We start from the raw sequence: 55,081 nt of genomic DNA on the forward strand, positions 1-55,081 counted from the left end.
TCTCCCAGTGCGAGTCCGTCCCGCTGTGCGTCAAAGGGGCGGGGGATGCCGCTGGGTGCGAGCGCGTGCAGAGTATCAAACCCGGCAAACACGAGCCGTGCGAGGGCATCGTACCCTCCTGCGAGCACCCGTTTGGCCCGGCCGGAGCGGATCATCTCCGCGCCCCAACCTATGGCGTTGGCTCCGGAGGCGCAGGCATTGGAAACGATGATGACCGGCCCGCGCCAGCCGAACTCGGCGGCGAGACTGCTCATCTGGCGCTGCGGCTGGTAATGCTCTGCACGCGAAAGCTGTGCCGGGTCGCGGCCTGCATCATGATGCGCGTGTTCAAAATAGTCCTCGCCCAAAGACATCGCCCCGGCGGAGGTGCCGATGACCATCGCGTCGATGCCCTCCATGTCTTGCCGTCCGGCCTGCGCGAGCGCCTCCCGGATTGCCATGAGGAGCATGCGCGTGCCACGGTCAAAGAAGGTCTGCTTGTGGGCAGGGATGCGGTGGAAAAGGTTTTCTGTGGGCAGATCGACCACCCCGGCGGTTTTGGAGATGAATTCGCGGGTGTCGAAGAGTTCGACCGCCTTGAACGCGGTTCGGTCCGCCGCCAGCGACTGTTCATTGGCCTGCCAGCCTCTGCCTAAAGGCGAAACGATCCCGGCTCCGGTGATGGCGATGCTCTGGGGTAAAGGAAAAGACACTAGTGAAGACAGGATAAGATTCGTTGTGTGGAGGGTTGAACTGCTAACGCAAGTGTTCATTCTACCGCACGGCGCGGCCTATGGTTTACGCTTCGCCGCAAGGACTGCAAATGTTTGGTGAACGCTGGGATCGTATTGTGGCTGAGCGCGGAGCGCAGGCGGCTTTGTATCTTGCTGACGGACGTGCCACCACGTTCCGTGAGCTGGATGCGGAGGCGCGTGCCCTTAAGCCTGCCGGTGATCATGTGCTGGTACAGGGGGATGTGCCGCAGATTTTGCGCCAGTTGCTGGCCGGTTTTCTGCGCGAGGTGCCGGTACAACTGGTGGAAAAAGACCGCGCCCGCCGCGTTCCTGCCTCCCCGGTGCCGCCGGGCACGGCCCTGATCAAGCAGGCCGTCGGCGGTTCGGGAGTGCGCCGCTGCCAGTTTTTCACGTTTGATCAAATCGCTGCGGATGTGGACCGGCTGCATGAGGCGCTGGATCTCGGGGCACGCGGGGCAGGGGTGGCGGCGATTTCCTGCGCGCATTCCTTTGGCCTGACGATGACGGTGCTGCAAACCTTGTTCAACGGGGTGCCGACCTGCTTTGCGCCGCAGCCCTTTGCCCAGCCCTTGATGGAGGCGATGAAGCACCACCAACGGCTGTTTCTGCCAGGGGTTCCGGCCCTGTGGAAGGCCTGGCTGATGGGCGATGTCCGTTTTGATAATATCAGTCTTGCGATCTCCGCCGGATCTCCGCTCACGTCTGGCCTGGAGCGCATGGCGCTGGAACAGCACGGGCTGAAAATTAACAATCTGTACGGTACGAGTGAGTGCGGAGCGGTGTGCTGGGATGAGACGCCCGATCTGCGTGAGGATGGGCGTGCTCTCGGCACCCTGCTGCCCGGGGTGCAGGCGCAAACTGACGCTGAAGGGCGGCTGATCGTGACCAGCAGCTCTGTGGGTCTGGGGTATGATGAACAACTGCCGCAGGAGCAGTATGGAGATGGCGTGTTCACCACCAGCGATCAAATCGAGCAGCAGGGGAACCGCTTGTGGTTTCAGCAATGTGCGGGTGCTGGCATCAACGTGGCGGGCCGCAAGCTCAGCCCCGCCGAGATTGCGGAAAAAATCATGAGGGCATCCCAATTGGAGCATGTGAAAATCTATGGCACGCGGAGCCGTGACCCTGAACGCTGTCAGGACATCGTGGCGGAGTTTGACCTGCCGCAGGCTGAGATCAATGCTGCGTTCAAAATTACGGCCTGTTCATTGCTCGCACCTTGGGAAGTCCCGCGTAAATGGATCGGCAGATCATGAGTACTTCTTTGCCTTCCAGCGCCCTCAAACGAATCACCCGGCTTTGCCTCAAGCGCCGGGAGCGCTTCTACGCGGTGGCGAAACTGCGTTCCGATCCGGTTTATGCCGCTGTGACCAAGGAGCTGCTGGGCTCATCGCTGCCGGTGCTGGACATCGGCTGCGGCATCGGCCTGCTGGCGTTTTACCTGCGTGAGTCAGGCTTTGCACCTGCCATCGCTGGATTTGACTACGACGCGCAAAAAATCTCCTGTGCGCATGAGATGGTTTCGCTCAGTGACTGCCAAGGGCTCAGCTTCATGACCGGGGATGCACGCACAGGGCTCCCGGAATACAGTGGCCAGGTGGTGATCCTGGACATCCTGCAATTTTTCACCCGGGAGGAGCAGGAAGCGCTGCTGAGAGCGGCGGCATCCCGCGTGGCGCAGGGGGGGAAGCTCATCATTCGTTCCTGCCTGCAGAACGATTCCCTGCGCTTCCGCGTCACCGTGGCAGGAGACTGGCTGGCGCGGCTGACGAACTGGATGAAGGACGCACCTGTGTGCTACCCGGACCAAGCTTTGTTTGAGTCTGTGCTCGGTGCTGCCGGGCTGCGGGTGCGGGTGGGGCCGCTATGGGGCGGGACGCCGTTCAATAATCATCTCGTCGTCGCTGAACGCGAGTGAAAAGCTGTGTCTATCGCAACGAAATTCGTGTGATAGGACACATTCACTGCATTGAACTGGACATCCGGGCACGAACTGTGGACGATAACTCAGGGCAAGCAAAACCCACGCTGTTGTGCCTTATCCAACTGTTCTTTGAAGAAAATGAAGATCCCAATTCTCGCAATTCTTGTGACCGGATTTTGTGCCCTCGTCGCAGTGGCGCAATCCGAGGAGGCGCAACCTCGGAAGATTGATCAAAAGGAGTATTCACTGGGAGAAACCGATGCTCAGCGTGATCTGAAGCAGGGTAAGATTGTTTATGAGATCGTCGGGCAACCTAGCATGATTGACCAAGAGTTGACGCAGATTGCGTTGAAGGAATACGGGATTTCAGTGAAGTTCCACGGTTGCATGGCAGGTCCTCGAATCGATTACGACCAAGGCTACCTAGATACGGTCGTCGCTCATCTGAAGAAGAAGTTTTCGTTCGATCCAGTTCTTAAAGTCGAGCGTGATCTTCGAACGAAGAGCAGAGAACAGGACGGTGGAGGCAACTCCGCTGCGCTCCGTGCCTCACCTTGAACGTTCGCCCAACACAAAGCGCCTCCGTCATGGCACGATTTTTTGACTGCGTTCGCCGTGCGGCAGCGATCCTCCTTACTATAACCGGCCTTCGCATACTGCTCCACATTGTCTCGGCATTCAGGGACGTAGAGCATCATTCCAGCGTCGAAGCCTTTCTTCTTGTGCAGACCATTTCGCTACCATGCAGCCTCCTTGCAGCAGCATACCTCCTTGCATTTCACAGGTATCGCATGGCAGCCATGACAGTGCTGATACTGAGTTCACTTGCATGGCTTCCTTCAGTTCTTCGCCTTGTTCGTTGAAGAAATGATGCTCGGCGTTTGGCTGCACCGCCTCATTCAAATTCAGTCCGCTGACGCGTATGACCACCTCAAGCCGAAGTGTCCCCGAAGTTTAAGCCAGTTTTATGAGTGTCCTCAGTGTGCGGGTGGCTTCGTCGCCACCTCATCGTCGCCGAACGCGAGTGAGGCGGGCGGCGTGTCGCATTTCAGACCGCTGTTTTCGAGCAGGGAGGTCACTGACTGTGCGACTTCGATGGCCACGGGGGTGGCTTCGTGGATCAGGACGATGGCTCCGGGCTGCAAGCGGCGCGCAATGCGCTGCGTGATGGTGGGTACGTCTGTCTGCACGCCGTCAAATCCGCGCGCGCTCCACATCATCATCCGTAGGCCCAGCGCATGGGCGATGAGGGCGGTGAAGAGGTTGTGATGGCCGGCGGGCGGGCGGAAGAAGCGCGGTGGATGATCGGGGCAAATCGCCACCAGTGTCTCCTGACAGTCGGCGATCTCGCGCCACAACCGAGTCGGGTGCAGCAGCCAAAAGGTGCCGGCGGGATGCATCTGTGTGTGGTTGCCGATTTCGTGGCCGCGCGCGATGATTTCGCGTACGAGGTGTGGATGCTGTGCGGCATTTTTACCGACAAGAAAGAACAGCGCCTTGATTTGATGACGCTCAAGGAGGTCGAGAATCGCAGGCGTGTGCTGCGGGTGCGGGCCGTCATCAATGGTGAGGAGCACCTGGTTTCCAGCCTGTGGCAGTTGTTTGATCATGCGGCCAAACAGGGCGCAACGCGGTACCAGTGTGCCAATCATCAGGGTGGTCAGGACGGTGCAAAACAGCAGCAGGGCTGCCAGCGGCTGCTCGTGCCAGATCAGCCAGATCACCACCGGCAGCGGGGCGAGGGTCAGGGCGAAAAGAAAGTACGCGCGGCGCAGGGCGCATGCACGAGTCGCCGCATTCATGTCGGGTCGCGGGTGACGAGCGGTTCAAACACAAACCATTGGTCCCAGTGCTGCAAAAGAAAAGAATGCATCACCGGGAGCCAGGCGGCGCTGATCTCGGCGGCCTTGGTCTTGCTCCCGCCTGTGATGAAAGGTTTGCCAATTTCGATGCGGTAGGCCAAGCGGCCTCTGCGGGTGAGAAACACGGGGTAGCACGGCACGCCGGTCACCTCTGCGAGCACGAGCGGCCCGCGCGGGATCTTGTAAGTCACGCCGTCAATGCTGGCCTGCGTGGGGGTGACCTCGCCCAATACGCGGTCGCCCTGTACGCAGACGACTTCTCCGGCGAGGAGCAGGCGGCACAGCTCCATGCCGAGATGGCCGCCGGGTTCGTTGTAATGAACGTGCAGATTGGGCACGCGGCGCTCTTGTTCACAGAGTTCTTCCCCGCGCAGTTTTTGCAGCGATGCGGAGGCCTCCGGCATGCGGACGGTGTGGACGGGCCGGGTGAATTTGAGCGCGAACAGGCTGGCACCGATGTCGTAGTTTCCCGAGTGTACGGTGAAAATCAGGGCACCTCCCGGATGCTTTTCCAGATTTTCGAAGTCGCCTTCGCCGATGATCTCCCAGTCGATCTTGCGCCCAAAATGGAGGTACCAAAGCCGGTCGAGGTAAGTCCATGAAAACTGGAGGAACACCTGATATCCGGCCAGACAACTGGAGCCTTTGCCGGGAATGAGGGCGCTGAGATTGGCACGGATGGCCTCACGCTGCTTCACGGCCAGCAGATAAGCCAGTGCGGCCAAGGGATAGGTCATCAGGGTGAAAACCGGCGCGGGGACCCAGCGCATGAAAAACAAGATGGCCTGCGTCCAGAACGCATCATGAAGACCCAAGCGCGAGGGCGTGTTCGGCTCGTGGGTTGCAGAATCGGCGGACAGCATTATTTAAAGACGTACCATGGGATGGGTTGAGACGTTCTGTTTCGACCGTCACACCCCTTCCGACAACTGACTTTTTCAGCACCACACGCATGATTTCATCCAGCACCGATTACGACGTGGTCATCATGGGGGGGGCTTTTTCCGGCGCATCGACGGGAATGCTGCTCAAACGCGAGCACCCGGCCATGCGCATTCTCATTGTGGAACGCACGGTGCAGTTTGACCGCAAGGTGGGGGAAAGCACTTCGGAAGTGGCGGGCTGCTTCCTCACACGGGTGTTGCATCAGGGTGACCACCTGAGTGCGCACCACTATCAAAAACACGGCCTGCGCATGTGGTTTTGCAAGACGCCTGATGATGACGTAGGGGATCTCACTGAGATCGGGCCACGCTACCAGTCACGTCTGCCCACCTTCCAGCTTGACCGCGCCGTCCTGGACGAGCACCTGCTCAAGGAAGCCTGTGACTTCGGCTGCGAACTGCTGCGCCCGGCCACGATCAAAACGATCACGCTTTCGGAAGATGAGGCCCCGCACACGCTGGAAATCATGCCGCAGGAAGGGCAGATGCGCACGGTGACCACGCGCTGGCTGATCGACGCCTCCGGCAAGGCGGCCGTGCTTTCCAAGAAACTTGGGCTGCACCGTAGCATGGAGAGCGAGCACCCCACCTCGTCCATCTGGTGCCGATTCCGCAATGTGAACGGACTCGACAGCTACAAGAGCCGCAAGATGCACCCGAAGCTCATGGGAAAAGTGAGCGGCCTCCGCACCACGGCCACGAACCATCTTATGGGGCATGGCTGGTGGTGCTGGATCATCCCGCTTTCCGATGGCAGCTACAGTGCGGGCATCACTTGGGACCGGCGGTTTTTCACTCTGCCGGAGGGGCCGTCGCTCCTAGCCCGGCTGCAGGCGCATTTGATGACGCAGCCGATTGGCCGGCTCATGTTTGAAAATGCGGTGCCGGATGCCGATGACACCTTCTACTACAAGAACCTCGCCTATCGCTCCGAGCGCATCGCCGGCAACCGCTGGGTCATGGTGGGTGATGCCGCCGGGTTCATGGACCCCTTGTACAGCCACGGCCTGGACTACTGCGGCCATACAGTTTCTGCCGCGACCGATCTGGTGGAGAGGAACCTGGCGGGTGAAAACACGCAGGGGATCACCGACTACCTGAACACGGCCTACCCGCGCAGCTATCAACTGTGGTTCAATGCGCTGTACAAGGACAAATACTCCTACTTGGGCGACGCGGAGCTGGTGAACGCGACGTTTCTGCTCGACCTCTCCGCCTATTTTATCGGCCCGGTGCGGGGGGTGTATGACACTCCGGAGATCGAATGGAAACAGATGCCGTACGGTGGGCGTGCAGGTGAGGCTTTTGGCTGGTTCATGGCTTTCTACAACCGCCGCTTCGTACATCTCGCGGAGGTGCGGCGGCGCAAGGGCATCTACGGCCGCGCCAATAACGGGCACGTCTGGCTGCCGTTCATCAGCCTGTCTCCAGACCCCACCGCCTTGCGTCTGCTGTGGGCGGGGATCAAGGTCTGGATCAAGGCGGAGATCGTCACCTGGCTGGCACCGACTCCGGCCACCGCGCCGGTGATGATGGCGGAGAAGCCGGTGGAGGCGTGAGGGGTGGAGGAGTGCGAGTCTCTGAACTCGCGGCACTGCGCCTTGCCCCTGAGTTTTTTACCGCAGATTCAGGAAACCCACAGATTGTTTTCTGAAGCTAATCTGCGGGTTTCCTGAATCTGTGGGAGAAACAAAGTTCCGCTTGGATTCCTTTGAGCAACATGACCGTGCTTGCTGTGGACTCAAGGGTCCAAGCTTAGTAGGAATCGGAAACTCACTCAGTCACAAAAAACATCCCCGCGAAGGTGTTCGGGGTGAACTTGGCGTCGGGTTTCGGATCGACGAGCATGTTGGAGATGTCGCCGTCGAGGTAGAGGGCGTCTTCACAGCCGAGGTGCTGGAAGAAGCGGGTGAACTGGTGGAAGGTCACACGGCCTTTCGTGGCGTCCTCGCGGTCGCTCATGGCGAAGATGATCTGGCCGTCTTTCTTGCGCACGCCTACGGCATTGCGCAGGCGTTTGTTGGGTGAGTTTACTTGGAAGGCGGGATGGATCACGCCCTGGCGCATCATTAGAGGGCCGGATTGGGTGGCGAGTCGCGGTTTGAGGCCGCTTTGGGCAAATTCCGCTGCTTCCATCACACCGGGGCCGGTCGCGTCGTCGAGGTAGAAGATGCCGTTGGGCTTGAGGAAGAAGTTGCCTTCACCCGGGCGCAGATTCAGCGGCACCAGTTCCTTGCCGGCGCAGATGGTCAGGCCGCAGGGTTTCGGGCCGCGTTCGTAGATTCCGGCGTTGGTGGCGAAGATGATCCGCTTGCTGCGCGTGGCGAGTTGCTGGCGCAGGCCGTTGAAATCTCCCAAGGGTTTGCCGTTTTCACCCAACCAGGCGAGTTGCAGGCGGGACCCGTCGGCCTTGTCCACCCGGTAGAGGTGGTAGCGCCCGCCTTCGTAATCCACGGTCTCCGCGCCGTGCAGGTGCGAAGTGAGGGTGGCACAGCCGAAAAGTGTGAGCAGCCAGCGGGGAAGGGTCATGTGAGCATGGTTGCGAGTTCAGGTCATTGCACAACCGTCTTGAACGCGGGCCGGATTGCCGCATGATGACCCCCACATGTCTAGCAGTCTCGGCACTCTTTTCCACATCAGCACCTGGGGTGAATCCCATGGCATCGGCGTTGGCGTCGTCATTGACGGCTGCCCGCCACGCATCCCCCTCACGGTGGAGGACATTCAGGCCGAACTCGACCGCCGTCGTCCTGGCCAGAGCAAGATCGTCACGCCTCGCAAGGAGGACGACAAAGCGGAAATTCTTTCAGGGGTGCTCGATGGCCTCACGCTCGGCACGCCCATTGGCATTCTGGTCCGCAACACGGATCAGCGCCCCTCTGCCTACACGGAGATGCAGCAGGCCTATCGACCCAGCCACGCGGATTACACTTATGATGCCAAGTACGGCATCCGCGCCGTGTCTGGCGGTGGCCGGTCCAGCGCCCGTGAAACGATTGGCCGTGTGGCCGCCGGTGCCATCGCGCGCAAGGTGCTGCAGCACTCGCTCAGCGGTTACGAATGCCTGGCCTACGTGAAGACGGTACAGAACATTGAAGCGAAAGTGCCTGTGGGGGCAGAGCTGACTTCGGCGGTGATTGAATCCAACATCGTTCGTACCTGCGACCCCGTCGTGGCGGAAAAAATGATCGAGCTGATTGAGCGCATCCGCAGCGAAGGCAACAGCGTCGGCGGTGTGATCGAGTGCGTCGTGCGCGGCGTGCCGCCCGGTTTGGGTGAGCCGGTGCTCGACAAGCTGGAGGCCGATCTCGCCAAGGCGATGATGAGCCTGCCGGCAACGAAGGGTTTTGAAATCGGCAGCGGTTTCGCAGGCACCCAAATGACGGGCTTGGAGCATAACGACGAATTCTACATGGACGGCGAGAAAGTCCGCACCCGCACCAACCGCAGCGGCGGCATTCAGGGCGGCATCAGCAATGGGGAGGAGATCGTCTTTCGTGTCGCTTTCAAACCCACCGCTACCGTGCTGCGGGAGCAGAAGACCGTGACCAACACCGGAGAAGATACGACCTTGTCCGCGCGCGGTCGTCACGATGCCTGCGTGCTGCCACGCGCCGTGCCGATGGTGGAGGCGATGGTGCATCTCGTGCTGGTAGACCATTTCCTGCGCCAGCGCGCGATGAGGGGGTGATGTGATGCGGTGGTTCCTGCTGCTTGGATTGACGATCTGCTGCATGGCGCAGGCGTCGCGTCCGCCGCCGGTCATTCCGCTTGGCACTTCACCCAAGGAAGTGGAGATTTACACTGAGTCCCACGTTGACGCCCGCTTCACGTCCGCAGATGCAATTTTGATTGGAGTGGTGACTTCGTCCACCTCTCAAGTCCGCCAGTCTCCTGCTGAGATCCTGCTGGAAGAGACCTGCACTCTGCGCATCGAAGCGATGTATGGCAGGATGGCTGATCTGGCGGGCGCTACGAGCGTCAGATTTCACACCAGCGATGAACACGACAAGTATCAGCAACTGGAGCCAGATTGGGGAACCTACCGTCACCTTAAGGAAGGACAAAGGGTAGTGGCCTTGCTCAATGATCGAGACGGGCCCGAAATCCACGTTCGTGGGCTTATCATGATCCATGAAGATACCAAAACCCTGCCGGACATCCTGCGGCGTACGGGCTGGGACGCCAGTCGCTTTAATTCGGCGGACCTTGCCGTCTTGAATGTGGCCAGTCCACTTTTTCACAGTGAGGTGGTCGTGCTCGCTGATGGGATGGCCAGTTTGAAGAGCGACGAAGCTGCCTTCCTGAACAGGCTGGTGGGCGTTTGCATGGTCATCTTCTTTGGCGTCATTCTCTGTGCCAATTACGCCCGGCATCAATGGCATTGCTGAAGTGATCTGCTCGCCGTGACGATGGAGGAACAATAACTGCCATTGGGTCGTGGCCTGGCCGTAGAGCGCTTTTTCCAGAACGAGCTGAAGCTCTTGAGTACTTTTGGCCGCTCAGAAACCCACGACGTAGAAACGCTGCTGGGAGACCTGCTCGGCTTCGGGGAGGGTGATCCAGCGTTCTTTGTAGCGTTCACCCCAACTGTCGCTGAAGGCGATTTCGTTGGTGTCTTTGTTGTAGCCGATGATGAGGACGATATGACCCGATTCTCTGTCCTTGGGCAGTGAGTTGTTGGCGGATTCTCCGGTGACCTTGGTCTTCCAGGCGGCCCATTCGGTGACGGTCTTGCGCTCTTTGGTGCGCTTGTTGGCGGTTTCGTTGAACTTGTCCGTGCTGTAGAGGCACCACATGAGCGGCACGCCTTTGTCGATGTATTTGGCGATTTCCTTGAGCTTGAATTCTCCCTGCCAGGCGTCAAAGGAGCGGCGCTTGTTGCGGATCTGGGGGGCCATGCCTTCGAGCAGGGTGGACACGCTGGTGCCGCCGCCAAAGTTGGTCTCACCGGCGTTGGCAAGGATGTACATGTCCGCCGGGACTCCGAGGTAGCGCATGGCGCGCTCGGCGGTGGCGGGGGCGCAGTAGCCTTTGGGGCCTTGGTCCACCATGGGAATGTCGCCGATGACGACATCGCCGTTCGCACGCTTTTCGAGGTTGGCCAGCGCTTGGGCGCGGATCACCTTGTCGGTGGTGTCTTCCACTTTGCCGCCGGCATCGGCGAAAGCGGTGGTGACGATTTGCACGCCGACGTATTCACCGGGAGCCTCGGCCAGAAGGATGGAATGACCGCGCCAGTCCCAGCGCTGCACGGTGAGACGACCAATTTTATTTGAGCCTTCACCAAAGCGTTCCTTCTGGGGCTCACCGAGCTTTTTGGTGAGCGCTCCCGCGATTGCGGCCAGGTCCTTGTCCATGGCGGTTTTCACGATTTTGGCCGCTTCGGCAGGCGGGGTGTCTTTGTCGAAGTGCATCTCACCGCTGCCTTTGGCGCTGAAGAGGTCGCCCTTGTTGGCAAAGACGAGGGAGAAGTTGGTCACCTTGTCGTTTTCCGCATACATCGCCACGGAGTAGGGATGCGCGCCGAACATCTGGTAGTCGTCCTTGGTGTAGGCGCGGTAGCTGCTGGCGGTCTTGGTCTTGGACTCCTGGGGGATTTTCAGCTTGGCGGCGATGGCCTCGGCGGAGGAGGTGAAGAGCGGAGCCTCGTCAAACATGGGCTGGCCGACAGCTTCGTTTACCGAGGCGGGCTCCATTTTGTCATTGGGGCCGGGCTTGAAGGTGTATTTGGGGGTGTTGATGTACTGCTGATCGGCAGCGGAGAGGGAAGTGATGGCAAGCGGGAACCTCTGGCCGTTCGCCAGTTCGAGGGTCACGGTTGGCCCGCTGACAGAGACGAGCTTTGCCTGCACGGCCCTGCCCTGGGCATTGGTAAAAGTACGGAACTCGGAAGTCTGCGCGAACGCGGTGGCAAGGGAAAGACCCAGCGCTAGAACTACATTGGCGGCATGTTTCATGGCGACGGTTTTAACGCATCCGCCGCCATGAGTGTTAGTCTTTTTTTGGCGCGGCTCAGATCCAAGTCCCGGAGGGGATGATGGCGTCTTTCGGGATGCAGATGATGCCGTCGCGAATGTAGAAGTTTTCGCCGTCCATGTTGTCCGGCTTGCCTTCGGGGGTGATGACGACGTTGTCACCGATGTGGACGTTTTTGTCGATGATGGCGCGTTCGATGCGGCAGTTGCGGCCGATGCCGGGAGGTGGGCGGTTCGGATCTGTGCCGACGGCTCCTGCGTAGTAGTCCGCCCCCATGATGATGCAGTCACGGATGGTGGTGCCGGGCTCGATCTTGGCGCGCAGGCCGATGACGGCGGTCTCAATGTGGGCGTCGGTGAGCACGCTGCCGTCGGCGATCAGGGCGCCGCGGATGGTGGCGCCGTTGATCTTGGTGGCTGGGAGGAAGCGGGCGTGGGTGAAGATGGGCGCGGAGCTTTCAAAGAAGTCGAACTGCGGCACCAGACGGCAGAGGTCGAGGTTGGCGTCGAAGAAGTTGCGGATGGTCCCGATGTCCTCCCAGTAGCCCTGAAAGTTGAAGTTGAAGACGCGTTTGTTTTTGATCGCATTCGGGATGATGTGCTTGCCGAAGTCGTTGAGCGTGTTGTCGAGACAATCGATGAGCACGTCACGATGAAACAGATAGATGCCCATGGAGGCCTGGAAGCGGGCTTCCGTCGGTTCGATGCCCAGCGACTTCAACGTGGTGGGAGGGATGCGCAGCTTTTCGAGCACCTGGGGATCCTTGGGCTTCTCGACAAATTCATAGATCTGGCCTTCTTCATCGGAATGCATGATGCCAAATGAAGTGGCGGCCTCGGCATCGACAGGGATCGTTGCGATGGTGATGTCAGCATTGGTGGCGATGTGCTGGCGCATGATCGTACGGTAGTCCATGCGGTAAAGCTGGTCACCGCTGAGGATCAGGAAGTAGTCGTAGTCGCCTTCGAGGAAGTAGCGCAGGTTCTGCCGCACAGCATCGGCGGTGCCCTGGTACCAGCGCTCGCCTTCGGGGGTCTGCTGGGCTGCGAGCACCTCGACAAAGCCGCGGGTGAACTGGTCAAAGCGGTAGGTGCGGGCAAGATGGCGGTTCAGCGAGGCGCTGTTGTACTGGGTGAGCACATAGACCTGACGCAGGCCGGAGTTGATGCAGTTGCTGATCGGGATATCAACGATGCGGTACTTGCCGGCGAGCGGGACGGCGGGCTTGGCCCGGTTTTCAGTCAGCGGAAAAAGCCGCGTGCCTGCCCCACCACCCATGACGATGGCCAGAGTATTGCGGCGGAGCAGCGTGTCTGCTTCGATCTGGACTTTGGAGGATGACGGTGCCGGCAGAGTGGGTGGTGTGCTCATTGTCCTAAGTTGGTTGTCATTAATTCTCTGAAACAAGGGGAACAAGCAAGCGTTATCCCTCCTACCTAAATTTCGCGGGCAGGTATGCCACGCAATCCTTTTAGTTTATTACCTTTATCCCACCTCATGTCCACCACGGCGTTTCGTTTCCCCTTCATTATCAGTGTTTACCTGATGACGTCCTCAGCCTACTCGGCGGTCAACTTCGAAAAGGACCTGCTGCCTGCCATTACTAAGAAGTGCATGGACTGCCACAAGGCCACGCATGTGCAAAACGGCCAGAAAAAGGAGCCCAAGGCCGGGCTGCGGCTGGACGCCTCCTGGGCCATCCTGAAAGGCAGTGAAAACGGCCCGGTGCTCACCCCTGGTGCGCCGGATAAAAGCGCCATCTATGAGTCCGTCACGCTGCCAAAGGACGACGACGCCCACATGCCCTCCAAGGGCGAAGATTTGACCAAGGAAGAGATCGCCCTGCTCAAGACGTGGATTGAGGAGGGTGCCAACTTCGGCGGCTGGGTCGGCAGCGTGGAGGGGATGCCCGCCGGTGCGATGACGGAGTCTACCAAGCCCTACACCCCCCGCGCGCGTGATCTGTTCTACGCCGCTCTTGAGAAAGAGGTGAAACCGCTCTCGGACGAGGTGCTGGCCAAGGCCAAGGCCGCCGGTGCCCAGGTCTCTTCGGTGAAGGTAGACAGCCCGCTGGTGCGGGTCGATTTCCTCACGGGTGTCTCGAAGTGCGATGACGCCAAGGTTGCCGAAATTCTGCCCCTTAAGGAAAATATCGTGCAGCTTGATCTGGGACGCACCATCATCACGGACGCCGCATTGAAGACCATCGCGCAGCTTCCGCGCCTGGTCTCGCTGGATCTGCGCCAGACGAAAATCACCGACGCCGGCCTCGAATCACTCATGGGTTTGAAAAAAATCGAGTCGATCAATCTTTACGGCACCGAGATCACGGATGCCGGACTGATGCATCTGGCAAAGCTCAAAAGTCTCAAAAATGTCCATCTCTGGCAGTCCAAGGCCACCAAGCCAGGCGTAAAACAGCTCGCTGCCGCCATACCCGGTCTCAAAGTAAGCATCGAATAACCCCGTCCAGTCGTTTCCCCAATACCGTAACCTCGTATGATGATGAAAAAACGTCTCTTCCTTCTTACCGCCATGTCATTGCTCAGCTCAGTCTTTGGAACTGCCGTCGCCGGCGAAGGCGAAAAAGTCAGCTACCCCGCTCCGGTGGTTTCTGGCGTCAATCAAGACGGTGCCACGGTGAATTTCGCCGATGTGTACAAGAAAGGGCCGACGGTGGTCTTCTTCTACCCGAAAGCCGATACTCCGGGCTGCACCAAGCAGGCCTGCTCCCTGCGGGATTCCTTTGCCGAGCTCTCCAAAGAGGGCGTGCAGGTGCTGGGCGTGAGTTTTGACAAGGCGGAAGCGCAGAAGGCGTTCAAGGATAAGTTCACGCTGCCCTACGACCTTATCGCCGATCCTGATGGCAAGATCGTCGAGGCCTTCAAGGTTAAGAAGATGCTCAAAGGGCTGCTTTCACTCGCCTCACGCAGCTGCTTCCTCATCAAGGACGGCAAGGTCGTCTGGCAGGACTATTCGGCTTCCACTGACAAGCAGGCCGCTGACATCAAGCGCGTGCTGGCTGAAACGAAATAAGCCGGGTTATTATCGTTTAGTTTTTTAAAGCCGGGGGTCGGAAACGATCTCCGGCTTTTTGTTTTTAATGCTGCAGTGCAGCACTTTTTTCAAAAGTGATCCCAAGACGCTGCCGCGATTGCTTGGTGCCAGACCCTTGAGCAGCTTAAGTGATGCCCGCACCTTTTAACAAACGTATCTCCTGCCATGAACACCCGCACTGAAACAGACAGCATGGGGAACATGTCCGTGCCAGCGGAGGCGCTCTACGGGGCGAGCACCCAGCGCGCGGTGCTGAATTTTCCGGTCAGCGGGCGGTGTGTGCCGCTGCCAGTCATCCATGCCTACGGCCTCATTAAATGGGCTGCCGCGTGTGCGCATGAGGGCCTGGGTCTGCTGCCCGCAGACAAGGCCGCCCTCATCGGGCAGGCCGCGCTGGAGGTGGCCGAGGGTGGGCATGATGCGCAGTTCGTGATCGACATTTACCAGACGGGCTCTGGCACGAGCACCAACATGAATGCGAACGAGGTTATCTCAAATCGTGCGTGCCAGATCGCAGGGAAGCCTCTGGGCGCGAAGGAGCCCGTGCACCCGAATGACCATGTGAACATGGGGCAGTCGAGCAACGACACCTTTCCCACGGCGGTGCACATCGCTGTCGCCCAGGAGTTGAATGAGAGGTTTCTCCCTGCGCTGGAGGTCCTGCAGCAGGCGCTGACGGCTAAGGGCGGGGAGTTTTGGGACGTGCTCAAAATCGGCCGCACGCATCTGATGGATGCCACGCCGGTGCGCCTTGGTCAGGAGTTCAAGGGGTATGCGCGGCAGGCTGAGCTCGGCGTGGCTCGCGTGCGCACGGCGCTCAGTGCCATCATGGAACTGCCACTCGGCGGCACGGCAGTCGGCACCGGTTTGAATGGCCACCCGGAGATGCCCGGACGCGCCATCGCCCTCATCGCCGGAAAGGCCGGCCTGCCCTTTCGGGAGGCGCAGGATCACTTTGAGGCCCAGTCTGCGAAAGACGGCCTCGTGGAGGTCAGCGGCCAGCTTAAGACCGTGGCCACCAGCCTGTTCAAGATCGCCAATGACCTGCGCTGGCTGAGTTCGGGCCCGCAGTGTGCCATCGGTGAGATCAGTCTGCCCGCCACGCAGCCCGGCAGTTCCATCATGCCCGGCAAGGTGAACCCCGTGATGTGTGAGAGCCTCATGCAGGTCTGCGCCCGGGTCATGGGCAATGACACCACCGTCACCTGGTGCGCCGCCAATGGGAATCTGGAGCTGAACGTCATGATGCCCGCGCTCGCCGCCGCGCTGCTGGAAAGCATCGAGCTGCTGACCAACGCCACCACGCTCCTGAGCAGGCGCTGTGTGGATGGCATCGTGGCAAACCGGGAGCGCTGCACGAGTTTCATCGAGCACAGCCTTGCCATGGTCACGGGCCTGAATTCCAAGATCGGCTATGACAAGGCGGCGGAGATCGCCAAGCTCAGCGCGAAGACGGGAACGCCCGTGCGCCAGCTTTGCCTGGAACGCCTCAGCGAGCTCGGCATCACCGAGGCCGAACTTAACGAAGCGCTGGATCCTGCCCGGATGACGAAGCCGGATGCGGGCATGGTGGGCGGTGGGGGTGGGTGACAGCTTCCTCGTTCAATCGTCTTGAATCAGCAGCGCCCTAAAACCTGCTTGCGTAAAATGGTGATCTGCATTGAGCGCATCTTTTACCTCGTTCTCCTTCATCACCACGAAAGAGATGCAGTCAGTCAATGACCATCCTTTGTCGGGGCGGGCGGCGAACAGCTCGATCCCACGTTGTAACAACTCAGAAGATACTGGAACCAACGTCACATCCGGTCGTGTCCGCACCATTTTGTCCACCAGCATGAAGTCCGCCCGATCCGTCGGATCTGGAAACGCCGCTCCCAGTTCCAGAAGAATGAACTCCGTAGTGACAATGTGGGCGGTCACGCCACGAGACATGGCCACAGCTGATGATGGCATTGATCTCGTCGGTTGAGCAGCGCTTCAAACCAGACTGTATCCGCAAACACCTTCATTTGCGCGCCGAGCCGTTCAGGTATTGGTCGTGGTTGAGGGCCATGTCCGCCGGCCAGTCACGATCCTTCGCCAGTTTCAGCAGCTCCGCGGCGAACGGCATGAGCGGACGTTCATCTTTCACGACGACCTCCACCTGAGCCCCCTCCGGCAGGCAAACTTCTTCCGGAAGAATGACAACATCATTCTCGACTGTGCCTGTGAAGCTCATGGCTTCTAGGATGCTCCATTGGGCGCATGTGGGCAAGTGCCATCCCCCCTGTGTGAAGAGTCACCCCTGAGGGCTCCCTCGGAAAAGCTCAAACGAAACGCATCAAGTGTCTTTGCCTCCAAGCGCCCCCCCCCCCTGAAAGGGAGGAAGAGGAGGATGTGCCTGCTTGGCGCAGCTACCTCACAGGGGCAGGGGAATACCAGCCATCGCGCCGCCCAGCACGTCCGTCTCTTCGTCACGGGCTTTCCTGGCTGCCGCCTTTACCAGATGGGTCTCCGGTGCGGGCACGCTTGGGATGACGATCACGGGCCGGCTGGCGTGGCGGATGACGCCTTCGGTGAGGCTGCCTACGATCAGTTGATACAGCGCGCCGTGGCCGTGAGAGCCCATGATGATGATATCTGGGTCGAATTGGACGACCTGATCCAACACGGTGTCCAGCAGAAGGCCGCCAGACAACTGTGCCCTCGTCTGGACGCCGTGATTGATCAAAGTGTCGCGCATGACGAACAACTCCTGCTGTCGTGATTTGAACAGGTCGGGTGGGACGGCTGGAGGCGCAAAATCCACCACCAGTGGTTCTGGCGGCACGACATGGACGAGGACGACTTCACTCCCGAAGGCCTTCGCATGCGCCTCTGCTTGATCGAGAACCCTTGGAGTGACGTCGGAAAAATCGATGAGTGCAAGAATGGTTTTCATGGCTTGAAAAGAGGGATGGTTGGTGCGCCTTGCGGCACCCCTCATCAAAGGATACGTTTTTCGACCGCCTTACGGGTGGGGCTTTTTGCCCGGCCTCAGAGTGGAATCCACTGCAAAGTCGTCTTCTGGGGCGTGAGCCCTGCGACGGCCTGATAAGGTGGGCTGGCAAGGATGGCCTTCTCAAACTCCATCAGCTCAGCAGGGGCGTTGCAATCCAGCGTGCCTGGCTCCAGCGCCCGCAGGGCGGGAGTGGGGGCGTAGTGCAAGATCAGTGACATCTCGCTCATCCCATCCACTTCTTCATTGCCCGGTTCGATGAAATGGCGGGCGATCTCCAGTTGGAAATCCGGCTCGGCACCCTGCTCATTGAGGCCCCATTCGAAACAAAGCGTGTCGCCTCCCTCTTCCATGACGCATTTGTCCGCACGCACATCGAGGTAAAATACCGCCATCTGCGCCAGTGCTGCGGCCGGAGTCAGTTCTTCCACCGTCATTCCGGCGGTGGTGACGGCGGCTTGAAATGTGCTGATGGAATCGGCGGGGTGCATGGTTCAAAAAGGTATCGCGGCGCGAACCTGACATGGCCGTATTAAAAGGGGGGATGAGGAAGAGGCAGATTTTTTTGATCGCCTTTCCAGATGGCTTCGCTCAGCATGTTTGTTTCATGAGCTCCGCACCCCCTCCCATCCTAGTGCTGGCTATTCTTGGCATCGTGGTCTCGGTGATCATGCTGATCACGGTGTTTCGGGTGCGCCGCTGGGGCTTGAAGGTGCTGCTGGTGCTGATCGCGGGATTGACGCTGGCCCCGTCGGGACTGATCCTCGTGTCGGTGAATCCTGAGTGGGTGGATGCGCGCTTTCGCAGTTACAAAGACTTTTATGAAGGAATCCAGCTGGGCATGACGCGTGAGGAGGTGATGGCCCTGCAGGTGCAGCTTTACCCCGCAGACGGTCCCCGGCGGCCCCCGCACATCATGGTGGATGAAATCGAAAGCCTGTCGTTTTTCATGGACCCCGAGGACCCTGAAAGCTGCGTGAACTGCGAGGCCATCCTCCTGTCGCTCAAGGATGCCAAAGTGGTCGCCAAAACCTATTCACCTGACTGAATTCCCATGCCGCTCTGGAAACGCCTGCTGCGCCTCGGTGCCATTGTTGTTCTTACGCCTGTGATCTTTCTGCTCAGCTGCCAGTCCCGTCTCATCTACCACCCGAATCTTTACCGGGCGGAGTATGAAACCCTGCTGAGCAGCGCCAAGGGGGAGCGCCTGCACTTTGAGACTTCCCAGGGTCGCCAGACGGTCTTCTATATCCCACCGCGCTTGCCTTCCACCGGCCTGCCGCAGACGGTCTGGCTCTGCTTTGGCGGGAATGGGGCGCTGGCGCTCGATTGGCTGCACGACACCGACCTGTGGGATGACCGCTTTGCCTATCTGCTGGTCGATTACCCGAGCTATGGCGAGTGCGCGGGCAGCCCGAATCCGGCGCGGATTCGTGAGAGCAGTAAAGAAGCCGTGGCGGCGCTGGTACAGCACCTGCACACCTCTCAGGCGGAGCTGCTGCCCCACCTGGCGGTGCTGGGGCATTCGCTGGGCGCTGCGGCGGCCCTGATGGTGGCGGATGATCTCGACATCCGGCGCGGGGTGCTGATGTCCCCCTTCACGACGATGACGGACATGGGCCGCGTCGTGCTCGGCTGGCCGCTGTGCTACCTGAACCAGCACCGCTTCGACAACCGCAAAACGTTGGGCCACATCGCTGCACGCGCAGGGGCGCGTTTGGTGATTTTCCATGGCGCGGAGGATGAAGTGATCCCGGTGCGCATGGGGCGGGAACTGGCGGCGGCGCACCCGCAGGTGGTGACGTTTCATGCGGTGCCAGGCGGGCGCCACAATGACCTCCTGGACCTGATTTCACCGCAGATCGGCTGGGCGATGAAGGCGGTGGTGGCAGGCGCGAAGCGGTAAGGTACACGGTGGTTGCTTTCAGGCGCTACTGTGCTCTGGTGCCCGCTCAATCCCACCCCCAAACCATGTCCGCGCCCTCCTCTTCTTCGGAAAAATCCTCCTCCATCTGGTCTGTTCTCAATGTGATCATCGGATCTGTCATCGGCGGGGTCGTTCTGCTGTGGGTGCTGGCCTTTCTCTTTGACGGTCTGGGTTCCCTGCGTCCGAAGCCGAAAGCCGATGCAGCTGCGGCCACGACTGCTGCTCCTGCTGCCGCCGTCGCCGCCCCGGCCGCAGATCTGCCCGTGCTCGAGCTCACCATCAAGCCTGACACCGCCAATCCGCTGGCCTATGACACCAAGACCATCAGCGCCAAGGCAGGCCAGAAGATCAAGCTGACCTTCAACAACACCCATCCCACACTGCCCCAGCCCCACAACATTGTGATTGGCAAGCTCGGCACGAAGGACAAGATGATGACCATCGCCATGAGCGCCATGACGCTGGTGGACAAAGGCTACATCCCAGACTCCCCGGACATCCTCGCCCATACGAAACTGCTCCAGCCCGGCAACAGCGAAACCATCGAGTTCACCCTGCCCGCCGCCGGTGAGTATCCCTTCTTCTGCACCTTCCCCGGCCACGTTGCCATCATGAACGGCATCGCCACCGCGCAGTAATTTTTTACCTTTACCGACCATGGCCGTCTCCATAAGCGTCGAATACGAAGGCGGTCTGCGCTGCCGGGCCACGCATGGCCCCTCGCAAAACCAGTGCATCACCGATGCGCCCGTGGACAACCACGGCAAAGGCGAGTCCTTCAGCCCCACCGACCTCGTCGCCACGGCGCTGGCCACCTGCATGGCCACGGTCATCGGCATCAAGGCGCAGCAGAAGGGCTACGACATCGCCGGCATGAAGGTCAGCGTGGAAAAGCACATGAGCGCAGACAGCCCGCGCCGCATCGTCGGTCTGCCCATCACCATCCAGATCCCGCTGCCCGAAGATCATGCGGATCGCAAGCTCCTCGAAGCCACCGCACTCGGCTGCCCCGTACACCACAGCGTGCACCCGGACATCGACAAGCCGGTGACGTTTGTGTGGGGCGCTAAATAGGCGGGTGCAGTGCAAGCATACCGCCTGCGCTGCCGTGCAGACCCAGCCGGAGGCTTGGGCTGCTAGTGGGCCATCCTCCTTCCTTACCCGTTAACGAAGCATCTTTGAAAGCCACTCTCCCCAGTGAAAGCCTGATAAAGCGGGTTCTGGAGTGGAAAGGAAGCTGGAAAGGAGGCGGTGGGCGTGGAAACGAAAACCAGCCACGTTCCTGTGGAAAAGGGAGTCCTAGTTACACCGCCACAAGGTGCTCGCAGCTTTTCCTACCGCACCCAGCGTGCGCCGCTGGAAAGGCCCACGTGCCAGTTGCGCAGGTGCATGTCGGAGTAGTCGGTCTTGCCCTGGGCACCGACCATGGTGGTGCCGGTGGCGCGTCTCCAGGCTTTGCTGAAGCTTTCAGCCGTATGGCAGCCCCAGCTCTGGCAGTAAGCCTTGGAGGCGAAGGCCCGGCTGCTGATCTTGCGCAGGTCATTCTCATGCAGCCACGCGGTGGAGGTGGCATACGTGTCTGAGCTGTAGTCAAACATGAAGCTGTACTTGTTCGAGTGGCCGAAGTACTCGAAACCGGAGATCTTCAATCCACTGCGCCCGGAAGCACCGTTGTTGATGTAGCGGATCAGTTCGTCCGTGCTGCGGAACCAGACGAGGTTGATGTAGGGGTAGGCCTTGGTCACGGACTCCACATTCTGCGTCAGCGGCTGGTGCTCGGCGGCGGCGCGGCGCACATAGGCGTCGCGATACACCAGCCAGGTGATGCGCGTGTTGGACGGGTGCGTGCTGTGGATCTCCTGCATGCGCACACGGGCGGTGCGGATGAAATTGCCCCACCAGCGGTCATGCTGCTCTCCGGGCCGGCGCAGATCTTCAAACCCGCGTGCCGCAGGCCCACCGCTGACGATGAGGTATTCGGTGTCTGCGGCGGCCTTGGTGACAAGGCCGCAGGTGAGCAGGAAAAGCGTGGTGAAAAGCAGGCGGGTCATGACGGGGGCTAACTAAGCACGACTACTTCGTTTCGACGAGCTTGAAGTTCTTGAACTGCACGACCATCGGCGGGCCGGCATGGATCTGCAGGGCCAGCAGGCCTTCCTTCGGCGCGTTGGCGGTGTCCTCGTCGGTCACGTCGATGGTCTGGAGTCCGTTGATGAAATGTTGTACGTGGTTTCCCTTCGCAACGATGCGATATTCGTTCCAATCTTCCTTTTTGATCGAAGCCTGGATCGCGGCGCTGTCTCCCACGCTGCCGGTCACTTCCACCACGGCTTTTTTGCCACCGTCAGCGGCGGGCTTGATCGTGGTCTTCTCACCACGCTTCGCCAGGATGCCACGACCGCGCTCTTCATAGAGAATACCGCTGTAGGTGGTGCCAGCTTCGAAGTCGGCCTGGTAGCCGCTGATGATGGGGCCAAATTCACCGGCAGGCAGTTCCTTGCTGCGGTACTGCACGCCCGAGTTGCCTTTTTCGATGCGGTATTGAAACGTCAGCTCGAAGTCACCCACGGTGCCGCCTTTCCAGACGAGGAAGGTGTTGTGCTTGAGGATGCTTTTGTCCGGGCTTTCATCACTCGCGGGAGTCCGGCCGGTGAGGGTGCCGTCCTCGACGCTCCACAGCTCCTTGTTGCCTTCCCAGCCGCTGAGGTCCTTGCCGTTGAAGATTTCTTTTTCCCCCGCGCTGGCGAAGGAAATGGCGGCGAGGAAGGTGGCGAGGGTGAGGTGCAATTTCATGAAGTGTGGTGGTGGGTCGGGCGAGGTTTAACGTGCAGGGCCGTGCTTGTCTATCGCTTTGCAGGTGGGGAGAATCGTGCTTGCTGTTTGATCCGGTCGTGATAATTCCGCGCACGATGCATCTGCCGCGCTTCCTCTCGTCTCCCTCGCTCTGGCGTTTTTTGGTCCTGCTGTGGTTCGGAGTGCTGTTCTGGCTGTCCTCCCAAAGCCACCTGCCGTCCCCTGCGAAGTTTGAGGGCGTGGACAAGATCGAGCACGTGATCTTTTTCGCAGCAGGCGGCATGTGCTTCCTGCTGGGGCTGCGTCTCGCCGGTTTCGCCCAAGCCACCAAGACCGCCATCCTCCTCACGGTGCTGTTCTGCGGCGCTGTGGGCGGCTTTGACGAGTGGCATCAAACCTTCACGCCCGGCCGCAGCGGTGGGGATGTGTGGGATTTCACCGCCGATCTATGCGGCGGTTTCATCGGGGCGTTTCTCGCTCTGATAGCGGAAAGGTGGCTCACTTCAGAGGAAACCACCACATCAGCAGCGCGGTGAGGAAGACGTTCGCGAGGGCGAGCTCGAAGAACACTTTCCAGCCGAGGGCCATGAGCTGATCGAAGCGGAAGCGGGGCAGGGTCCAGCGGATGATGATGAAGAAGACAATGAAGAAGAACACCTTGCCGAAGAACGTCGCGATGTGCAGCAGGCCGGTGTAAAGCGGCGTGGTGTCGGGCGTATAATGCAACTGCAGCGGGATGATTTTCTCCAGCAAAGGCCAGAAAGGAATGCTCCAGCCACCGAGGAACAGCGTCACCGCCAGGCCTGAGCCGATGATCATCGCGGCGTATTCACCCATGAAGAACAGGGCGAACTTCATGGAGCTGTATTCGGTGTGATAACCGGCCACGAGTTCCGTTTCGCACTCGGCAAGGTCGAAGGGCAGGCGGTTCGTCTCGGCAAACATCGAGACGGTGAAGATGACAAAGGAGATGACGATGGGCACCAGCAGCACCCAGCGTGCGACGCTGAGGCCTTCGCCCCAGAAGGGCAGCAGCAGCCAGCCGTTGGCATCTTGGAAGGCGGACATCTTGGTCAGATTCAGCTCGCCGAAAATCATCAGCACCGGGACGATTGAAAGGCCCAGCGAGATTTCATACGAGATCATCTGCGCACTGGCGCGCACGCCGCCGAGGAAGGGGTACTTGGAATTGGAGGCCCACCCGGCGAGGACGATGCCATACACGCCGAGGGAGGCGATGGCGAAGGTGAACAGCGGCCCGATGCTCAGGTCTGCGATCACCAGTTTGACCGGCTCGGCGATGCCGAGAAAGGAGAGGTTCAGCTCACTGCCGAAAGGCAGCACCACGCAGGTGAGCAGCGCAGGCACCACCGTCATGCAGGGAGCCAGCCAGTAGTAGAAAGTGCGCACGTGGGCAGGCACAAAGTCTTCCTTCAAAATGAACTTCAGGCCGTCTGCCGCCGCCTGGGCCAGACCACCGATGCCGAAGGGCTGCCAGTCTTTCTTGAAACCAAACAGAGTCAGCGGAACACCCACGCGGTTCGGACCCACGCGGTCCTGGATCACAGCGGAGATGCGTCGCTCAAAGTAAACGGCGATCGACACCAGCGGGAGAATGACCAGAAAAGTAAGGAAAACGATCTTCCCCACCGAAATGGCGAGCGCAAGGAGATCGAACGTGGCGAGCAGGGGAGTGGACATCGGCAAGCCGATTATCAGGACGCAATGAAGAGCGGCAACCCGATTTTGTGAAAAATTTCACAAGCTCCCCGGTTTGGAACCTAGGCAGGGTGCGTTGCAGCGCGCTGACGGGCGGGCGCCACACCCATCCCACGACTGACTTAGCGCATCGGCTCGGTAAACGAGCCCCGCTTGGACACAGGTCTCACGACCGGCTCGTCGGCCATGGGTGCCAGGTGCTCGGCGATGCGGAAGATCGCGAGGATCAGCTCCACGGTGACGCGTGCGATGATCAGGTAAAACAGCAAGGCCACCGGAGCCATGACGAAGCCCAAGAGGCCGGTGAACATCCATGACACGGCATAAAAAAGGGCTGCCAGCAGGCTCAGCACATACAGCATGCGCAAGAGGTGTGGAGTGACGAAGCGCTTGAAAGAGAGGTCCAGCACCAGGTCGAGCACCGCGCGGATCTGCTGCCACAGGCTGGAAAGTGCGGAACTGGAGGGGGGCTCGGCATTCATGGAGGAAGAGTAGGCTTTGCCCATGCAGGCGCAACCCGCCAAATCAGTCAGAAATGGGAACCTTGAGGCGGCGTTGGAATACTGGTTGCGTGTTTTGACAACCGCAGGCAGAATCCGCGCCTCTTTTTCCGCCCTGTGGCCAGGTGCATTAACAGAGACGTTTATCGACTAACCCACCACTGACAAAGTCATGCCTGCGAAACCCAAGAAACCCGCAGTTAAGAACAAGCCCGCTGCCAAGCCCGTGAAAAAGGCCCCTGTCAAGGCGGTGAAGTCGAAGAGCAAACCCGTTCCTGCCAAGCCCGCGGCAAAATCGAAGAACAAACCCGTTCCTGCCAAGGCCGCCAAGCCGGCGGCAAAATCGAAGAGCCAACCCATTTTGAAAAAAGCGGCGCCGCAAAAACCCGCCGCGAAGAAAACCTCCCCCATGCCTGTGAAGAAAACCGCCCCGACAAAAGCTGCTGCCAAGGCACCTGCCCCCGCAAAAAAAGCCGCCGCTAAAGCTGCTGCTCCTGCCAAGAAAGCCGCCGCCAAGGCCCCGGCCAAGGCTGAGAAGCCTGCTGCCAAGCCTGCTCCTGCTCCGGCACCCGTGAAGACCGCCCCTGTGGCCGCCGTGGCTCCGGCCAAAGTGTCCAAGCCTTCCAAGTCTACACCTGCCCCGCTGGTTCCCAAGGGTCGCACCTCGGTTTCCACCTCCGGCACCCCGCGCTCACGCCTGAATCGTGAAGAAGAAGGCATCACCATCGAAATCGCCAAAGGGCCGGTGAAGATGACCCCCTTCCTCAAAAAGCAGAAGCAGCGCCTGATCGAACTGCGCGACGCCTACCTGAACTCCATCGAAGGCGTGGCCAGCGAAACCATCCGCAATGAAAACGGCGACGCCTCCGCTTTCGGCATGCATCAGGCCGACGCCGGCAGTGATGCCTATGACCGCGACTTCGCCCTCAGCCTGCTCGGCAAGGAACAGGACGCCCTCTACGAAATCAACGAGGCGCTCAAGCGCATCGAAACCGGCACCTACGGAATGTGCGAAGGCACCGGCGTCATGATTCCTGAAGAGCGCCTGGAGGCCATGCCCTTCGCCCGTTTCTCCGTCACCTATCAGGAAAAGCTGGAGCGCAGCCAGATGAGCGGCCGCTGGAGCCGCCCTGTCCACTCCCTCTTCGGCCTCGACAATGCCGACGACGCATCCGACGACGACAAGGACGACGATGACGCCGCTCCGAGCTCTTCGAACAACAACTCAGGCGAATCGCTTGACTTCTCCAAAGAGTGATCTAGCCTCAGTGCCCCAAATTTATGCCGCGAGAAATCATCACCCTTGAATGCACCGAAGCGAAAGCCGCAGGTATGCCACCCTCCCGCTACGTGACCACGCGGAACAAGAAGAGCGTCCGCACCCCCGGTCGTCTTGAGAAGGTGAAGTTTAATCACTTCATGAAAAAGCGCACCCTTCACCGCGAAACCCGCTAATTTTTACCCAAGACTGCCATGCAACCGAAGACCAAAGAACGCATGTCCAATTTCCGTCGCGCGAATCGCAAGATGCCGCGTCGCCGAGTGGACATCCCGGTGGAAAAGATTTCCTATACCAATCCTGAACTGCTCGCCCGTTTCACCACGGAGTCCGGCAAGCTCATCCCCCGCCGCATCACTGGTCTTCCAGCCTGGCTGCACCGCGTGGTCGTCCGTGAGATCAAGCGCTCCCGCGCTGTGAACCTCATGGCCTGATTTTCCAGGGTCTGCCCTTAAAGGGTCCCTTTTGATCTGCTTCCCACTGTTGCAATTCGCGGCAGTGGGAAGTTTCATTTCCAGCCTATGTCCGCCCTTTCCGACACGCAAAACGAACGCGATGACCGCCGTCTGCCCATTGATCGCGTGGGCGTGCGCAGCTTGCGCTTTCCCCTGAGCATCCGCGACCGTGATGCCGCCGTGCAGCACACCGTCGCCACCGTTTCACTGGCCGTTGATCTGCCGCACCAGTTCAAAGGCACTCACATGAGCCGCTTTGTCGAGGTGCTGCATGCCCACGGCACGGAGCTCACTGTCTCCAACATCGTCGCCATGCCGCACGAGTTGATGAAAAAGCTCCACGCTGACAAAGCGCATGTCGAAATGCGCTTCCCGTATTTCCGCGCCAAAAAAGCCCCCGTCTCCGGCGCCGAGGGCCTGCTCGACTACGGCGTGATCTTTGAAGTGAACACGGACAAGGACAAAACCGATTTCGTCCTCACCGTGGAAGTGCCCGTGACCACGCTCTGCCCCTGCTCCAAGGCCATCAGCGCCCGGGGTGCCCACAATCAGCGCGGCACCGTCACTCTCGCCATTCGTTTCAGCGAACCCGTCTGGATCGAAGATCTCCTCGAACTCGTTGAACAAAGCGCCAGCAGCGAATTGTACAGCGTCCTGAAACGTCCTGACGAAAAATTCGTCACCGAAGCCGCCTACGACAATCCCGTCTTCGTCGAAGACCTCGTGCGCAACATCGCGGTGAAAGCCAAGGCGCATTCGCGCATCACCTGGTTCCGCGTTGAAGCAGAAAATTACGAATCCATCCACAATCACAACGCCTGGGCGGTGATTGAAAGCCACACATCGCCATCATGAGTTACGTCACCGCCGTTCTGCCCACCGACCAGCCACCGCTCATGCACCAGGCGGTCGATGAAGCCGTCCGGCTGCTGCGCGAGGGCGAAATCGTCGCCCTGCCCACTGAAACCGTCTATGGCCTCGCGGCCAACGCGCTCGACGCGGAAGCCGTCGCGAAAATCTTCGAAGCCAAGGAGCGCCCCACCTTCGACCCGCTCATCGTCCATCTGGCCAGCAAGGAGCAGATTGATCTCGTGGCCGACGTGCCGCCGGAGATCGCTGCGACGCTGAAGAAAATGGTCGAGCGCTTCTGGCCCGGCCCTCTCACCATCCTGCTGCCCAAGAAGCCCATCGTGCCCGACCTCGTGACCGCAGGGCTGCCGACCGTCGCCGTACGCGTCAGCTCCAATTCGATTTTCCGCCGAGTAATCACCGATCTCGGCAAACCCATCGCCGCCCCTAGTGCGAATCGTTTCGGCTCCATCAGCCCGACGTCTGCCAGTGCCGTGCTTGCGGAGCTCGAAGGTCGCATCCATCTCATCGTTGATGCCGGCGCCTGCATGTACGGACTGGAGTCCACCATCATCAAGATCGAGCCCGGCAGCCCGAAGATGTTCATCACCATCGTGCGCCCGGGTCCTATCACGGCGGAAGATTTGAAACTCTATGGCAAAGTGCGCTACGCCTCCCGCACCGTCGTCGATGAGGCCACCGCCGCCCCCGGCCAGCTCGCCTCGCATTACGCGCCCAAGACGCCCCTGCGCCTGCTTGAGCGACCTCAGGATTTCATTCCTGAAGAAGGCAAACGCTACGCCCTCCTCAGCTACCGTGGCGAAGAAAAGGACGGCTACCTCAATCTCTGCGAATGGGAAGAAGTCATGATGCTCAGCCCCGGCAACGGCAAGCTGCCCGAAGCCGCCGTGCGCTTCTTCTACGTCCTCCGCGCCCTCGACAAGCTCGGCGTCGATGAAATCATTGCAGAACCGTTGCATGAACATGGCATGGGAATCGCCATGATGGACAAACTGCGCCGCGCCAGCGGCCGCTACACGTAGCGCAACCGTCTCGGTTGCAGTCCAGCGTAGCGCAATCGCGCGTAGTACAACCGTCCCGGTTGCAGTTCGTCCCATCCGCCCCATCATCGCCACGATTGCAAACGTCCCCTCTCAATCTCTTCGACGACTTCACGTATTTCGATCCACGTGCGGACATCGATTTTTCACGTCGCAAGCCTGCATCGGCGACACCGCCTTCGCTGGATGCAGAACGTTCTTTGGCCCCAGCATGCCATCCGGCCTGCGAAAGCGGTGTCGCGCCCAAGCTTGCCACCGCACTCCAAGACGCTTCGCGTACGCGGGAGCGCTGGAGCTTGCAAGAGCGCGCCAGCGTCTTGGAGTGCGGTGACAGAGATGCATGGCGCAAGCCTGCATCGGCGACACCGTTTTCGCCAGCCGACCACGAGGTCAACGACCCTTGGCGTATCCTGCATGCTCAGGTCAGCTCCGTGTGCAAATGGATCAGGCTCAATGACGCATAAAGCTCCCATGAATGACGCTACTCCATCAGCTCCGGTAGCCCCCAAGCCGGAATCCAACTCCACTGCACGATCCACCGGGGTCGTTTCCATTGCCATCCTCTGCAGCCGTGTCCTGGGACTCGTGCGGGACCAGATGCTGAACGGCTACTTCGGCTCCGCCTTTGCCGGCATCTTCACCGCCGCCTTCCGTACGCCGAACATGCTGCGGGATCTGTTTGCCGAAGGGGCGCTCTCCACCGCCTTCGTCACCACGTTTTCGAAAAAGATGAAGACCGAGGGCGACGAGGCCGCCTGGGAGCTCGGGCGCAAGATGATCTCGCTGTCGATGTGGTTCATGAGCATCGTCGCCATCGCCGGCGTGCTGCTCTCGCCGATCATCTTCCGCCTGCTGACGCCCGGTCTGAGTGAAGAGGCCAAGGTGCTCGGCATCTGGCTGGCGCAGATCATGTATCCATTCATCGCCATCGTGTCCGTCACGGCGCTGGTCATGGGCATGCTGAACTCGAAGAAAGTGTTCTTCATTCCCGCCGTCGCTTCGGCGTTCTTCAATCTCGGCTGCATCGTCGGCGGCGTCGCGCTCGCGTGGATCATTGATCCCGGCTTCCGTCATGGACATGTCAGCGAAAGAGGCCTCACCGGCTTCGCCATCGGCACCTTGATTGGCGGAGTGCTGCAGCTCGCGGTGCAGCTTCCTTCGCTTTATCGCGTGGGGTTTCGCTTTCGCTTCGACTTCGGCTGCAAAGACCCGGCGGTGAAGGAGGTGTTGCACCTCATGTGGCCCTCCATGCTGGCCGCCAGCGGCACCCAGGTCGCGGTGCTGCTCAATACCATTTTCGCCACCTTCACCGAGGGACACGAAAAATCGCTCGCCTGGCTGGCAAATGCGCAGCGCCTTCAGCAGCTCCCGCTCGGCCTCTTCGGCGTCGCCGTCGCCACCGTCACACTGCCCATGCTCTCCCGCCTTGCCACCGAAGGCATGACGCCCGCCTTCCGCAGCGCCTTGGCGAAAGGACTGCGCCTGGTGCTCTTCCTCACGTTGCCCTGTGCGGTCGGTCTCGCGCTACTTTCGCAGGAGATCATCTCCGTCATTTTCGAGCACGGCAAATTCACCGCCGTGGACGTGCAAAACACCGCTGCACCGCTCCAGGCCTATGCCTTTGGCCTGATCTTCTACGCCGCCATCAAGGTGCTTCAGCCTGCGTTCTACACCATCAACCGTCGCTTCATTCCGATGATGGTCAGCATCGGCGTCATCGTGTTCACCGGGACCGTGAACTCCATCACTGTCTTTGTTTTGAAGTGGGATCACACCGCGCTCGCCTGGGCCACGGCGGTCGGTCTCTCGCTCAATTTCCTCACGCTTTATCTCTGCATGCGCAAGTTCGCCTCCGGCCTCGAAACCGGCTCTCTGGTGCAGTCGCTCATCAAGCTCCTCGTCGGCATTGCCGCCATGTCCGCCGTCTGTCTGGCGGCGAAGTACACGATCATGGCGGACTGGTCGCACCTGAACTTCCTGCTGCGCTGCGCTGGGCTGGGCGTCAGCATTGCCACTGCCGCCATCGCTTATTTCGCCGTCACCAAAAAGCTCAAGGTGGAGGAGGCGGGCGAATTTCTCTCGTTGCTAGGTCGCCGCTTTGGCAAGAAGTAACCGGCCTATGCCGCTCCAACGCTTCTGGTTCCAGGTCGTCGCCTTTCTTGCCCTTGTGTGGACAGGGGTTGGCGTGGTCATGTGGGTGACGGAAGACTCCGTGTTCTCACCGGAAAAGACGCTGGCCCTCATGGCGAATGCACCCTGGTTAGCGGATGAGGACTTCTCCGAGGCGAAGCGCACAGCCTACCTCGACAAGGTCACCAGCACCGTCATCAGGCTGGACTTCAACCAGCGTAGCACGATGCGCGAGGACGGCCTGGAAACCATGGACCGTTTTTTCAAATCGCTCACCGATGAAGAAAAAGGCGAGTATGTGAATCGCACCGTGGAGGAAAACTTCAAAGCCGTGATGAAGGGCCTGGAAAAACTGCCCGTCGAAGAGCGCCGCCGCATCATCGGCGGCATTCAGCGCGAGATGAAAAAGAAAGCCGCGAAGAATCCTGAGATGCAGATGATCCTGGACCAGGACGTCGCCAGCTTTGAAAAATCCTTCACCAAGGACATGGGCCTCTTCTTCAAGGAAGCCCCCCTCTCCATGAAGTTGGAGATGGCCCCAATGTTCGAAGCCATGCAAGGGCGCATGCAAGGGCTGCGGGTGCGATAGCAGCCCTCTCGCTCCGCGAGAGGAGCACAACACCCCACGCAAACACCTTGTAGCAAATGCCGCAGGGCCGTGTGTGACGCGACAGCTCTGTGCGAGACTCGCAACGCTGGGCTCATCTCGCAGAGCGAGATGGCTACTGTTTGGCACAGCTACTTTTTCCAGCCCATCGGCTGCGTCCAGGCCATTTCAGTCTGGCCTTTGAATGACGGATTCGGATGCGGCTTTGAAGAGACAACCGTCGCGCGGAAGTACAATTCCTTGCCGGTGGGTTTCCAAACGATCTCGCTGCCTTCGATCTTCGCCAGCGTTTTGCCCACATCCTCGGAGTAAAGCTTGCGGGTGGGATAGGTGTCGCCCGGGGGCGTTTTGACGTCCTGTGTCGTCGCATCAAAGCCTTGTAAAGTGCCTCGGATCACCGTTTCATATTTGACTCCGGGTTCGGCATGAATGCGGATTCGCAGGGTTCCGTCGGTGAAGCTTACGTCATCCAGAGTGACGCCGGAAGAGGCATAAAAATCGCCTGCTTTCATGGCGTTCACGAGTTCATTTGGATCGAGCTTTGAAGCGCGCACCATCACCCAGCCGCGCCCGGGGCTGCTGTCTTCGCCGTGGTAGTGATGGGCGTCATCCGTGCCCACGCCATACAGCGGCGGGGCCTTGAACTGCGCGATGCGCAGCGTGTTCGCAATGTCCCACAGCTTCTCGTGACCCACGCGCGTCTCATCTCCCAGCCAGTTGATGCCTGGATGGCCATTGTAGATCTCCCAGAAATTTTCTTCCAGGACCGCCGCCATGTCATCCGCCGTAAAGGCCCAGCGGAAGTTTGGATGGTTGATATGCGTGAACATGGGGATGCCGAGCCGTTTGGACTGCTCATTCACCATCTGAAAGTTCGCCCGCATCACCTCCTGCACGCTGCCGAGGTCTTTGATCGGCTTGATTTCTTCACGCAGGTTCACTGCGCCCAGATGCACCGGCACCTTGCCGATTCCCGCGCTGATTTCTTCCGCCTGCACGAGCAGGAATTTCCCCGGCTCTTCAAACTTGGGCCGGTATTCCTCCAGCTTCTTCAGCCGCACTTCAGTCGCTCCTTCTTTCTCACGGGTTGTCACCCAGTCATCACCAAAGCGGGCGCGATATTTGTCCATCGTCGTCTTGCCCAGCGCTTTGCGCCGCTTTTCGACTGCGGGCACGCTCATCCACACCTCTTTCGCCTGGAGCACGTTGTGGTCAGAGATCGCCAGGAAATCGTAGCCATGCTCCTTGTACCAGTCCGTGATCATCTCGGGAAAGTCATTCCCATCGCTCCATAGGGAGTGAGTGTGCGTGTTGCCCTTGTACCATTTCGCCTGCTGGGCGCTGGCGGTGGAGATCAATCCGAGGACGAGGAGGCTGAAGATGGTGGATCGCATTCTTTTCGAACGTATCGAAACCGCCACATCTCACTTGGAATTTCGCGGCACGACAGCAATGGCATTGCGCACCGCCCAACCGGGTTTTTCAAACTGCACGGCACCGGATTCGCTGCGGCACCACAGGCTGGTGGAAGGGCCGCCATCAAGATTGAGCGCCCGTTGCACCTTCATCTCTGTGATGATGCCGGGCGTGACGAGGATGTGAGCGAGTTCGAGTAGTCCGGTGCGTTTACAGGTGCCGATGGCCCAGTGGCCAGCTGCATCGGTCATGATAAAGGTGCGGTGGTTGCGCGGCTCCGGCTCCTTCGTCGGTGGCACCGGCCAGGGGCGGCCATCGCTGACCAGCCAGGGACTGCACTGCACGAAATTACTGATTTCGGGCGTGTCGTTGAACTCATTATCCCAAACCAATGATGCAGTTCCCTGCTTTACCATCAGTCCTCCGACCCATTGGCCCACGATGAATTTGTTGCTGCGAACACCTTTCGCGATCTCCAGCCCTACGGGCCCAAGGTCATCATTGCCTGGATTGAAGTAACCGCCATTGCAGACTGCCAGCGCTTTCTCTGCGCGCCCGATTTCATCAAGCGACCGGGCTGTTTTGCTGTCGCCATTGGCGACCACTCGCAACTCACACTGCTTCTCATCGAACAAGACTAGCCTGATCTCCGCCTTGGCTGGCCCGGAGATTTGTTTGACGACATACACCGCCCCATGGCCCATGGGGGCAGCTTTGGACGATGACACCAGCCGCCACTGCTGTGCCTGCGCACTGCACGTCAGCACCAGCAGGCAGAGCATAGGTTTCATGTCACCTCACTGCTCCACCTTGAAGATGTGCATCGACATACCGTTGGGGTGCAGGGCGACGTAGTTGTCCACGCCGCGCCATTCGTAGGTCTGATTGTGCATGAGGTCGGTGACCTTGTAGGGACGGCTGCCGTCGAGGCCGAGGGCCGCCAGATCGATGTGCACCGTGCCGATGGCGGGCTGAAGGGCATCGTGGCTGATCACACAGAGAATGCGATTGCTGAAATCAGGGGTGACTTTGCTGTAGCAAATCATCTCGGCGTGATCGGCGCTGTGGAAGCTGAGATTGTCGTAGAGATGCAGCGCGGGATTGTCGCGGCGGATCAGGTTGAGCGCACGGATGAAGGCGGTGAGGTTGCCGAGTTGATTGTAGTCGCGCTGCTTCAGCTCGTATTTCTCGCTGTTGTCGTACTCCTCCTTGCCGGGATACGGGTCGTTTTCACAGAGTTCGTAGCCGGAGTACATGCCCCAGCAGGATGACATGGTGGCGGCGAGCGCGGCGCGTATGCGGAACATCTGCGACGTGGCATTCTGCAGGTGGCCGGGCAGGATGTCGGGCGTGTTGGGCCAGAAATTCGCGCGGTAATACCAGCGCATGTCCGTGCGCGTAAGCTCGGTCGCGTATTCGATGAGTGCTTTGGGATCTTCACGCCAGGTGAAGTAGGTGTAGCTCTGCGTGAAGCCCACCTTGCCTAGAATCTGCATCATCTTCGGTTTGGTGAAGGCCTCAGCGAGGAAAAGCACATCGGGATCCTTGCGCTGTATGGTGCCGATGAGCTCCTCCCAGAACGCGACGGGCTTCGTATGCGGATTATCGACGCGGAAGATTTTCACGCCACGATCCACCCAGAACTGCACGACTTCGATCAGCTCTTTCCACAGATTGCGCCAGTCGTCGCAATGGAAGTTCAGCGGATAGATGTCCTGATACTTCTTCGGCGGATTTTCGGCGTAGCGGATGCTGCCGTCCGGGCGCTGGTAGAACCATTCGGGATGGTCTTTGACATACGGGTGATCGGGCGAGCAATTCAGCGCAAAGTCGAGCGCGATCTCCATGCCGCGCTTCTGCGCTTCTTTGACCAGCCACACAAAATCCTTCTCCGTGCCGAGCGCCGGCTCGATCTTGTAATGTCCGCCTGTCGGCCCACCGATGGCCCACGGACTGCCGACGTCGTCGGGTCCGGCTGCGAGCGTGTTGTTTTTGCCTTTGCGGGCCGTGACACCGATCGGATGAATCGGTGGGAAGTAGATCACATCAAAGCCCATGTGTGCTGCGTGGTCGAGGCGGCCCAGGCAATCGCGGAAGGTGGAATGCTTGTCGCTGCGGCCTTCGGCACCACGCGGGAAGAATTCATACCAGGCGGAATAGCGGGCACGTTCGCGCTCAGCGGTGGCGCGCAGCGTGTCGGAAGTGGTGGACTGCGAGCGGTCTGGATACTGATCCATCAGGTTCTGCATCTCGTCGGACAGCAGCACGTCCATGAGGTCCGCAGGCTTCACCGATGTGAGCAGATCAGCGCAATCTTCGAGCTGAGTCCCTGCTGTGGGCACGCCAGCGGTGCGTGCGCGCTTGCCAGCCTCACGCAGAAGTCGTGCGCCTTCCTGCGCCTCGATCGGCGCATCGGGGTCCTGGGTCTGCACCCGCACCGCAAAGGTTTTCTTCCATGAGCGGAAGCTGTCGCCCCAGGCCTCGACAACGTATTCCCAGCGCCCCGCTTTGGAAAAGCTGCACTGGCCCTGCCAGCGGTCGTTATCCACCAGCCTCATCGGCGCTTCAAACCAGCGGCGCGAGCCCGTCAGCCGCCAGCGCAGCATCGCGCTCATCACATCGTGGCCATCCTTGAAAATGTCGCAGGAGACATCCAGCGGCTCGTCGATCACGCGTTTGACCGGATACCGACCGCCATTCAAGCAGGGGCTGAAGTTATCGATGACAACGGTGGTGGTGTATGAGGTAGCCATGGAGGAAAAGGGGAGGGTTACGATTGTTTGACTGTTGTTTACAGTCGTTGACGGAGGTTTTCAAAGAGGTTCCGCTCCGCAGAGCTTGTGGAGGTGCATGGGCATAACCCTGCCTTGGTAGGGGAAACCACCGCAAACAATTGCCAACCACTGTAAACTCAACTCAGCAAAGGTCTTAGCATGTCGCAAATCTCCGGCACTCGCACAAACGGGTCTTCCTTTGTTTCGAACTCCAGCGTGAACCAGCCCTGGTAGTTGGCGTCGCGCATGATCTGGATCACGCGCTTCACGTCGCTGGGTTCGTTTTCGCCTTTTTTGACACCTTTGCGGCTGATTTCCATCTTGAGCTGCACATTGACCGCATAGGGGGCGATCTTGGCGAGATCGGCGTACGGGTCTTCGGTGTGGAAGTTCCCGCTGTCCAAGTTGATGCCCGCCCAGGGGCTCTTCGCGGCCTTCACCATCTTGATGAGATTTTCCGGCTCAGCGACGATGCCGCCGTGGTTTTCCAGACCGAGGAAGACGCCTTTCTTGGCGGCGTAGTCGAGACACTCCTGGTAGGATTCCTGGCAGTTTGCCACCGCCTGCTCCTCGCTGAGTTCTTTGGACTGAGGTCCGGCAAACACACGGATGTGCGGTGCACCCATGATCGCAGAATAGTCGATCCACTTCTTCGTGTAGGCGATCTGCTCGCTCAGCTTCTCGCCTTTCGGCAGTGCAAAGTTGTTGCCCACGGCGGTGCCAGCGAGTTGCACACCACGCAGATAAGCACGGCGTTTCACTTCAAGCAGGAACGCCTCGTCCACATCCTTCGGGAAAAAGTAGCTGGTCACTTCCGCGCCGGGCACGTTGTTGTCGCCGCACCAGTCGATGAAATCGAGGATGCTCCACTGCGGGCGGTCACCCTTGGGCTTCTGCTCCTTGTCACGCATCCACTGGAAGTATTCGCGGAAGCTATAGGCGGCGACGCCGAGCTGCATGCGGCTTTTGCCGGGACGCTTGATGGGCTCAATGGCAGGCAGGGTGGAGACGCTGAGCGCGCCAAGGCTGGTGGAAAGAAAATGACGACGTGAGATCATGGCGGATGAAAGAACGGGTGGAAAAGACAGGATTAACAGACTTCCACCTGCATGAACAAGCTTTCTCTTTTTGCCGCCGCCCTCTTTTTCACCTCTCTAGCCCTGGCCGAGCCTGTGAAGGTCAAGCTCTGGCCTGAGGGCGCACCGGGAGCGAAAGGCAACGAAGACAAGGACCAGCCCTTCATCAACGTGTGGGCGGCAGCCAAGGACAAAGCGAATGGCGCTGCGTTCGTTGTGTGCCCCGGCGGCGGCTATGGCGGTCTCGCCGCCGACCATGAAGGCGTGCAGGTGGCGAAGTGGTTCAACGGCCTCGGCGTTTCGGCCTTCGTGCTGCACTACCGCCTCGGAAGCCAGGGCTACCACTTTCCTACGCAGCTCATCGATGTGCAGCGCGCCATCCGCCATGTGCGGGCGAATGCGAAGGCGTATGGCATCGATCCAAACCGCATCGGCATCATCGGTTTCTCCGCCGGAGGCCATCTCAGCTCCATGGCGGCCACGATGTTTGACGAAAAACCCGCCGGTATGACGAATGACGCCGTCGATCAAGTCAGCGCCCGCCCAGATGTCGCCGCACCGACTTATCCCGTGATCTCCATGATCGAAGACTACGGCCACAAAGGCTCGCGCAAAAACCTGCTCGGCCCGAATGACAACGACGAACTGGCGAAGCACGTGAGCACTGAGACACGCGTGACGGCCAACACGCCCCCCATTTTCATCTTCCAGACCGATGAGGATACCGTGGTGCCCGCCGAGAATGCCGTGGCCTTCTACCTCGCCTGTCGGAAGAACAAAGTCCCCGCTGAACTCCACATCTACCGCCCCGGCCCGCATGGCGTGGGCCTGTACCTCGGCGATCCCGTGATCGGCACTTGGAGCGGTCATTTGCGCGACTGGCTGCGCAATCAGGGCTTTCTCAAACCGATGAAGCGCACCGCCATCAATGGCAAAGTCACCGTGAATGGCACCCCGGTGAGCTGGGGCAGCGTCGTTTTCGCCTCCGCAGATCCCTCCGCTCCGGTGGCCTGCGCGCGGGTGATGCACGGCAAGTTCAAGCTCGACGAAAAAACCGGCCCCATCCTTGGCAAAGTGAAGCTGACCGTGAGCTACAGCGCCGCTGATGTTCCGGGTCTGGAAACGGCGGATGGCACCGCAACCACGCATGAGCAAAAGCCCGGCGCAGGTGACTGGAATTTCGAGGTTACCGAAGGTGCGAAGGACGTGGATCTGCAGGTGACACGTTGAATCTAAAGCAGGCTAAACACCCCGTAGAGAATAACGGCCAGGCCGAACAATGCCCCTGCCATCCAGGAAACGCGCGAAAACGTCGTGCGAACGCTGGGCCAGCGCCACGCGACAATTCCAACGATGACCGCATTGACTGACAGCACCCCCAGGATGGTGCCAGCAATCAGGATGAAGGTCCCGAGTCCGTTGGACTGTGGCCCGTTCTCTTTGAAGCCAGCGATCATGCTGCCGAGCACCACCAGCGCCACGGGAGGTAGCGCCAGGGAGAGCGTGCTGTAAAATCGGGCGAGCGTGGTTAACATGAATTTTCGGGAGCTGAGCACAGCTCCCGAGACATTCAAACAGACACCGTTGCTAAGAGATCGACTAATCGAATTTCTTGATCAGCAACGCAGCATTGTGGCCGCCGAAACCGAAGGAGTTGCTCAGGACGGCATTGATCTTCGCCTGACGGGCAGTGTTTGGCACGACGTCCACGTCCACCTCGGGGTCGAGGTTTTCGACGTTGATCGTCGGCGGCACCACTTGGTCCCGGATCGCGTAGATGGAGGCAATGAGTTCCACGCCACCGGCAGCGCCGAGGAGGTGGCCCGTCATCGACTTGGTGCCGGAGACGAGCAGGCCGTTGGTGGCGTAGTCACCAAACACGCGCTTGATGGCGCGCAGTTCGCACAAGTCACCGACCGGAGTGGAGGTGGCGTGGGCGTTGATGTACTGCACGTCAGTCACGTTCAGCTTGGCATGGCGCAGGGCCATTTCCATGCACTTGGCCGCACCCAGACCTTCGGGATGCGGGGAGGTTAGGTGGTAGGCATCCGCAGTAGTGCCGTAGCCAACCAGTTCGGCGTAAATGGGGGCTCCGCGTTTTTTGGCGTGCTCAAGCTCTTCGATGACGACGACGCCTGCGCCTTCGCCCATGACGAAACCGTCGCGGTCCTTGTCCCAGGGGCGGGATGCCCGTTCAGGATCGTCGTTGCGCATGCTCAGCGCCTTCATGTTGGAAAATCCGGCAAGTCCGCAGGGGCGAATGGAGGCTTCAGCGCCGCCGCAGATCATCACGTCGGAATCGCCGAACTTAATGTTGCGCCAAGCTTCGCCGATGTTGTTGTTGGAGGTCGCACAGGCCGTGACGATGGCCATGTTCGGTCCCATGTAGCCAAACTCCGCCGCGATCATGCCGCTGGCGATGTTCGAGATCATCATCGGGATGATGAAAGGGGACACGCGGGAAGGGGACTTCGTCAGCAGAATCTCATACTGCGTTTCCAGGGTGCCGAGACCGCCGATGCCGCTGCCGACCATGACGCCAACGCGGTGGGGGTCGAGACTGTCGGGGTTCAGACCGGCGTCCTTGGCCGCCATTTTCGAGGCCGCCATGGCAAACTGGTAGTAGCGGTCGGCACGACGGGCGTCGCGATGTTGATTGAAGAACTCGGTGGGATTGAAGTCCACCACCTCCCCCGCGATCTTGCAGTCGTACTTCTCGGTGTCCATGGACTGGATGCGACGGATGCCGCTCTTGCCTGCCTGGATGTTCTTCCAAAAGTCATCTTTGGTGTTGCCGACGGGGGAGATGACTCCCATGCCAGTGATGACTACGCGACGCTCGCTCATGTGTATAAATTGGGGGTTGATTCGAAGGTTGAGAGAACACGGTTTGCACGGGGGGGCAAGGGAAAACATGGCAGCGAAAAGCTTGAGATTCGGGAGGTTTTGGTGTCTGGCTCTTCCTGTGAATCGTTTGCCCACAGTTCTTGCCGCCGCCCTCTGGCTGGCGCTGCCTCTCCAAGCGGCCCCAGATCCTGCTCTCATTCCGCCCGTGATGAGGGAGTGGATGGCGGCGCAAAAGGACATCGGCAGCATTAAAGTGGCCTTCCATCAGACGCGCACCACGCCCGCTCTCAAAGAGCCCGTCACCGCCACCGGCCGTTTCTGGCGCATGGCCGATGGCCGGTTTCGCCTGGAAATGGGTTCACCCGCGACAACGATCCTGATCTTCGACAACGAAACCGTGCGCCTCAAGGAAAACGCGGAGGCTCCCTGGCAGACCCTGAAGCCCGACGACAGTCGGGTGCGCGTATGGATGAAATTCCTCAGCGGCCGGGAAATGGACAGTGAGTCCCTGACGAACAACTTCACGCTCAAGGTCACTCAGCAGGAGAAAAGCTTCATCACCGTGGCCATGATTCCACGACCATTGCTCATCAAGAAGTACCTCCGGCAGCTCGATATGCAGATCGAGCCCGGCGGCAGGCGTCTCCTAGGCTTCCGAGTGGTGCAGGGGGACGGGTCCACGCTGCTGCTCAATTTTGGTCCGCCGGAGAAGCTTAATGGAGACCTGAAGTCACTGTTTCAGCCTTAGTAGGGGAGGGATCTTGCGGCTTAATAGTCGCGGTTCAGCAGGTGGTCCGAAAGCTGGCGCAGGTGAAGGGCTGCGTCACCAAACACATCCAGTGCCCGATGAGAAACCTCGGTGAGGCGGTGAGCCTCGGCGCGGGAGCCCTCCAGGCCCATCAGCGCGGGATAGGTGCTCTTCTCTGCTTCGACGTCCTTGCCGGCACTTTTGCCGAGTTTTTCGCTCGTCTGCGTCACGTCGAGGATGTCGTCGATGATCTGAAAGGCCAGGCCAGTCGCCATGCCGAACTCATGCAGCGCCTGCATCTGCTCCGCGCTGGCATTCGCGCTCATGCCGCCCAGTTTCACGCTGGTTGTGAGCAGCGCAGCGGTTTTGCCTTCATGGATGAAGCGCAGATCCTCAAGCGGAAGCTTTTTGCCCTCGCCTTCCAGATCTGCCACCTGCCCGCCTACGAGATGCAGGCTGCCGGCAGTGCGTGCGAGTTCCAGCACCATCACCGCTGTGGGGTGATGCGCCGCCATCGGCGTCTTCGTTATCAGTTCAAACGCCAGCGCCTGCAGGGCATCCCCCGCCAGGAGGGCGATAGCCTCGCCATAGACCTTGTGGCAGGTCGGCACGCCCCGGCGCATGTCATCGTCGTCCATGCAGGGCAGGTCATCGTGAATCAGCGAGTAAGTGTGCAGGCATTCGACGGCGCAGGCATTGTAGATCGCATCTTCCGCCGTGCCGCCGCAGGCTTCCGCCGCGGCGAGGCAGAGGATCGGCCGCAGCCGCTTGCCGCCCGCGAATAGGCTGTGCCGCATCGCTTGGTGCAGCGTTGTCGGCCGCCTGCCAGCATCCGGGATGACACGGTTCAGCGCAGCATCCACAAACTGGCAGCGCTGGGCGAGGTATTCTTTGAGATCGGACATGTTCACTTTGAAGCCGCGAGTCTCCCCGAATTCAAGTGGGATTAATGGGCGCTAGCGCGCCAGAAGCTCCTCGCCGCGATAGACCACGCGCTCGACCATGCCTTGCAGCGTTTGGTCAAGGAAGGGCGTATTGATGCTTTTCGACTTCATGAACTCGCGGCTGAAGGTGGTGGTGCGGGCGGGATTGAAGACGATGAACTCGGCGCTGCCGCCTTCCTTGACGGGCACGGGCGCGAGTTTCATGACGCGGCGGGGTTCGGCGCTGTAGTGCCTGACGATGAGCTGCCAGCTGAGGATGCCGTGGGCGATGTAGCGGTCGTAGAGCGAGACGAGGGCGGTTTCGAGGCCGGTGATGCCGAAGGGGGCGCTGGCGAAGTCCTGGTTCTTCTCAAAGGGCGTGTGCGGGGCGTGGTCGGTGGCGATGACGTCGAACCAGCCTTCTTTGAGGCCCTGGAGCAGCGCGGCGTTATCCTCCGGCGTGCGCAGTGGTGGGTTCATTTTGTAGTGAGTGTCGTAGTCGCCGATGTGCTCATGGTTGAACATCAGGTGGTGCGGCGCGATCTCGCAGGTGACGCGGATGCCGCGATCCTTGGCGCGTTTGATTGTCCCCATGCCTTCGGCGGTGGTGACATGCTGAATATTGAGATGCACGCCGGTGTATTCGGCGAGGCGGATGTCGCGTGAGATGCAGATCTCTTCGCTGATGCTTGGGATGCCCGGCAGGCCGAGCGAGTAGCTGATTTTGCCCTCATGCATGCAGCCCTTCCCGCTGAGTTCCTTGACCTCGCAATGGCTGGCCAGCGGAATGTCGTGATCGCGCGCGTATTCCATCGCACGGCGCAGCACCTGAGGGTTGTGCACGGGGAAGCCGTCATCCGTGAGCATGACGCAGCCGGCGGCTTTCATGCCGGCGATGCCCGCAAGCTCTTCGCCTTGGCGTCCCTTGGTGATGGCGCCCGAGGTGTAAATGCCCGCGCCGATGCGCGTGCGGCGGGCGCTTTCGAGCACGCTGCGCACGACGCCTGCGTTGTCGATGGCGGGCGCGGTGTTCGGCATCATGACAAAGCCGGTGACGCCGCCATTGATCGCCGCCTCGGCACAGGTGGCGATGTTCTCCTTGTCCTCTTGGCCGGGCTCACGCGCATGAACGTGGATGTCAAACAGGCCCGGCAGCAGGATGCGCCCCGTGCAGTCAATGACTTCCACATCTTCAACCCCGCTGATGCCCGCCGCCACACCGATGATCTGGCCGCCCTCGACGAGCACGTCGGCTGTCTGGAGCTGCGGACTGTCTTCGCTGGCGATCTGGGCGTTGCGGTAGAGGCGTTTCATCAAGCCATGATGTCAGGCATGATTTAAGGCTGTGCAAGCCTGTGAAATGAGATCGTCTGAGGTGGGGGCGGCTTCAGGAAGCACGACAGGCCCTCCTACTTCTTCCTCACGTAGAGCAGGGCGCGGTCGTGCGTCAGCAGGCAGAGGTCAAGCCGGCCATCACCATTGAGATCGAAGGCGGCGTAGTCGTGGGGCTCGTTTGCGAGGCCGGTTTTGCCCCGGAAATGCGGATCCGTCTCGAAGACGCGGAAGTACAGGGCGCTTTCCCATTTCTGCGCGGCAGCAGGCTGGAAGATTTCGATCACGCGGCTTTTGGCGGTGTCCAGCAGGGCGATGTCATCGACGTCTTCCCCTGAGAACGAGGCGGCGATGAGGTCAGAGGGCGTGGTGTCCTTCAACTCGCTGTCAAAACTGGCCACGGTGTCGAGCTTGAGCGTGGTGCCGTCCAGAGGCGCGATTTGAAAACTGCTTTTGCCGAGCAGCAGCAGCCGGGTGCTTTTCTCCGCATTCATGATCACGCACTGCTCAGGAGTCATGGCGGGCAGCGCATGGGTGTGATCCGCGCGATAGACGCGGTCGGCGTCTGCGGTGAGTTCGTACAGTTTGCTGTGGGTGGCGTCAATCAGCAGCACGGTGACCTTGCCATTCTTGCGGGAGACCAGTGCGCTATGCAGTTCGGCGGCGGAATCAGGGGCGTTGAACTGCTCCACGATGTTCGCTTTGCCATCGGCATCGACCTTGAAGGCACGGGCCAGTTGCTGATGAGCGATGATGATCTCCGCTTTGCCGTCGCCATCGAGGTCGCCTGTGGTGAGAGCGGCGGGGGTGAGCTTGCTGACAAAGGAATCCGGGATGCCTTCGACGCGTTTGTACGGTGCTTTGGCGTCGGGGGTGCTGAGCAGCAGTTGCAACGGGCCGAGATTGGAAAACAAGGCGAGATCGCCACGGCCATCCTGATTCGCATCGACAACACGGATGCCATTGATGCGACCGGTTTTGACCGTCAGTTCCTGAGTGGTGGCGGTGAAGCCTTTGGCTCCGACCGTCTTGCGCAGCGTAACGAGCTGGGGCTTGGATTTGATCTCTGTGACGCAAAGAACGGCTGAATCGGTAGTCAGCGTGAGCAGCGTTTCGCCTTCTTTGGCTTGATAGATGATCTCGGGATAGAGCAGGCGGTTGTCCTGCCAGTGGGCGACGCCGATGGACTGCTCGCCGGGGCTGAGCACCACGAGCTCGGCTTTTTTGTCGCCATCCACATCGGCGATCGCCAATGAATCCACACCGCTGAGAATGGGGAACTCACGCCCTTCGGTGAAGGTGCCACTGGCGCTGCCCTGAAACAACCAAGCGCGCGCGGCTTTGGGCTCTGACATGACGATGTCGGCATGCCCGTCGCCGGTAAGATCGCCATATGCCACGGCACCATTTTTTGATTCCGTGGGCGGCATGGCGTAGCGGATGGTGGCGGCGTGTTCGGCATCGGGTTCGGCGGCACCTTGAGTGAGCTTGGCCACTTCCACCCGGTTGGTTTCATCCTGGATCCAGGCGATGCCGGTTTTCTTTCCACCCAAGCGGACGGGATGCAGCCAGTGGCGCGAGACGGGGATTTCGAGACGCCACTCCTCGCCAAACGTGGTGCCCTCATGCTGCAGTCGGACGAGTAGCGCATCACCATCCGGGGCGGTGTAAAAAAGATCGGCGCGTCCGTCGTCATTGAGATCGGCGCTGCTCAGTCCCGCACAGCCGCCTTCACCGAGGGCGTAGTTCTGCGGCTCCGCCCACTCGCCGGGCTTGGTTTGCAGCAGGACCATCAAACGCGTGTTGGTCAGCAGGGCGATGTCATCGCGGCCATCGCCGTCCAAATCGCGAGCGACGAGCACTTCGGTGTCGTCTGCGGTGGAGTCGAGGGTGAATTCGCGCCTGGCGGCCCAGGTGCCTTTGTCATCCTGCATGCGCAGCACGAGTTTGTCCTCATCGGTGATGAAGGCGATGTCTGCCTTCTTGTCACCATTCCAGTCACCTACGACCAAGGAAAGCGCGGCATGGCCGATGACGAGAGGCTGCTTGTCGTAGCGTGAGACTTCAAGGATGGGGTTCCAGCGATCCTCGCGGGCGGATTTTTCCGCAGAGCCGGACTGCACGCCGTCCTTGCGCTGCAAGAGGAACTCAATGCGCGCCCGTGAAGCATTCACGATGGCGAGGTCGGTCAGACCATCGCCATTGAAGTCAGCGGCACGCGGGCTGGAGGTGTTCCAGTCGAGTTTCACGATCTCCGGGCCGTCGAAATACAGTGCGGGCTTGTCAGCAAGAACGCTGGTCGCAAAGAGCAACGGCAGGAAAACGAGGCGCATGGCGGGCGAGGGGAGGTGAGAGACTTACTTGGCCTCGACGGGCGTGGTCAGGTAGTGAACCTGAATGGCGTCCGGGTGCGAGTAGCTGGCGCTGAGCAGGCTGCCAAAGTAGCGCTCAAAGGTTTCGTTGGAAGGACGTGCGCTGGAGTCAAACCAGCTGCCGGCAGCGGCGGCGACCGCTTCATCAGCTGACGGTGACTTTTTGCCGGGGCCTTTCTTCTTCGCTGCTGCCTTGGCTTTGGCACCGGTTTTGCTTTCGAGTGTGGCGGCGGCGGTGGCGATCATGTTCATGAGGCGGCCTGCATCCGTGACACCCACGCCGCTGTAGTTCTTGGGAACGAGCGAGAGGAGGTTCTGCACATGCGGATTGTCCCAGACGCTGGGGCCGGAGGGGTCCTTCATGCGAGCCAGGACTTTTTTCAACGTGTCCTGTCCGCCAATGGAGATGAGCAGGTACTTGCCGGTGTTGCAGTAGGCGACTTCGCTGGCGGCATTGGCCGTCTGTGTGGTTTTGAGCGTGTTGATGTTGAAGCCGAGGTAATCACTCTCTTCAAACGCCCCGAACCCGGCGCCCACGTAGCGTTTGAGGCCTTCGAGCGCGCCACCGAGCTTGTCGGCATCCTTGATCTTGAAGCCCATGACCTGGCTTTCCTTGGTGCCATTGCCATCTTGCACCTGAATGACTTCATCGGCCAGACTGCCGAAAAGGTCCTCACGGATCTTGAAGCCCAGCTGGCTTTCAAGCGGGGGAATCTGCATGGTGACCATCATCGCCATGGGGCCAAGTTTGCCAATCATGCCGAGCAGTGCGTCATACACCGTGCCGAAGTCCATGCGTGAAACGCTGGCGGTCAGAATGCCGGCGGGGATGAAGGCGGGCAGCGTTACTTCGTTGCCGGTGCCGCGCATCAGGGAGAGCAAACCGGTGGGCTTCAGGGGGTGCAGGATCGTCAGGTCCATGCGTGACTCAGTGTCCGTCAATTCTGCGGTCAGGGCGAAGGCCTGCAGTTCCTGCGCGCCGAGCATGTCCATGATCACTTTGGGCTTGATGTCGAACCCACCTGCAGCCTTGCCATCCGCTTTCTTTTTGGCCTCTGCAGCGGTGAGCGCCTGCTCGCCCAGTTCGAGCAGCTTCACGCCGTTGAAGTAAATCAGCATGTCACCGCCGCCGTTGGTCACCTGGCCGATGCGGGTGAGATGTTCTCGTGCGAGGCCTTGAGGGGCGCCCGCATTGTTCTTCAGGGCACCGATCATGTATTCCATGAGCGCGTGAGTGTTCGCCTCGATCATCACGTCCCCGACCACCGCCCAGGCCAGGACCCAGGCTGCATCCGGAGCATCAGACAGGGCTGCGATCTGCACGCTCACGCCGTCGATGTCCTCGGTTCTGAGCTTGATGTCCTCGTTCTCCTTTTTCTTGGATTCCACTTCGGCGAGCTTGTGGGCTTCGATCTCCTTCTGCTTGCCGGCGATTTCACACAGCGAGACGTTCGGCGGATTTTTGTCGAACTGGGTGATGTCTCCGATCACCAGATAGCTCACCAGCGCACCCGGATAATCCTTGAGCGTGTCGTACATGCCGCTGCCATAGGTGTCCTTGAAAAACTTGTCCCACGGGGCATCGCCTTCTTTGCGCATGGGTTCCATCCAGCGTTTTGCCTCGTCGTCCTGCATGAACTTCGCGTAGCTGCTCTTGTCCCAGTCGGCCAGCAGCTCGGGGGTGTTCTTGATGGCGATGACACCGACGGTGTCCTTCGGCATGAGATTGTACCATTGCTCCAGCCGGTCGGCGGCGGAGGCGCGGAGGATGCTGGCAAGCAGCAGTGAAATGAGGAGGGTGGCGCGTTTCATAGAAGGTGGTGCTGAGAAGTATTCGACAGGTACTGAAAAATCAGCCGCCTGTGGTTACAGTTTCAGGCTTAATTTTTTCCAAGGGTGGTGCTGGCGGGGGGAGATAACGGAAGCCGCTGTTGGGATTGCGCGGATCGAAAGCGAAGGCCTCGCGGTTTTTCAGGAAGAGCTTCAGCACGTTGGCGGGAATCGAAAAGCCGAGGCCTTCGACGCCCACACCCGCCGCCTTCATGTTATTCACACCCACGACCTCTCCGCGTGCGTTGAAGAGCGGCCCGCCGGAGTTGCCAGGGTTGATCTGCGTCGTGCTTTGAATGTACCAGCGGCCGCCGCTTTCACGTGCACGGATGCTGACGATGCCCTTGGAAACCGAGCGCTCCAGCCCCAGCGGGCTGCCAATGGCAAACACGTCCTGCCCCTGAGTGAGTGCATCGGAGTCGCCCATCGGGACGAAGGGCAGCTTCTCCACGTCTGTATCGTCGATCTGCAGGATGGCGAGATCGAGGAAGCCGTTCATGGCGATGATTTTAACCTTGGTGAACTGCTGCTTTTCCAGGCCGTCGGCCTTTTTGCGATACACCACCACGGTGATCTCACGCTCACCGGCGATGACGTGCTGATTGGTGATGACGTAGCCGAGCCTGTTGATGATAAACCCGGAGCCGAGGCCGGAGGCCGTCTGAATCTGCACCACGGACTCCGCCACGCGCTGCACATTTTTTTCCACCGTCATGGCTTCGCGTGAGGGCTCCACGTAGTAGATGTCCTCGCCCTGCACAGCGTCGGTTTTGGCGGCTGACGAGGCGGTTTTTTCAAAGATGGAAATCTCCGAGTGCGGCACAGACAGGACGGTGTGGCCGAGGTCCAGCACTACGGCGTCTTCGCGATCCTTGAGCACTTCGCCGCGCAGTTCGGCACCGTTTTTGAGCACAATTTTGACGTTTTCCGCTGACAATGGGGAGGCTGCAAGGCAGGCAGCCACAAGGATTCCGAAGCTCAGGTTGTTTCGCATCACGGATTTAAACTCTAGCGGACGAGTTTGCGGATACGAGTTCTTTTTGCATATCTTGACTCAACGAACGTCCGCGCATCTCATGCGCTAATGCCTGCCAACGCTCTCATTTCCGCCGCTCAGACCCTGCGCGAAGCCCTGCGCCCGCTGCGTTTCGCCGCTCCGGTCGAGTATGTCTATCAACCGCTCGATTACGCTTGGGGACCGCATGAGGTTTACCTGCGCCGCTTTGGTAGCAGCAAAAAACGTGTCGTCTTCGTGGGCATGAACCCCGGCCCCTTTGGTATGACGCAGACCGGCGTGCCCTTCGGCGAAATCGCCGCAGTGCGCGACTGGATGGGCATCCAGGAGTTCGTGGGCAAACCGGAACGCGAGCACCCGAAGCGGCGCGTCGTCGGCTTTGACTGCCCGAATTCCGAAGTCAGCGGCAGACGCCTATGGGGTCTTTTTGCCCAGCGCTTTGGCAAAGCGGAGGCCTTTTTCAAAGACCACTTCGTCGCCAACTACTGCCCGCTGGTCTTCCTCGAAGACAGCGGCCGCAATCGTACACCGGACAAACTTCCCGCCGCCGAAACCGCCGCCATGGAAGCCGCCTGCGATCTGCATCTGCAAGCCGTCATCGCCGCCCTGCAGCCCGAGTGGGTGATCGGCGTCGGGGCCTTCGCGGAAGCGCGTGCCCTGCGCGCCAAGGAAGCCATGAGCGGCGACTACAAAGTCGGCCGCGTACTGCACCCCAGCCCCGCCAGCCCCGCCGCGAATCGTGACTGGGCCGGAGCTGCCACGAATCAGCTTGTGAAACTGGGCGTGTGGGAGTGAGAGCCGGAAAGGTCGTTCTCCGGCATGCAGAAACGCGGTGCGGGTGATGCACGTGCCAACACCCTCCGCCTCAATCTGATCGCCCTCGCCACGCTACAGCTGAGTCTGATGGGACAGAGACCAAGGCTGCCGCCAAGCTGCAAAAGAAAGACCATCCCACCACCTTGGAATCGCTCGTCTTCCGCACCCTCTTTGCACGCCGATTTGGCAAACCGGAGAAAGACTGTGATTTGGTCAAAGACATCGTCAAACGACAGCGTGGCGATGGTGCCTGGAGCTACATCCTCGGCGGCAATATGAGCGATGTCCTCGCCACCGAACAGGCGCTGTACGTGTTGCAGGCACCCACCCACGGCGCACGCCATCGCGCGTGCCCAGCATTGGCTGCTCCAGACTCAGCGCGCTGATGGGAGCTGGCCCATCGACATAACGCACATCAGTCAGGTTGATCGCAGCGGCCCCGGCAAGGCGAAATCCTTCAAGGATGCCACAGCGATCTACACCTGCTGGGGCACTTAGTGGGCCACCCTGGGCCTGCTGCAGGGAGTGCCAGTGAAGTAGGCTGCGCCCTCGCTCGGCACTTGCCGCGCGCAAAAAAATCGCCTATTCCTCGCACCTTATGTCAGCCATCCCAGCCGAGTTCCCAGGAGTCACCGCCGTCACCAAAGCCAACGTCTATTTCGACGGCAAAGTCGTCAGCCACAGCATCTTGTTCCCTGATGGCAGCAAGAAAACCCTCGGCCTCATCTATCCCGGCGATTTCCATTTCGGCACCGCCAAGGCGGAGCGCATGGAGATCGTCGCAGGTGACTGCGTTGTGAAACTCGACGGTGGTGATGCGAAGGCGGCTTACACTGGCGGTCAGTACTTCGATGTTCCCGCCAACAGCGGTTTCGACATCATTGTCAGCTCCGGCATTTGTGAATACATCTGTTCGTTCCTGGATTGATCCGGCCGCACAGGCGGTCGATCTCTTCACACATTCTTAACTCGCCCGTCAGGGGCATTCACTGGAGGCCCGGGAGTTTCCGGTGAACATCACGCCGTCATGAGTGACCCAACAGACAAGACCGGCCTGCAAAAGCAATCCGCCACCACCCTCGTCATCGCGGCGCTGGGGGTGGTCTTCGGCGACATTGGTACCAGCCCAATCTACACGCTCAAGGAATGCTTCAGCCCGTACAGCCCGCATCATGTGGCCGCGACGCATGAGAATCTGCTGGGTGTCGTCTCTCTGGTGCTTTGGGCGCTGATCGTTCTCGTCTGCATCAAGTACCTCGTCTTTGTGCTCCGTGCGGACAACAAGGGGGAGGGTGGCGTGCTCTCACTCATGGCGCTGGCATCTCATGGCATGCCGGAGGCGTTGAAACGCCGTACTGTGATCGTACTGCTGGGCCTGTTTGGCGCGGCGTTGCTGTTTGGTGACGGCATCATCACTCCGGCAATCTCTGTTCTCAGTGCCGTCGAAGGTCTCAAAGATGGCGGATTGCTCGGCAAGCCGCCGACGGAGTTAGCGGAGACATTGCGGTGGGATGTACACATGGAGTGGCTCATCATGGGCATCACCATCGTGATACTTATTGTCCTGTTTTCGGTGCAGTTCCTTGGCACGGCGCGCATGGGGCGCTTTTTTGGTCCGATCACCGGTCTGTGGTTCTTGACACTCGCGGGGCTCGGAGTGTCGCACTTGATTCAAGGGCCGGAGATTCTCGTGGCGTTCAATCCCTGGCATGGCTGGCAGTTTTTGACTACTGGTGGGCACAAGTCGTTTGTAATCCTCGGCAGTGTGTTTCTGGCCGTCACGGGCGGTGAGGCGCTATATGCCGACATGGGCCACTTTGGTGCCGGGCCGATTCGTCGGGGCTGGTTTTCGCTCGTGCTGCCGGCGCTGGCGCTGAACTACCTCGGTCAGGGCGCGATGCTTATGCATCAGCCTGAACTGGCGCAGGCTCCTTTCTTCCAAATGGCTCCTGCGTGGGCCATTCTGCCGCTCGTGCTGCTTGCCACTGCTGCGACGGTGATCGCTTCGCAGGCGCTCATCACCGGCACCTACTCGCTGACTCTCAGCGCCGTGCAGCTCGGCTATCTGCCGCGTCTCAGCATCCGGCACACTTCGGCGCATGCCCGGGGTCAGATCTACATCCCGCTGGTGAACTGGCTGCTCATGCTGGCCTGCATCACCCTTGTACTGGCTTTCCGCAATTCGACGAATCTCGCAGCTGCCTACGGTGTGGCTGTGACGATGACCATGCTCATCACCACCTTCCTGTTTTATTTTGCCGCACGTCATCTGTGGCGCTGGTCGCTGCTCAAGACGCTGTCGCTGTGCCTCATGTTCGCCGTGATCGAGATCGCCTTCCTCAGCGCAAACCTGGTGAAATTCTTCGATGGTGGCTGGTTCCCACTCGTGGTCGGTGCGGTCATCTTCACAATCATGACCACGTGGGCCACGGGCCGCCGCTTGGTGCGTGACGCAATGGCCAAAAGCGCCCTCAGTCAGGAAACACTGTGCCAAAGCATCAAGCGCAGCCCGCCTGTGCATGTGCCCGGCACCGCCATATTCATGACGAGCACCCATGGGCGTGCGCCCATCGCCCTGCTGCACAGTTTGAAACACTACCAGGCCATCCATGAGCGCGTCATCTTCATGACCTTGATCACCGAGGACGAACCCTGGGTGCCGCCGAGTCGCCGTGTGGCAGTCGAAAACATTTCCAGAGGTTTTTGGCGCGTGACAGGTCGCTACGGATTCATGCAAAAACCCGATGTGCCACGCCTGCTGCGCCTGTGCAGCAATCAAGGTCTCGAAGTCGAGGCGCAAAAGACGACCTTTTTCCTTGGCCGCGAAATCATCGTTTCAAGTTCAACACCCGGCATGGTGAGATGGCGCGAGCACCTCTTCGCTTTCACCAGCAAGCTGGCACAGCAGCCTGCGACCTACTTCCAGATCCCCGTGGGCCGGGTGATCGAACTCGGGCAGCAGGTGGAGATTTAAATTCTGCGCTAACGCTTTCTTAACGCCATGCCTGCGGCTGTTTACTGGCGGGTGATGTTTTTGCAGGGAAGGTGTCTCAAACCAAGATACGTCATGTCTTCCGCCAAGAGTCCCAGCAGCCAATCATCCCCCCTGCCGATTCCATTGGCGGAGGTGGGGCAGTATAGCTGCGGGCTCACGCTGGTGTTTGTGCTGGCCTCCACCTGCTGGGTGCTGCTGCCCTACACCGGCGATCTATTTGCCGCGCTGGTCTTTCTCATGGCCATCGTGGTGGTCGGCACATGGTGGAATCGTGGGCCGGTCCTGATGATGGCGGTGGTCAGCGCCTTGGTGTGGAATTACTTTTTCATCCCGCCGCAGTACACGCTTCACATTGAGAAGCCTCAGGACGTGGTGATGTTCAGCCTGTTTTTCATCGTGGCGCTGAGCATGGGGCATCTCATCACGCGGCTGCGCGCACGCGAGGCCACGCTGGCGCAGCATCATCAGGAGCGTGAGCACCTGCTGGCGGAAAAACATCGCGCTGAATTGCTCGCGGAGTCCGAGCGCCTGCACCGCACCCTGCTGGACAGCGTGTCGCATGAGCTGAAAACACCCATCGCCATCATCCGCACCGCATTGGACGGCCTGGGGCAGGGGAACCCGTATGCAATAGAGATCAACACCGCAACCCGCCGCCTGCAGCGGATCGTCGAGAGCTTTCTGGAGATGACACGCGCGGAGTCCGAGGCGCTGGAGCCGCAGCCCGACTGGTGCGAGATCGGCGATGTACTGCACACCGCCACCGCACCGATCCAGCAGGAACTCGCCGCACATAAGTTGCAGATCACTGGCACAGAAAACATGCCCCTGCTCAGGCTCGACAGCCGACTGCTCGCCCAGGTACTCGGCAACCTGCTGCACAATGCCACGCGCTATGCCCCTGCGGGCACCGCCATCGAAATCCACGCAACACTTGCCAATGGCACGCTGGAACTCCGTGTCCGCGATCACGGCCCCGGCCTGCCGCTGGGGTCGGAAGACCACCTGTTCGAAAAATTTTACCGCGCTCCCGACTCACCCGCTGGCGGCACCGGCCTGGGCCTCGCCATCGCACGTGGCTTGATGCTTGCGATGAAAGGTGACATTGAAGCGCACACCCATCCTGAAGGCGGTGCCGAATTCGTACTCCATCTTCCGGTGAAAACCCGCAGCGCCGCATGAGCAAAGCCCTCATCATCGACGACGAACAGCAGATGCGCCGTCTGCTGCGCATGGTGCTGGAGTCACGTGGCTACGAGGTCTGTGAAGCCGCCGATGGTCAGCTCGGCCTGCAGGATGCCGCGTTTCATCGTCCCGATGTGGTGCTGCTTGATCTCGGCCTGCCCGGCATGAACGGCATCGAGGTGCTGAAGCGGCTGCGTGAATGGAGCGATGTGCCCGTGCTCATCCTCAGCGTGCGTGATCAGGAAACCATCAAGGTCGAGGCGCTGGAAAATGGCGCGGACGATTATGTGACAAAACCCTTCGGCACCGCCGAACTTCTCGCACGTCTCACGGTCATTCAGCGCCGCCGTTTCACCCGCCAGAGCGCCGAGATTGTCGTTGGTCCTTTGAAGCTTGATCTGCTCCATCACGGGGCTTCGCTGAATGGGGCGCCACTCAAACTCACACCGACCGAGTTCGCGCTGCTCAAGGTGCTGGCCGAGTACTCGGGGCGCATCGTCACGCAGAACCAGATCATGAAGCTAGTATGGGCCGGCCAGACCAGCGACCCAAGTGAAGGACTGCGCGTGCACATCAATCACCTGCGTAAAAAACTTGGCGAGACCGGTCCGCGCATTGTGAACGAGCCCGGCATCGGCTACCGCTTGGAAGAGGTTTGATGCTGCTTCCGTCATGAGGTGATCAAGCCTGGGCATGAAATCAGGCTTTTCGCTCGGGTTGCCCTGTGGTTAATGGCTGGATGTCTTTGTCTCCGATCCATGCTGACACCCCACCCCCTCTCATGCGCAGCGCCTGGCTTGTCGTGGGACTGCTGTTTCCAGTGGCACTGCTGAACTACTTGGACCGGCAGATGATCGCCTCGATGAAGGTGTCTGTGATGGGCGACATCAAGGACATCGGCAGTGAGGAAAACTGGGGACACATGCTGGCTTCGTTCAAATGGGTCTATGCCATCTGCAGCCCCATCGGCGGCTACATCGCGGACCGCTACAGCCGCAAGCTGACGATCTGTGGCAGTTTATTCGTGTGGTCGCTCATCACCTGGCTCACCGGGCATGTGGGCAGCTTCAATGAACTGTACTGGGCGCGTACGCTGATGGGCATCAGCGAGGCGTTTTACATTCCTGCGGCGCTGGCTTTGATCGCTGATTACCACACCGCTGGGACGCGTTCGCGTGCCATTGGCGTGCATCAAATGGGCATCTACTGCGGGGTGATGGTGGGTGGCTTTGCCGGATTCGTGGCAGATGAACCGGAGCTTGGCTGGCGCTTCATGTTCGACTTCACCGGACTGGCTGGCATTCTCTATTCCATCCCCCTGCTGCTCCTGCTGCGCGATGTACCACGTCAGGCGGACACTCAGGAGGCGCTGAGCCCTACTGCACGCGGCGGGGCGATCGGAGAGCTGCTCTGCAATCGCAATTTCATCCTGCTCGTATTCTACTTTACGCTGCCCGCACTTGCCGCCTGGGTTGTGCGGGATTGGATGCCAGCGATCCTGCAAAAGGCATTCGATATCAGCCAGGGCAAGGCGGGTGTCTCCGCCGCGCTCTACTGGCAGGGGGCGGCGCTGCTTTCCGCAATTCTTGGCGGCTGGCTGGCAGACCGCTGGATGCGGCGTAGTGACCGTGGTCGCATCTACGTCAGCGCCATTGGCATGATGCTCATCGTGCCCGCCATGTTTGGCGTGGGGAACGCACCCGCCTTGAACTCCTTCGGGCTCGCCATCGCCTCGCTGGTCCTGTTTGGCATCGGCTGGGGTTTCTTTGACTGCAACAACATGCCGATCCTCAGCCAGATCGTGCGGCCGCACATGCGCGCCACCGGCTACGGCCTCATGAATTTCGTCAGCATGATGTGTGGCGGGCTGGCCGACTGGGGCTTCGGCAGGATGCGCGACATGCACGTGCCGCTCAACGTCATCTTCGGCGTCTTCGCCATGATCTGTGTGTTTTCTCTCGTACTCGTACTGCTGATCCGTCCACGTCCCGGGACGTGAGTCTCCTACTGCGGCCTGCCGCCACGGTTCAGCTCCTCAAATACTTCGAAAAACGCAGCCTCAAGCGCCTGCCAGTCGGCCACCTTCGTGTCCCAGCCGCCGCTGATGCGCACAACGCGCTTCAACTCCTCCGCACTGGCCCCAAGAGCTGTCACCACAACGGAAGATCCCTCCTTGCCCGAACTGCAGGCCGAACCCGTTGAGATGCTGAAACCGCGACGCGACAGTCGCGTGAGCCATTTCAGATTGTCATGCTCCGGCATCACCATGAGCACGGTGTTCCAAAGGCGTGGCGCAGACTCGCTTATCACCCGCAGGAGTTCGAAGCGCGCACGCAGTGCCGCGATGAAGCCATCACGCAGCTTGCTTTGCGTGTGTTCGATCTCACTTAAACGCGGTGTGACAGTCTCCAAGGCCGTCACCATGGCCTCAATGGCCGGATAGTTCTCCGTGCCCGCACGCCGCCCGTGTTCCTGCGGCCCACCACGGATGAAGCCGAGTCGTGAATCCTCTGTGGGCAGCACCAGAAATCCGCAGCCCTTGCCGCCGCCGAATTTATGTGCGCTACCGGTGATGAAATCGCACTCGCCAAGGTTCGCGGCGTCGAGCTTGCCGAGCCATTGCGCGGCATCCGTGTGAAACAGGACATCCTGCTCGCGGCAGAGCGCGGCCAGTTCACGCCAGGGCTGCAAGGCACCGCTTTCGTTGTTCGCCGCCATCACTGAGACAAGTGCGGGACGCTTGGAAATAATGAGTTGCTTAAGCTCGTCAACTTCAACCACGCCAGCCGCATTCACTGGCAGTTCCATCACGTTCCGACCCCGCGCAGCTTCACGCACACTCGGATGTTCAATGGCGGAGATAACAACGACGGCGTCTGCTGGCAGCGAGGTAAACAAGGCGTTGTTCGACTCCGTGGCACCCGACGTAAACACGATGCGTTCAGCCTCCGCGCC

57 protein-coding genes (1 of these 57 cut by a window edge) are annotated in these 55,081 nt (G+C 60.0%); 31 read left to right on the forward strand and 26 right to left on the reverse strand.

Annotation, left to right across the window (positions count from 1 at the left end; translation table 11 throughout):
- The coding region (locus tag PSV43_RS05445; protein ID WP_300194523.1) for a beta-ketoacyl synthase N-terminal-like domain-containing protein at window positions 1-692 on the reverse strand (692 nt) is incomplete at its 3' end.
- 80 nt (window positions 693-772) lie between these two features.
- Here PSV43_RS05445 and PSV43_RS05450 point away from each other — a divergent pair.
- The 3 genes from PSV43_RS05450 to PSV43_RS05460 all read left to right on the forward strand — a co-directional run bounded on the left by PSV43_RS05450 (window position 773) and on the right by PSV43_RS05460 (window position 3,216).
- A complete protein-coding gene (locus PSV43_RS05450) occupies window positions 773-1,990 on the forward strand; it encodes an AMP-binding protein (protein ID WP_300194524.1) in 1,218 nt (405 codons plus the stop codon).
- Window positions 1,987-2,652 carry a class I SAM-dependent methyltransferase gene (locus PSV43_RS05455; protein WP_300194525.1) on the forward strand — a complete coding sequence of 222 codons (666 nt, stop codon included), beginning with the start codon at window positions 1,987-1,989 and terminating at the stop codon, window positions 2,650-2,652. The genes PSV43_RS05450 and PSV43_RS05455 overlap by 4 nt, the downstream gene beginning before the upstream one ends.
- A 144-nt stretch (window positions 2,653-2,796) precedes the next feature.
- Window positions 2,797-3,216: a hypothetical protein gene (locus tag PSV43_RS05460; RefSeq protein WP_300194526.1), complete on the forward strand. Its 420-nt coding sequence runs from the start codon at window positions 2,797-2,799 to the stop codon at window positions 3,214-3,216.
- A 419-nt stretch (window positions 3,217-3,635) separates the two neighbouring features.
- On the opposite strand, the gene PSV43_RS05465 is transcribed toward PSV43_RS05460, so the two are convergent.
- Both PSV43_RS05465 and PSV43_RS05470 read right to left on the reverse strand, forming a co-directional pair.
- Complete coding sequence (locus PSV43_RS05465; protein WP_300194527.1) at window positions 3,636-4,460, reverse strand: polysaccharide deacetylase family protein; 825 nt, start codon at window positions 4,458-4,460, stop codon at window positions 3,636-3,638.
- Entirely contained in the window at window positions 4,457-5,383 is a 927-nt protein-coding gene (locus PSV43_RS05470) for a hypothetical protein (protein WP_300194528.1), read from the reverse strand. Before PSV43_RS05470 ends, PSV43_RS05465 begins: the two co-directional genes overlap by 4 nt.
- 89 nt (window positions 5,384-5,472) lie before the next feature.
- Between PSV43_RS05470 and PSV43_RS05475 the strand changes: the two genes are divergently transcribed.
- Window positions 5,473-7,023, forward strand: a complete 1,551-nt coding sequence (locus tag PSV43_RS05475; protein WP_300194529.1) for a tryptophan 7-halogenase — start codon at window positions 5,473-5,475, stop codon at window positions 7,021-7,023.
- 214 nt (window positions 7,024-7,237) lie between these two features.
- On the opposite strand, the gene PSV43_RS05480 is transcribed toward PSV43_RS05475, so the two are convergent.
- Window positions 7,238-7,993, reverse strand: coding sequence for a phosphodiester glycosidase family protein (locus PSV43_RS05480; protein ID WP_300194530.1), 756 nt, complete (start codon window positions 7,991-7,993; stop codon window positions 7,238-7,240).
- A gap of 76 nt (window positions 7,994-8,069) precedes the next feature.
- On the opposite strand from PSV43_RS05480, the gene aroC reads away from it, so the two are divergent.
- Window positions 8,070-9,155 carry a chorismate synthase gene (aroC, locus tag PSV43_RS05485; RefSeq protein WP_300194531.1) on the forward strand — a complete coding sequence of 362 codons (1,086 nt, stop codon included), beginning with the start codon at window positions 8,070-8,072 and terminating at the stop codon, window positions 9,153-9,155.
- A gap of 4 nt (window positions 9,156-9,159) precedes the next feature.
- Window positions 9,160-9,855: a hypothetical protein gene (locus PSV43_RS05490; RefSeq protein ID WP_300194532.1), complete on the forward strand. Its 696-nt coding sequence runs from the start codon at window positions 9,160-9,162 to the stop codon at window positions 9,853-9,855.
- A gap of 111 nt (window positions 9,856-9,966) precedes the next feature.
- Here the strand turns inward: PSV43_RS05490 and PSV43_RS05495 are convergent, their stop codons facing one another.
- Both PSV43_RS05495 and PSV43_RS05500 read right to left on the reverse strand, forming a co-directional pair.
- On the reverse strand, window positions 9,967-11,424 hold the full coding sequence (locus PSV43_RS05495) for a C39 family peptidase (protein ID WP_300194533.1): 1,458 nt from the start codon (window positions 11,422-11,424) through the stop codon (window positions 9,967-9,969).
- Window positions 11,425-11,479: 55 nt separating this feature from the next.
- A complete protein-coding gene (locus PSV43_RS05500; RefSeq protein ID WP_300194534.1) occupies window positions 11,480-12,814 on the reverse strand; it encodes a glucose-1-phosphate adenylyltransferase in 1,335 nt (444 codons plus the stop codon).
- A 126-nt stretch (window positions 12,815-12,940) separates the two neighbouring features.
- Here PSV43_RS05500 and PSV43_RS05505 point away from each other — a divergent pair, with 126 nt between their 5' ends.
- From PSV43_RS05505 to PSV43_RS05515, 3 genes are all read left to right on the forward strand, one after another.
- On the forward strand, window positions 12,941-13,906 hold the full coding sequence (locus PSV43_RS05505; protein WP_300194535.1) for a c-type cytochrome domain-containing protein: 966 nt from the start codon (window positions 12,941-12,943) through the stop codon (window positions 13,904-13,906).
- A 72-nt stretch (window positions 13,907-13,978) separates the two neighbouring features.
- On the forward strand, window positions 13,979-14,479 hold the full coding sequence (locus PSV43_RS05510) for a peroxiredoxin (RefSeq protein ID WP_300194536.1): 501 nt from the start codon (window positions 13,979-13,981) through the stop codon (window positions 14,477-14,479).
- Window positions 14,480-14,665: 186 nt separating this feature from the next.
- Window positions 14,666-16,090, forward strand: a complete 1,425-nt coding sequence (locus PSV43_RS05515; RefSeq protein WP_300194537.1) for a class II fumarate hydratase — start codon at window positions 14,666-14,668, stop codon at window positions 16,088-16,090.
- Between the two features lie 12 nt (window positions 16,091-16,102).
- On the opposite strand, the gene PSV43_RS05520 is transcribed toward PSV43_RS05515, so the two are convergent.
- From PSV43_RS05520 to PSV43_RS05535, 4 genes are all read right to left on the reverse strand, one after another.
- Entirely contained in the window at window positions 16,103-16,432 is a 330-nt protein-coding gene (locus PSV43_RS05520) for a hypothetical protein (RefSeq protein WP_300194538.1), read from the reverse strand.
- 73 nt (window positions 16,433-16,505) lie between these two features.
- Entirely contained in the window at window positions 16,506-16,718 is a 213-nt protein-coding gene (locus PSV43_RS05525; RefSeq protein ID WP_300194539.1) for a hypothetical protein, read from the reverse strand.
- 180 nt (window positions 16,719-16,898) lie between these two features.
- The gene (locus PSV43_RS05530) at window positions 16,899-17,420 is read right to left on the reverse strand and encodes a universal stress protein (protein ID WP_300194540.1); all 522 of its coding nucleotides are present in this window, start codon (window positions 17,418-17,420) and stop codon (window positions 16,899-16,901) included.
- Window positions 17,421-17,515: 95 nt separating this feature from the next.
- A complete protein-coding gene (locus tag PSV43_RS05535; protein WP_300194541.1) occupies window positions 17,516-17,968 on the reverse strand; it encodes a hypothetical protein in 453 nt (150 codons plus the stop codon).
- Window positions 17,969-18,084: 116 nt separating this feature from the next.
- Here PSV43_RS05535 and PSV43_RS05540 point away from each other — a divergent pair, with 116 nt between their 5' ends.
- The 4 genes from PSV43_RS05540 to PSV43_RS05555 all read left to right on the forward strand — a co-directional run bounded on the left by PSV43_RS05540 (window position 18,085) and on the right by PSV43_RS05555 (window position 20,478).
- On the forward strand, window positions 18,085-18,525 hold the full coding sequence (locus tag PSV43_RS05540) for a hypothetical protein (protein ID WP_300194542.1): 441 nt from the start codon (window positions 18,085-18,087) through the stop codon (window positions 18,523-18,525).
- Between the two features lie 6 nt (window positions 18,526-18,531).
- A complete protein-coding gene (locus PSV43_RS05545) occupies window positions 18,532-19,383 on the forward strand; it encodes an alpha/beta fold hydrolase (protein WP_300194543.1) in 852 nt (283 codons plus the stop codon).
- A gap of 65 nt (window positions 19,384-19,448) precedes the next feature.
- Entirely contained in the window at window positions 19,449-20,042 is a 594-nt protein-coding gene (locus PSV43_RS05550; protein ID WP_300194544.1) for a plastocyanin/azurin family copper-binding protein, read from the forward strand.
- Window positions 20,043-20,061: 19 nt separating this feature from the next.
- The gene (locus PSV43_RS05555; RefSeq protein ID WP_300194545.1) at window positions 20,062-20,478 is read left to right on the forward strand and encodes an OsmC family protein; all 417 of its coding nucleotides are present in this window, start codon (window positions 20,062-20,064) and stop codon (window positions 20,476-20,478) included.
- A 260-nt stretch (window positions 20,479-20,738) separates the two neighbouring features.
- Here PSV43_RS05555 and PSV43_RS05560 read toward each other — a convergent pair whose 3' ends face one another.
- Together PSV43_RS05560 and PSV43_RS05565 are read right to left on the reverse strand one after the other, a co-directional pair.
- Window positions 20,739-21,455 carry a hypothetical protein gene (locus tag PSV43_RS05560; RefSeq protein WP_300194546.1) on the reverse strand — a complete coding sequence of 239 codons (717 nt, stop codon included), beginning with the start codon at window positions 21,453-21,455 and terminating at the stop codon, window positions 20,739-20,741.
- Window positions 21,456-21,477: 22 nt separating this feature from the next.
- Window positions 21,478-22,197, reverse strand: a complete 720-nt coding sequence (locus tag PSV43_RS05565; protein ID WP_300194547.1) for a DUF1080 domain-containing protein — start codon at window positions 22,195-22,197, stop codon at window positions 21,478-21,480.
- Window positions 22,198-22,295: 98 nt separating this feature from the next.
- On the opposite strand from PSV43_RS05565, the gene PSV43_RS05570 reads away from it, so the two are divergent.
- Complete coding sequence (locus tag PSV43_RS05570) at window positions 22,296-22,733, forward strand: VanZ family protein (protein ID WP_300194548.1); 438 nt, start codon at window positions 22,296-22,298, stop codon at window positions 22,731-22,733.
- Here the strand turns inward: PSV43_RS05570 and PSV43_RS05575 are convergent.
- Both PSV43_RS05575 and PSV43_RS05580 read right to left on the reverse strand, forming a co-directional pair.
- Window positions 22,696-23,898, reverse strand: coding sequence for a complex I subunit 1 family protein (locus PSV43_RS05575; protein ID WP_300194549.1), 1,203 nt, complete (start codon window positions 23,896-23,898; stop codon window positions 22,696-22,698). The two genes, PSV43_RS05570 and PSV43_RS05575, sit on opposite strands and share 38 nt — an antisense overlap.
- Window positions 23,899-24,038: 140 nt before the next feature.
- The gene (locus PSV43_RS05580) at window positions 24,039-24,398 is read right to left on the reverse strand and encodes a DUF4282 domain-containing protein (RefSeq protein ID WP_300194550.1); all 360 of its coding nucleotides are present in this window, start codon (window positions 24,396-24,398) and stop codon (window positions 24,039-24,041) included.
- A gap of 190 nt (window positions 24,399-24,588) precedes the next feature.
- Between PSV43_RS05580 and PSV43_RS05585 the strand changes: the two genes are divergently transcribed.
- The 8 genes from PSV43_RS05585 to PSV43_RS05620 all read left to right on the forward strand — a co-directional run bounded on the left by PSV43_RS05585 (window position 24,589) and on the right by PSV43_RS05620 (window position 30,779).
- Window positions 24,589-25,674, forward strand: a complete 1,086-nt coding sequence (locus PSV43_RS05585) for a TraR/DksA C4-type zinc finger protein (protein WP_300194551.1) — start codon at window positions 24,589-24,591, stop codon at window positions 25,672-25,674.
- A 23-nt stretch (window positions 25,675-25,697) separates the two neighbouring features.
- Window positions 25,698-25,871 carry a 50S ribosomal protein L33 gene (gene rpmG, locus PSV43_RS05590; protein WP_294397372.1) on the forward strand — a complete coding sequence of 58 codons (174 nt, stop codon included), beginning with the start codon at window positions 25,698-25,700 and terminating at the stop codon, window positions 25,869-25,871.
- Window positions 25,872-25,889: 18 nt separating this feature from the next.
- A complete protein-coding gene (gene rpsR / locus PSV43_RS05595; protein WP_294397375.1) occupies window positions 25,890-26,129 on the forward strand; it encodes a 30S ribosomal protein S18 in 240 nt (79 codons plus the stop codon).
- An 87-nt stretch (window positions 26,130-26,216) separates the two neighbouring features.
- The gene (gene folE2 / locus PSV43_RS05600; RefSeq protein ID WP_300194552.1) at window positions 26,217-27,005 is read left to right on the forward strand and encodes a GTP cyclohydrolase FolE2; all 789 of its coding nucleotides are present in this window, start codon (window positions 26,217-26,219) and stop codon (window positions 27,003-27,005) included.
- Window positions 27,002-28,042 (forward strand): L-threonylcarbamoyladenylate synthase, encoded by a 1,041-nt coding sequence (locus tag PSV43_RS05605; protein WP_300194553.1) that lies wholly within the window; start codon window positions 27,002-27,004, stop codon window positions 28,040-28,042. The genes folE2 and PSV43_RS05605 overlap by 4 nt, the downstream gene beginning before the upstream one ends.
- 95 nt (window positions 28,043-28,137) lie before the next feature.
- Window positions 28,138-28,524, forward strand: coding sequence for a hypothetical protein (locus PSV43_RS05610; RefSeq protein ID WP_300194554.1), 387 nt, complete (start codon window positions 28,138-28,140; stop codon window positions 28,522-28,524).
- Between the two features lie 7 nt (window positions 28,525-28,531).
- Entirely contained in the window at window positions 28,532-30,172 is a 1,641-nt protein-coding gene (murJ, locus tag PSV43_RS05615) for a murein biosynthesis integral membrane protein MurJ (protein WP_300194555.1), read from the forward strand.
- 7 nt (window positions 30,173-30,179) lie between these two features.
- Entirely contained in the window at window positions 30,180-30,779 is a 600-nt protein-coding gene (locus PSV43_RS05620) for a hypothetical protein (RefSeq protein WP_300194556.1), read from the forward strand.
- Window positions 30,780-30,928: 149 nt separating this feature from the next.
- Here the strand turns inward: PSV43_RS05620 and PSV43_RS05625 are convergent, their stop codons facing one another.
- The 4 genes from PSV43_RS05625 to PSV43_RS05640 form a co-directional block, all read right to left on the reverse strand.
- Window positions 30,929-32,191 (reverse strand): hypothetical protein, encoded by a 1,263-nt coding sequence (locus tag PSV43_RS05625; RefSeq protein ID WP_300194557.1) that lies wholly within the window; start codon window positions 32,189-32,191, stop codon window positions 30,929-30,931.
- A gap of 30 nt (window positions 32,192-32,221) precedes the next feature.
- Window positions 32,222-33,004, reverse strand: a complete 783-nt coding sequence (locus PSV43_RS05630) for a phosphodiester glycosidase family protein (protein WP_300194558.1) — start codon at window positions 33,002-33,004, stop codon at window positions 32,222-32,224.
- A gap of 6 nt (window positions 33,005-33,010) precedes the next feature.
- A complete protein-coding gene (locus PSV43_RS05635) occupies window positions 33,011-34,966 on the reverse strand; it encodes an alpha-1,4-glucan--maltose-1-phosphate maltosyltransferase (RefSeq protein ID WP_300194559.1) in 1,956 nt (651 codons plus the stop codon).
- A 158-nt stretch (window positions 34,967-35,124) separates the two neighbouring features.
- Entirely contained in the window at window positions 35,125-36,045 is a 921-nt protein-coding gene (locus tag PSV43_RS05640; RefSeq protein WP_300194560.1) for a sugar phosphate isomerase/epimerase family protein, read from the reverse strand.
- A 51-nt stretch (window positions 36,046-36,096) separates the two neighbouring features.
- Between PSV43_RS05640 and PSV43_RS05645 the strand changes: the two genes are divergently transcribed.
- Window positions 36,097-37,293 carry an alpha/beta hydrolase gene (locus PSV43_RS05645; RefSeq protein WP_300194561.1) on the forward strand — a complete coding sequence of 399 codons (1,197 nt, stop codon included), beginning with the start codon at window positions 36,097-36,099 and terminating at the stop codon, window positions 37,291-37,293.
- A 2-nt stretch (window positions 37,294-37,295) separates the two neighbouring features.
- On the opposite strand, the gene PSV43_RS05650 is transcribed toward PSV43_RS05645, so the two are convergent.
- Together PSV43_RS05650 and fabF are read right to left on the reverse strand one after the other, a co-directional pair.
- The gene (locus tag PSV43_RS05650; protein WP_300194562.1) at window positions 37,296-37,598 is read right to left on the reverse strand and encodes a hypothetical protein; all 303 of its coding nucleotides are present in this window, start codon (window positions 37,596-37,598) and stop codon (window positions 37,296-37,298) included.
- Between the two features lie 64 nt (window positions 37,599-37,662).
- Window positions 37,663-38,910, reverse strand: a complete 1,248-nt coding sequence (gene fabF, locus PSV43_RS05655; protein WP_300194563.1) for a beta-ketoacyl-ACP synthase II — start codon at window positions 38,908-38,910, stop codon at window positions 37,663-37,665.
- A 127-nt stretch (window positions 38,911-39,037) separates the two neighbouring features.
- Between fabF and PSV43_RS05660 the strand changes: the two genes are divergently transcribed.
- On the forward strand, window positions 39,038-39,658 hold the full coding sequence (locus PSV43_RS05660) for an outer membrane lipoprotein carrier protein LolA (protein ID WP_300194564.1): 621 nt from the start codon (window positions 39,038-39,040) through the stop codon (window positions 39,656-39,658).
- A gap of 20 nt (window positions 39,659-39,678) precedes the next feature.
- Here PSV43_RS05660 and PSV43_RS05665 read toward each other — a convergent pair whose 3' ends face one another.
- The 5 genes from PSV43_RS05665 to PSV43_RS05685 all read right to left on the reverse strand — a co-directional run bounded on the left by PSV43_RS05665 (window position 39,679) and on the right by PSV43_RS05685 (window position 47,109).
- Window positions 39,679-40,563, reverse strand: a complete 885-nt coding sequence (locus PSV43_RS05665) for a polyprenyl synthetase family protein (RefSeq protein WP_300194565.1) — start codon at window positions 40,561-40,563, stop codon at window positions 39,679-39,681.
- Window positions 40,564-40,614: 51 nt separating this feature from the next.
- Window positions 40,615-41,895, reverse strand: coding sequence for a dihydroorotase (locus PSV43_RS05670; protein ID WP_300194566.1), 1,281 nt, complete (start codon window positions 41,893-41,895; stop codon window positions 40,615-40,617).
- Window positions 41,896-41,990: 95 nt separating this feature from the next.
- Window positions 41,991-44,246, reverse strand: coding sequence for a VCBS repeat-containing protein (locus PSV43_RS05675; protein ID WP_300194567.1), 2,256 nt, complete (start codon window positions 44,244-44,246; stop codon window positions 41,991-41,993).
- A gap of 24 nt (window positions 44,247-44,270) precedes the next feature.
- Window positions 44,271-46,097 carry a hypothetical protein gene (locus PSV43_RS05680; protein ID WP_300194568.1) on the reverse strand — a complete coding sequence of 609 codons (1,827 nt, stop codon included), beginning with the start codon at window positions 46,095-46,097 and terminating at the stop codon, window positions 44,271-44,273.
- 40 nt (window positions 46,098-46,137) lie between these two features.
- The gene (locus PSV43_RS05685) at window positions 46,138-47,109 is read right to left on the reverse strand and encodes a trypsin-like peptidase domain-containing protein (RefSeq protein ID WP_300194569.1); all 972 of its coding nucleotides are present in this window, start codon (window positions 47,107-47,109) and stop codon (window positions 46,138-46,140) included.
- 90 nt (window positions 47,110-47,199) lie between these two features.
- Between PSV43_RS05685 and PSV43_RS05690 the strand changes: the two genes are divergently transcribed.
- The 7 genes from PSV43_RS05690 to PSV43_RS05720 all read left to right on the forward strand — a co-directional run bounded on the left by PSV43_RS05690 (window position 47,200) and on the right by PSV43_RS05720 (window position 54,125).
- Complete coding sequence (locus PSV43_RS05690) at window positions 47,200-47,925, forward strand: uracil-DNA glycosylase family protein (RefSeq protein WP_300194570.1); 726 nt, start codon at window positions 47,200-47,202, stop codon at window positions 47,923-47,925.
- Between the two features lie 164 nt (window positions 47,926-48,089).
- Window positions 48,090-48,332, forward strand: coding sequence for a hypothetical protein (locus PSV43_RS05695; protein ID WP_300194571.1), 243 nt, complete (start codon window positions 48,090-48,092; stop codon window positions 48,330-48,332).
- Between the two features lie 212 nt (window positions 48,333-48,544).
- Window positions 48,545-48,874: a pyrimidine/purine nucleoside phosphorylase gene (locus PSV43_RS05700; RefSeq protein WP_300194572.1), complete on the forward strand. Its 330-nt coding sequence runs from the start codon at window positions 48,545-48,547 to the stop codon at window positions 48,872-48,874.
- Between the two features lie 99 nt (window positions 48,875-48,973).
- Window positions 48,974-50,920, forward strand: a complete 1,947-nt coding sequence (locus PSV43_RS05705) for a potassium transporter Kup (RefSeq protein WP_300194573.1) — start codon at window positions 48,974-48,976, stop codon at window positions 50,918-50,920.
- 93 nt (window positions 50,921-51,013) lie between these two features.
- Window positions 51,014-52,123 carry an ATP-binding protein gene (locus PSV43_RS05710; RefSeq protein ID WP_300194574.1) on the forward strand — a complete coding sequence of 370 codons (1,110 nt, stop codon included), beginning with the start codon at window positions 51,014-51,016 and terminating at the stop codon, window positions 52,121-52,123.
- The gene (locus PSV43_RS05715; protein ID WP_300194575.1) at window positions 52,120-52,785 is read left to right on the forward strand and encodes a response regulator transcription factor; all 666 of its coding nucleotides are present in this window, start codon (window positions 52,120-52,122) and stop codon (window positions 52,783-52,785) included. The genes PSV43_RS05710 and PSV43_RS05715 overlap by 4 nt, the downstream gene beginning before the upstream one ends.
- A gap of 122 nt (window positions 52,786-52,907) precedes the next feature.
- Window positions 52,908-54,125, forward strand: a complete 1,218-nt coding sequence (locus PSV43_RS05720) for an MFS transporter (RefSeq protein WP_300194576.1) — start codon at window positions 52,908-52,910, stop codon at window positions 54,123-54,125.
- A 5-nt stretch (window positions 54,126-54,130) separates the two neighbouring features.
- Here the strand turns inward: PSV43_RS05720 and PSV43_RS05725 are convergent, their stop codons facing one another.
- On the reverse strand, window positions 54,131-55,081 hold the 3' portion of the coding sequence (locus PSV43_RS05725; RefSeq protein WP_300194577.1) for an aminotransferase class V-fold PLP-dependent enzyme. The gene runs 171 nt beyond the window's last position; only the last 951 of its 1,122 coding nucleotides appear in the window; the start codon falls outside the window, past its right edge — the gene reads right to left on this strand; it ends in the stop codon at window positions 54,131-54,133.

Source organism: Prosthecobacter sp. (genome assembly GCF_029946185.1).
Taxonomy (GTDB): Bacteria; Verrucomicrobiota; Verrucomicrobiia; order Verrucomicrobiales; family Verrucomicrobiaceae; genus Prosthecobacter.

Excerpts from the sequence above, each read along its gene's own strand:
- PSV43_RS05450 (WP_300194524.1), top strand. The coding sequence starts at position 773 with ATGGTTTACGCTTCGCCGCAAGGACTGCAAATGTTTGGTGAACGCTGG.
- PSV43_RS05455 (WP_300194525.1), top strand. The coding sequence starts at position 1,987 with ATGAGTACTTCTTTGCCTTCCAGCGCCCTCAAACGAATCACCCGGCTT.
- PSV43_RS05460 (WP_300194526.1), top strand. The coding sequence starts at position 2,797 with ATGAAGATCCCAATTCTCGCAATTCTTGTGACCGGATTTTGTGCCCTC.
- PSV43_RS05465 (WP_300194527.1), bottom strand. The coding sequence starts at position 4,460 with ATGAATGCGGCGACTCGTGCATGCGCCCTGCGCCGCGCGTACTTTCTT.
- PSV43_RS05470 (WP_300194528.1), bottom strand. The coding sequence starts at position 5,383 with ATGCTGTCCGCCGATTCTGCAACCCACGAGCCGAACACGCCCTCGCGC.
- PSV43_RS05475 (WP_300194529.1), top strand. The coding sequence starts at position 5,473 with ATGATTTCATCCAGCACCGATTACGACGTGGTCATCATGGGGGGGGCT.
- PSV43_RS05480 (WP_300194530.1), bottom strand. The coding sequence starts at position 7,993 with ATGACCCTTCCCCGCTGGCTGCTCACACTTTTCGGCTGTGCCACCCTC.
- aroC (WP_300194531.1), top strand. The coding sequence starts at position 8,070 with ATGTCTAGCAGTCTCGGCACTCTTTTCCACATCAGCACCTGGGGTGAA.
- PSV43_RS05490 (WP_300194532.1), top strand. The coding sequence starts at position 9,160 with ATGCGGTGGTTCCTGCTGCTTGGATTGACGATCTGCTGCATGGCGCAG.
- PSV43_RS05495 (WP_300194533.1), bottom strand. The coding sequence starts at position 11,424 with ATGAAACATGCCGCCAATGTAGTTCTAGCGCTGGGTCTTTCCCTTGCC.
- PSV43_RS05500 (WP_300194534.1), bottom strand. The coding sequence starts at position 12,814 with ATGAGCACACCACCCACTCTGCCGGCACCGTCATCCTCCAAAGTCCAG.
- PSV43_RS05505 (WP_300194535.1), top strand. The coding sequence starts at position 12,941 with ATGTCCACCACGGCGTTTCGTTTCCCCTTCATTATCAGTGTTTACCTG.
- PSV43_RS05510 (WP_300194536.1), top strand. The coding sequence starts at position 13,979 with ATGTCATTGCTCAGCTCAGTCTTTGGAACTGCCGTCGCCGGCGAAGGC.
- PSV43_RS05515 (WP_300194537.1), top strand. The coding sequence starts at position 14,666 with ATGAACACCCGCACTGAAACAGACAGCATGGGGAACATGTCCGTGCCA.
- PSV43_RS05520 (WP_300194538.1), bottom strand. The coding sequence starts at position 16,432 with ATGTCTCGTGGCGTGACCGCCCACATTGTCACTACGGAGTTCATTCTT.
- PSV43_RS05525 (WP_300194539.1), bottom strand. The coding sequence starts at position 16,718 with ATGAGCTTCACAGGCACAGTCGAGAATGATGTTGTCATTCTTCCGGAA.
- PSV43_RS05530 (WP_300194540.1), bottom strand. The coding sequence starts at position 17,420 with ATGAAAACCATTCTTGCACTCATCGATTTTTCCGACGTCACTCCAAGG.
- PSV43_RS05535 (WP_300194541.1), bottom strand. The coding sequence starts at position 17,968 with ATGCACCCCGCCGATTCCATCAGCACATTTCAAGCCGCCGTCACCACC.
- PSV43_RS05540 (WP_300194542.1), top strand. The coding sequence starts at position 18,085 with ATGAGCTCCGCACCCCCTCCCATCCTAGTGCTGGCTATTCTTGGCATC.
- PSV43_RS05545 (WP_300194543.1), top strand. The coding sequence starts at position 18,532 with ATGCCGCTCTGGAAACGCCTGCTGCGCCTCGGTGCCATTGTTGTTCTT.
- PSV43_RS05550 (WP_300194544.1), top strand. The coding sequence starts at position 19,449 with ATGTCCGCGCCCTCCTCTTCTTCGGAAAAATCCTCCTCCATCTGGTCT.
- PSV43_RS05555 (WP_300194545.1), top strand. The coding sequence starts at position 20,062 with ATGGCCGTCTCCATAAGCGTCGAATACGAAGGCGGTCTGCGCTGCCGG.
- PSV43_RS05560 (WP_300194546.1), bottom strand. The coding sequence starts at position 21,455 with ATGACCCGCCTGCTTTTCACCACGCTTTTCCTGCTCACCTGCGGCCTT.
- PSV43_RS05565 (WP_300194547.1), bottom strand. The coding sequence starts at position 22,197 with ATGAAATTGCACCTCACCCTCGCCACCTTCCTCGCCGCCATTTCCTTC.
- PSV43_RS05575 (WP_300194549.1), bottom strand. The coding sequence starts at position 23,898 with ATGTCCACTCCCCTGCTCGCCACGTTCGATCTCCTTGCGCTCGCCATT.
- PSV43_RS05580 (WP_300194550.1), bottom strand. The coding sequence starts at position 24,398 with ATGAATGCCGAGCCCCCCTCCAGTTCCGCACTTTCCAGCCTGTGGCAG.
- PSV43_RS05585 (WP_300194551.1), top strand. The coding sequence starts at position 24,589 with ATGCCTGCGAAACCCAAGAAACCCGCAGTTAAGAACAAGCCCGCTGCC.
- rpmG (WP_294397372.1), top strand. The coding sequence starts at position 25,698 with ATGCCGCGAGAAATCATCACCCTTGAATGCACCGAAGCGAAAGCCGCA.
- rpsR (WP_294397375.1), top strand. The coding sequence starts at position 25,890 with ATGCAACCGAAGACCAAAGAACGCATGTCCAATTTCCGTCGCGCGAAT.
- folE2 (WP_300194552.1), top strand. The coding sequence starts at position 26,217 with ATGTCCGCCCTTTCCGACACGCAAAACGAACGCGATGACCGCCGTCTG.
- PSV43_RS05605 (WP_300194553.1), top strand. The coding sequence starts at position 27,002 with ATGAGTTACGTCACCGCCGTTCTGCCCACCGACCAGCCACCGCTCATG.
- murJ (WP_300194555.1), top strand. The coding sequence starts at position 28,532 with ATGAATGACGCTACTCCATCAGCTCCGGTAGCCCCCAAGCCGGAATCC.
- PSV43_RS05620 (WP_300194556.1), top strand. The coding sequence starts at position 30,180 with ATGCCGCTCCAACGCTTCTGGTTCCAGGTCGTCGCCTTTCTTGCCCTT.
- PSV43_RS05625 (WP_300194557.1), bottom strand. The coding sequence starts at position 32,191 with ATGCGATCCACCATCTTCAGCCTCCTCGTCCTCGGATTGATCTCCACC.
- PSV43_RS05630 (WP_300194558.1), bottom strand. The coding sequence starts at position 33,004 with ATGAAACCTATGCTCTGCCTGCTGGTGCTGACGTGCAGTGCGCAGGCA.
- PSV43_RS05635 (WP_300194559.1), bottom strand. The coding sequence starts at position 34,966 with ATGGCTACCTCATACACCACCACCGTTGTCATCGATAACTTCAGCCCC.
- PSV43_RS05640 (WP_300194560.1), bottom strand. The coding sequence starts at position 36,045 with ATGATCTCACGTCGTCATTTTCTTTCCACCAGCCTTGGCGCGCTCAGC.
- PSV43_RS05645 (WP_300194561.1), top strand. The coding sequence starts at position 36,097 with ATGAACAAGCTTTCTCTTTTTGCCGCCGCCCTCTTTTTCACCTCTCTA.
- PSV43_RS05650 (WP_300194562.1), bottom strand. The coding sequence starts at position 37,598 with ATGTTAACCACGCTCGCCCGATTTTACAGCACGCTCTCCCTGGCGCTA.
- fabF (WP_300194563.1), bottom strand. The coding sequence starts at position 38,910 with ATGAGCGAGCGTCGCGTAGTCATCACTGGCATGGGAGTCATCTCCCCC.
- PSV43_RS05665 (WP_300194565.1), bottom strand. The coding sequence starts at position 40,563 with ATGTCCGATCTCAAAGAATACCTCGCCCAGCGCTGCCAGTTTGTGGAT.
- PSV43_RS05670 (WP_300194566.1), bottom strand. The coding sequence starts at position 41,895 with ATGAAACGCCTCTACCGCAACGCCCAGATCGCCAGCGAAGACAGTCCG.
- PSV43_RS05675 (WP_300194567.1), bottom strand. The coding sequence starts at position 44,246 with ATGCGCCTCGTTTTCCTGCCGTTGCTCTTTGCGACCAGCGTTCTTGCT.
- PSV43_RS05680 (WP_300194568.1), bottom strand. The coding sequence starts at position 46,097 with ATGAAACGCGCCACCCTCCTCATTTCACTGCTGCTTGCCAGCATCCTC.
- PSV43_RS05685 (WP_300194569.1), bottom strand. The coding sequence starts at position 47,109 with ATGCGAAACAACCTGAGCTTCGGAATCCTTGTGGCTGCCTGCCTTGCA.
- PSV43_RS05690 (WP_300194570.1), top strand. The coding sequence starts at position 47,200 with ATGCCTGCCAACGCTCTCATTTCCGCCGCTCAGACCCTGCGCGAAGCC.
- PSV43_RS05700 (WP_300194572.1), top strand. The coding sequence starts at position 48,545 with ATGTCAGCCATCCCAGCCGAGTTCCCAGGAGTCACCGCCGTCACCAAA.
- PSV43_RS05705 (WP_300194573.1), top strand. The coding sequence starts at position 48,974 with ATGAGTGACCCAACAGACAAGACCGGCCTGCAAAAGCAATCCGCCACC.
- PSV43_RS05710 (WP_300194574.1), top strand. The coding sequence starts at position 51,014 with ATGTCTTCCGCCAAGAGTCCCAGCAGCCAATCATCCCCCCTGCCGATT.
- PSV43_RS05715 (WP_300194575.1), top strand. The coding sequence starts at position 52,120 with ATGAGCAAAGCCCTCATCATCGACGACGAACAGCAGATGCGCCGTCTG.
- PSV43_RS05720 (WP_300194576.1), top strand. The coding sequence starts at position 52,908 with ATGCGCAGCGCCTGGCTTGTCGTGGGACTGCTGTTTCCAGTGGCACTG.